Here is a 57671-nt window from a genome sequence, read left to right on the forward strand (position 1 = left end):
TTTCTTCGTGCTTTAGTGAGTGAAGGTATTTAAATGTGCCATAAGTCACACCCAGAATTACCAGCGCACTCAGTATAAAAATAAATTTTTTGTTGGTTTTTTTCTTCTCCATGGTATTGTTAGTTAAGGTTGAAGGATTGTGTTAATTGGCCGGTAGCGTCAAGCAGTTCGTAATATTTAAGCACCATATTCGCTTTGGCATAAGCCTGGTTTATTTTGGCAGAAAGGTCTTCGACATCGGCTTCCAACAGGTCGTTGGTATCAGACAGACCATTGTCGTACTTGTCTTTTACAATCCTGAAATTTTCATCAGCCTGGTTTACCGCTTCCGAATACACTTTGTCCTGTTTTACGGAAAGTTCGTAGTTTTCGCGCGCTTCGGTGATTTCCGATTTAATGCGATCCGTGAGGATGGACTGCTCCAGTTTCACTTCTTCCGCACGGCTTTTGGCGGCTTTGACGTCTTTGTTGTTTTTAAAGATAGAACTTAAGTTATAAGATAACCCAATTCCAACGTTCATCGCATTTTCCACGCGTACGACGTTCTGAAGGTCAATAAATGCGTAGCCGCCAACGAGCGAAAGGGAAGGGTAGTAGTTGCTTTTTGCTACCTTGATATTGGCTTCTGTAGCCTTTTGGGTATAGCTAAGTGCTTCGAGGTCCTTGCGGTTTGACAGTTCTTCAGCTTCTGGTTTCACGGATTTAGAGAACAGGTCCTGAGCAATGTTATCAGGCGTTACTTCAACCATGGTTTCAGGAGAAAGTTTTAGTAAGGTTACCAGGTTGTAATTGATTAACCTGACATTCTTTTCGGCTTCGTCGAGCGACAGCTGGATTTTTGATTCCTGCAATTGGGCTTTTAAAAGGTCATTGCGGGCGATAATACCATTTTTTTCCATTGCCGTAAAATCGGTAACACGCTGTTGGCTGCTTTTAAGGCTTTCTTTGAGCAATTCAACAGACTTTTGCGCTTTGTAAAGTGCCGCGTAGTAACTTACCACTCGCATTGCCGTTTCTTCTTTAGTATACGCTGCATTGGCTTTTTCAGCCTGGTACAAATTTTCCGAAGCAGCGATGGAGTGCCTTAATTTAAAGCCCGAAAAGATGGGCATGTTAATATTGGCCTGCGCCAGGATTAACTGATTCACTTTTGGGGAAGAAGCAGGCTCGGCGTTGGGGTCTGTGGCGGCCTCGTTGCTGGATTTAAGCTTTATATCGGCATTGGTAAGCCGAAGGTATTGCCCTGAAAGTTTGAAATCAGGATAGCGATTGTTTTTAGTGACGTCAACCTGGTACGCTTTTGTCGATGCTTTTGCGTCCGCAAGTAGGGATTCATCCGTTTTTGACAATGCGATTTTCACCGCATCCTGAAGTGAAAGATTTGTTTTCTGTTGTGCCTGAAGCGAAATCGACCCTAAAACAAATGGCCCTGCAAGCAATAAATTCCTAATTCTCATGTGTCAGTAAGGCTTTGATGGTTTGTTTAATGTGTGCTGAAAGTTCGTTTTTTATATAATTATTGACCGCCTCATCTGTGCGGAGGTCAAGAATCTCCTCGTAAAGCGGCCTATTCATATGGAAATGAAAAAAAGTGCCCATAACCGTAGGAGGAATCAGGTAAATATTGATGTCTTTTCGAAAAACACCTTCTTCCTGACCCTGGGTGATAATTTCGCGCAGTGAGTCGACATTCCTTCTTTTGACCTCAGTAAATGATTTAATATTGATCGCCCGCTTTTTGTTGGACAGTTCAAAATGCATGATTTGGTAAATGCAGCGGTTTTTCTGGATGCGGGTGAGGTAAAGGTCGATGAGTTTCTCCAGTTTATCCATCGGGGCAAGGTCCTCTCTAAGCAGGTTTTCGAGTTGGATCTTGAGGTCAGCGGTACGCGAAATAATCAATGCTTCGAGCATCCTTTCTTTCGATCCAAAGTAATACGATACCATCGCAATATTGATTTTGGCCTCTTTTGCAATGTTGCGGATCGATGTTCCGTCAAACCCTTTCTCAGCAAAAAGCTGCTCAGCGACGTGAAGTATACGGATTTGTTTTTCGTTAAAATCTATAGTCATTTTCAAATGCTAAATTTCGGGTACAAATTTAAACAAACGTTTAAGTTAAACAAACGTTTAAAATATTTTTAACGGTTATTTAACAATGGAATTGCATGTGAAATAATGGGGTTACAAACGTAAATTGTGTGCTGTAATTCGTATAGATTAAATCTATTACAAATATTTAATAGTTTGTTATCCAAATAGATAAATTATTTTACCTAAACTGTATTTACGGTTGTGTTAAGAATCAACCCAGTTTTTCAAAAGCAATTTTCCGTGTGGTGTGAGGATGCTTTCAGGATGAAACTGAACGGCTTTTACATCGTAAGTTCGGTGGCGGAGTGACATGATTTCGCCATCAATATCCACCGACGTCACTTCAAGATCAACAGGAAGGTTTCTGTTTACGGTCCAGGAATGGTATCGTCCTACGGCTATTTCAGGTGGCATATCTTTGAATAACATTTCGTCTGCGACAATAACTTTGATTGTTGATGCGACGCCGTGATGTACTTTTTTGAGGTTTACCAAGGATCCGCCGAAAACCTCTGCGATGGCTTGCTGGCCGAGACAAATGCCAAGGATACTTTTAGTACTTGCATATCTGCGGATAACTTCAAGTAACTGGCCTGCCTCTGACGGAATGCCTGGTCCCGGTGAAAGCAGGACTTTGTCAAAACGTTCCACATCGTCAAGGTCGAATGCATTGTTGCGCCAAATGGTGACGGAAGCGCCAAGATCCTCAAGGTAGTGGCTGAGGTTGAATGTGAAGCTGTCGTAGTTGTCGATGATAAGTACTTGTTTCATTTCGCAAAGGTAAAAACAATGTTTGAAGTGTGGGCCATGTTGCGTGAGGGATCGAAGCGAAGTGCCGTGCACTGCGTAGAGCCCGACGGCGGCTTGATGGATCGAACAAGCAGGACGCAACTGAAAAAGCAGCCGTCACGCCCAAAAAAAGAAAACCCCGACACGAATGCCGGGGTTTCATTAGTTATTGCTTTGCTGGAATTAGAATACCAACGAAACCGTCACGTCAAAATCGTCGTTGATTACTTTATCGCCAAGTCCGTCGAAGAAACTTCCTGAACCGTACTTGATATCGTATTTCGTCCTGTCGATCTTGAAAGAAGTTGTGGCTTTGTTTCCAGCGACTGCAAGATCAAACGTTACCGGTTTTGTGATGCCTTTAATGGTTAAGTCGGCAACAACGGTATAGGTGTTGTTTGCTTTAGCAGTAATCGTTTTGAAGGCCAATGATGCTGTAGCAAATTTTGCTGTTCCAAAAAAGTCATCCGCTTTCAGGTGACCTTCAAGTTTTTCTTTACCTTCACCTGCTTTAAGGTCTGTTACCGCGATAGATGTCATGTCAACATTAAAAGCGCCACCTGTTAGTTTGTTGCTTTTGAAAACCAATGAGCCATCTTTCAGGTTTACGGTTCCGGAGTGTTGCCCGGTTACTTTTTTACCCACCCATGTGATGGTACTTTTCTTAACATCTACCTTTTTTGTTTGTGCGTTTGCTGTTGCGCCTAAGGCGATAAAAAGGGCGATAGCGATTGTTTTTAAATTCTTCATTGTAATTAAAATTAGTTATTGTTTAAAAATTGATTAAGATCCTGATTTTGTTTCCCGACTGAAAGTCCTGAATTTTTCCAACAGCGCGTTGAGTTGTTCCATTTCCTCCGGGCTCATGTTGATTGCGAAGTTCCTTTCATGATCCTGGACTTTTGGATCCAGTGCTTCCAGAAGCGCAAGCCCTTTTTCGGTGATGGCTACTTCCATCTTGCGCCTGTTGTTGGGACAGATTTCACGCGTTACGAGGTTTTTCAGCAGCAATTTGTCGACAAGGCGCGTTGTGTTGCTCGTTTTTGCCAGCATTCGCTCCTGTATCAGGAACATGTTTGCCGGTAATCCCTGCTGACCCCGAAGGATGCGCAACACATTAAATTGTTCTGAAGAGATGTCGAAGGGTTTCAACACTTCGTTGAATTTCTCGGCAATGACATTGTTGGCATATAAAATATTCAATACCACCTTCTTTTCGATGGGGAGTACTGCGTTTGATTTTATAATCTCCTCTATTGTCATTAGTAACTGTGATATTTGTAGGTACAAATGTATGGGATTATTTTTTATTTGTATATACAAATGTTTATTAAATTTTTGTTAAATCGATTAGGCATCAGTAAAGAATGGGTATTTTTATAATCCTAAAAAAACAAAATGACGCGTCTCCTTCTATTTTTTCTTATCATTACCGGGTTTGAATTTTCTTCGGGAGACGCACGGCAGTTGGAGGGAGCGCCGCAACCCCTCAGGATTTACCGTGCTGAGGGAATTATAGTAAAAGCGTATGATTTCAAGTCGCTTCAGTATTTCCTGAGCAAAAAAACAGACACTACGTATGTGGTCAACTTTTGGGCAACCTGGTGTGCGCCATGTGTAGCGGAGCTCAGGCATTTTGAAAAGCTGCAGCTTGATAACAAAGCCAGGAAAGTGAAAGTACTGCTCGTAAGCCTCGATATGAAAAAACAGGTGGAAACGAAACTCATTCCGTTCATAGCAAAAAAAGGTTTGGCGTCCGAGGTGGTTTTTCTCGATGATCCGAATGCGAATGAATGGATTGGGAAGGTAAGCAAGGACTGGAGTGGTGCCATCCCTGCGACATTAATTTACAATAAGGACGAGCGAAAATTTTTTGAGCGGAGTTTCAGCTATGCATCACTGGAAAACGAATTGAAACAATTTAAATATTAATATGATGAGCAAATTCACTATGATCGCGTTGGCGATTATCCTCACAGGAGCCAGCGCTTTTACTGCAAGGACCACAATAGGCGGGTATCAGGTTGGGGACTATGCAACGGATTTCAGCCTAAAGAATGTTGACGGTAAAATGGTCTCGTTAAAGGATTTTAAGTCGGCGAAAGGATTTATAGTAATATTTACCTGCAACCACTGCCCATATGCCCAAGCCTACGAAGACCGGATTGTGGCGTTGCATAACAAGTATGCTTCAAAAGGGTATCCGGTAGTTGCAATCAATCCAAATAATCCTGAGAAACAGAAGGACGACAGTTTTGCGCTGATGCAGGTTCGGGCAAAGGAAAAAGGCTTTACTTTTCCCTATTTAATCGACGAAGGCCAGAAAATTTATCCCCAGTACGGTGCTACAAAAACACCTCACGTCTACCTGCTGCAAAAAACATCGAAAGGTTTGGCGGTAAAATATATCGGTGCTATCGATGATAATTATGAAGATGAGACTGCCGTCAAAGCGAAGTATGTTGAGAATGCCGTGGACGCGCTTTTAAACAACGTTGAAATTAATGTGAAGGAAACGAAAGCAATTGGTTGCTCGATCAAAGTATAAATCCATTTCTTTTGTAATTTTGCAAAAAAACAATAAAATGAACTTATCGCAACACGATTGGGCTACACAGCTTGAAGCGGACGAGAATGCTGTCATTCTTGACGTGCGCACCGCAGACGAATGCAATGACGGAATCATTCCAAATGCTGTAATGATTGACATTTACAAAGGGCAGGGTTTTATATACGAACTGGAGTCCCTCGACAAATCAAAAAACTATTATGTTTATTGTAAAGCCGGAGGCAGAAGCGGCCAGGCTTGTGATATTATGGGGCAGTTGGGATTCGAAAATACCTACAACCTGCTGGGCGGATTTATGCAATGGGAAGGCAAAACTGAAATCCCGTAATTTCTTTAATAACAAATATTTAAATTATTTTTTGATTGCGTCAAAAATTTGTTAAATTCGCGTCTTGTAGACATTTTTCTACAAATTTGAAAAACAAACACACAACGCAATGAAAAAAAATGTGGGTAATTCTGATATTCTAGTCAGGTTTATATTAGGCGCAGTATTGATGATCCTATCTTTTACAGATGTAAGCCCAGATCAATTGTTAGACAATATCTTTTTGATTGCGGGGATTTACCTGGTCATTTCGGGATTGTTGAGGTTTTGCGTCATTTATTTTTTTCTGGGCCTGAGTACTGCAGGAAAGAGTAAACCAAAAATGTATTAATACCGCCGTCAAGGCGGTTTTTTTTTTGAATTGCTTTTTGGCAGCATTTACGATAAGGTAATTTTCGAAAAAAATCAAAGTATATTCTGACGGTTAATGCGATAATATTGCAGTTTTTTTAACGACTGTTTATAGTCCATAGTATGGCTTAAATTGTAAATTTCCAACATTGCTATAACGTTGAAAATTATACTTCCGGAACCATGTCTGACCGTATTCGTGAAAAACTCCAAATCCTTGCCGATGCTGCCAAGTATGACGTGTCGTGCTCTTCAAGCGGCAGCAATCGCAAAAACACCGATAAAGGCTTGGGCGATGCCAGCAGTTCTGGGATTTGTCATACCTACACTGAAGATGGACGCTGCGTGTCGCTGCTGAAAATCCTACTCACCAACCACTGCATTTTTGACTGCGCCTTTTGCGTGTCGAGAAAAAGCAACGACATTAAACGTGCTGCATTCACCGTTGCCGAAGTTGTCGAGCTTACCATGAGTTTTTACCGCCGAAATTATATAGAGGGATTGTTCCTGAGCTCCGGAATTTTTAAAAATGCAGATTATACCATGGAGCGCCTGGTACGCATTGCAAAAAGGTTGCGGCTCGAACATCGGTTTAATGGTTATATCCATTTAAAAACCATTCCGGGTGCGAGCGAGGAACTGCTCACTGAAGCGGGCCTTTACGCCGATCGCATGAGTATCAATCTTGAAATGCCTACAGAGTCAGGCCTTAAGTTATTGGCTCCGGACAAGTCACACGACGATGTGAAAAAACCGCTCGGCTTCATACAGCAAAGTATCATCGCGTTAAAAGACGAGAAAAAACTGATCAACAGCACCCCTAAGTTTGTCCCCGCTGGTCAAAGTACACAAATGGTCATAGGCGCTACGCCTGAAACCGATATGGAAATCATGTATAGCGCAAACGAATACTATAAAAATTACGACCTTAAAAGAGTATATTACTCCGGTTACATTCCCATTAGTTACGATACACGCATGCCAATCATTGGCAGTCAGCCACCATTGCTTCGCGAAAACAGATTGTATCAAACCGATTGGTTGATGCGCTTTTACGGTTTTGAGGTACAGGAGCTTCTGAATCCCGAAAACCCACACCTTGATATCGACATGGATCCGAAATTAAGCTGGGCCTTGCGAAACATGGAACATTTTCCTATTGATGTTAATACCGCCGATTATGGGATGATTCTTCGTGTTCCCGGCATCGGTGTAGGATCGGCAAAGAAAATCGTAACAGCGCGTAAATTCGGACGCTTGCGGTCAGACCAACTCAAACAAATGGGAATTGCCTTCAACAGGGCGAAATATTTTATCCGCTGTGCCGATAGTATCTTCCAGCTCAATACGCCCGATTCGTTTAAGGTAAAGCAAATGATCCTTTCCGAGAGTTCGAGCAAATACCTAAAGGTACCCCAAAACCAGCTGACATTATTCTAATGACAATTTTTCTCTTTGACGGCAGTTTCGAGGGCTTGCTCAGCGCAGTATTCGAATATTACGAAACAAAACCGGGTACCGTACAACTGGTTTGCAGCCAACATTATCAACCCGGAATTATTGATATTCCGGTCGACATTGTCAGTGACAGGAAGAAAGCGGATCGGGTTTGGCAGGGATTGCGGAAAAAAATAAGCGCCGACTGGGTGTCAAGATTTTACAAATCTTACTTCGCGGAAACACCGGAAGTATTTCAGCACCTTTTTGATTTCTGCATTTACATTTTCGATCATCCAAAGGGCGCTGAACAGAATTATGGTAATCCATCTGTAATAGCCATTTCTAAGACAGACCGCAGTGTAAACCGGGAAAAGCACCGCATGAAAGCGTTTATCCGTTTTCAGGAAACGACAGACGGCATTTTTTACGCGCCGATTGAGCCTGATTTTAACGTGTTGCCGCTGATTGCCACATTTTTTAAAAACCGATATGCAGACCAGCAATGGATTATCTACGATTTAAAAAGAAATTATGGCTTATTTTATGATTTGGAGGACGTAAAGGAAATCAGGATGGAATATAAGCCCATCCTTAATACACAGTCTGCATCCGAATTGCTTCACGGAAAAGAAAATCTCTACAGTGTGCTGTGGCAGGATTATTTTAAAAGCACAAACATTCCCGCCCGGAAAAATATGAAACTGCACTTGCAGCATGTGCCCAAGCGCTATTGGAAATACCTGACAGAAAAGCAATAAGCTGTAGGTTTTCTAAGAGAAATTCAGGATTCATTTCCAAATTGAATAAGCCCTTTGATTTTTCATTTTTTTTTGTATTTTTAGCCTACCAAAATAATACGCAATTTCCGTGAACGCCGATAAATCCCCTAATCAGCAACGGAAAAACTACAATCATAATTAAATGACGTTTGATTAACGACGGTTCGCCGCGTTTTTCCCGCCTATGCTTAATGAATAGCGCAGGTTTAAGACAGGAGGTTTTGGGACTCCTTTTATTATGATATTAATTGTAGACGATAAGCGGGAAAATATTATTCCGCTAAAAAAAATACTCGAACTTCACCAGCTCGATTCGGACTCAGCAGAATCAGGCGAAGAGGCATTAAAAATGATTCTTAAAAGGAATTACTGCCTCATTATTATGGACGTACAAATGCCGGGCATGGATGGTTTTGAAGTCGTCGAGATACTGTCAGGGAGCAACCGTACCAAAGATATTCCAGTCATTTTCCTTTCTGCCATCAACAAAGAGAAAAAATATATTTTTAAAGGGTACCAGACCGGTGCCGTAGATTATATTACGAAGCCTGTTGATCCGGATCTGCTGATACTCAAGGTCAAGGCTTTTCTTAAACTGCACCAACAGCAACAAGAACTAAAAGATGTTCGCGACCTGCTGTCTAAGGAAATAGAAATTCGAAAACAGGCCCAGGAAAACCTCGAAGAAAAAGTTTTTGAAAGGACCAGGGAACTCGTCACAAAAAATGAGGAGCTCGAATTCCGAAACCATGAATTGCAGCAGTTTGCGTGGGTCGTATCACACGATTTAAAAGAGCCTATCCGAAAGATTGAAATTTTTGTGAAGCTGATCAGGGATCGTTACCTCGTGTCGGGCGATGCCAAAGCGACCGAAACTATTGAACGGACACTTGCTTCTTCGGCAAGAATGACCAAATTGATTGAAGATCTGCTCGACTATTCCAGGCTTTCATCCCCCGCAACTCCTGAGAAAACGGATCTAAACGAAATCATCGGGGAAGTACTTGCCGATCTGGAATATCTTATTGACCAAAAACAAGGCGAAATCATCATCACTACAGACCTCCCGATCATCGAAGGGATTCCGAGCCAGTTGCGCCAGATCATGCAAAATCTAATTGGAAATTCCTTAAAATTCAGCAAGGAAGAGATACCGCCAATAGTTACAATCACCGCAGAACGGATTGCCGAAAAGGATTTTTCTGCGCCTGTTTCTGAAAATGGTGATTTTTATAGGATTACTGTGAGCGATAACGGAATCGGCTTTGATGAGACCTACGTAGACAAGATTTTTACGATTTTTCAAAGGCTGCACCATCGCGATGCTTATGAAGGAACCGGTATCGGCCTGGCAATCGCCAAAAAAATAATCGAAAAACACAACGGACTTATTACCGCTAAAAGTAAGGAAGGTGAAGGCGCCGAGTTTATTATTATCTTTCCAAAATAGTGAATATGCAGAATAATTTTAAAAGGAATTTGGTAGTCAGCTCTACTGTGTCCATGCTGATTTTAATTATTAGTTCGACCGCTTCCTATCTTAGTATCCAAAGTCTCCTGGAAAGCAATAACTGGGTGAATCATACCCAGGAAGTGATATACAACCTTAACCAATGCAGCGCGGAAATGTCGGACGCACAAACCGGTGTCCGCGGATTCTTAATTACCGGAAAAACCGTTTTTCTGGATCGTTATTCAGATTCAGAATCAAAAACCGATGGTTACTTGGAGAAAATCCAGGCACTTACCGCTGACAATAAGGAGCAACAGCTCAGCCTAAGCGACTTGAAACCGATTAAAAATACATTTTACACTTATCTCGAATTGCGGGTTGCCTCCAAAACCAACGGGCTGCCGGTTAAACCAGATGAATTGGATACCGGCAAAAAGCTGATGGACGAAATTCGTGCCATATTTAAAAGAATGGAGGCGCGTGAAAACCAGCTTCTGAAGGAAAGGACCGGAAATTCAGAGAAATATGGCGCGTACAGTTCGCTGTTGATAGTTTTCGCAGCATTGATTGCCGTTGTAATCAGTATCGTATTCTTCATAAGAATTATCAGGGACTACAATGACCGGGTAAAACTACAGCGGGAACTTGAGCAAAACGAATATGAAACGGCAGAACGGATCCGTGTGATCAGCAACATTGCAGAACAGATTTCGTCAGGCAATTACAACATCCGTGTTAATGATACCGAAAGCGATGCGCTGGGCAGTGTAGCAATTTCATTAAACAATATGGCTGCGTCTTTAAATACGTCTTTCAACCTGTTGTCTGATAGAGAATGGATGCAAACTGGGATTGCGGAGCTGAATAATGTGATGCTCGGCGAAAAGAACCTCGAAGAACTGGCAAAAGAAGTTGTCGAATTCATTTCGGTGTATACCGGAAGCAGCGCAGGCGTTTTCTACCTCATTGAAGGAGAGGTACTTTACATTGCCGCCAGTTACAGCTATATTCCATCGGGTGATCGGACACATTTGAAGATCGGAGAGGGGCTTTCAGGACAGGCAGCAGCTTCAGGTCGCCTGCTGGAACTTAAGTCACTGGAGCCGGACAATATCAAAATTTCATATGCTTTAGGCGAAATTAAACCGACCCATGTGGTGGCAGTGCCCATGATGGAACTCAGGACGGAAGGTGTCATCGAATTGGCTTCTGTTAAAGAGTACACGCCACTGCATTTGGAGTTTCTGGAAGCGGCTGCTGACAATATTGCCATCGCTGTAAAAGCTGCCCTAAGCCGCAAACGCGTTCAGGAATTACTGGAAGAGACTCAGGCACAAACTGAAGAGCTCACCGCGCAGCACAGTGAGCTGGAAAGCATGAACGCCGAACTGGAAACCCAGACAGAAAAGCTTCAGGCATCAGAGGAGGAACTGAAAGTACAACAGGAAGAACTGCAACAAACCAATGAGGAGTTGGCGGAGAGAAGTGTGCTGCTCGAAGAACAAAACACCGAGATCCAGAAGAAATCGGAAGCACTGGAGTTATCCACCAAATACAAGTCAGAATTCCTGGCAAATATGTCGCACGAACTTCGTACGCCACTCAATTCGATTTTGTTGTTGAGCCGTTTGCTTTCGGAAAATAACGAAGGGAATATGAGTAATGAGCAAATGGAATTTGCCCGTGTCATCCAAAGTTCAGGAAATGGACTTCTCGCCCTTATAGACGAAATCCTTGATTTGTCCAAGATTGAGGCCGGCAAAATGGAGCTTGAAATACTCGACATTTCCGTTCAGGAAATCGCCGACAGCATGAAAAGTTTGTTCTCAGAGGTTGCCCGCGACAAGAAAATTGAATTTAAGGTGATTTCGGACAAAGCGCCTCTGGTCATGAAAACAGATAAAATGCGCCTGGAGCAAATCCTGAAAAACCTTATTTCAAACGCAATCAAGTTTACGTCAAAAGGTACTGTAACACTGGACATTCATAAAGATCCCGGGAATGAAAAGCGCATTTGCTTTACCGTAAAAGACACTGGGATTGGTATCCCAAAAGAACAGCAGCCCCTGATTTTTGAAGCATTTCAGCAGGCGGATGGCTCAACCAAACGCAAATACGGCGGAACAGGCCTTGGACTGTCAATCAGCAGGGAGCTCGCAAAATTGTTGCATGGAAGTATTTCGCTGGAGAGCGTCGTCGATGAGGGCAGCAGTTTTACACTTTGCATCCCGGTTTCGGCTTCCGTTTCGGCTTCGGGTACCGTATCAAACCAATGGCAGGAAACACCTATGCATAAGCCTTTAGAAACAGTTGAAGCAACGGTGAACCCGTATCTCAGTAAAACCATTCCCGACGATATTCCCGACGACCGCGACAACATCGGTAAAGATGATAAGACAATACTGATCGTGGAAGATGATACCAATTTTGCCAAATCGTTGCTGGATTTCACAAGGCAAAAAGGATATAAGGGAATTGTCTCTGTTCGTGGCGACTATGCCTTGAATCTCGCATTGAAATATAGGCCCGTCGGTGTCCTGCTGGACATCCAGCTTCCTGTAAAAAGCGGCTGGGAGGTGATGGAAGAATTGAAAAGCAACGCGACAACACGTCCCATTCCGGTCCACATTATGTCGTCTCACAGATTGAAACAGGAGAGTTTACTAAAAGGTGCCGTGAATTTTCTGGACAAGCCCGTTGCCTATGAGCAAATGACGGAGATTTTTAAACGAATCGAACACATTGTAAACCGCGATTCACAAAAGGTGCTGATCATTGAAGACAATTCAAAACATGCCAAAGCACTGGCGTATTTCCTGGAAACGCACAGCATCATCTCAGAGATAAAAAGCGAAGTATCAGAAGGCGTCGACGCGCTGCAAAAACCAGACGTGCATTGCGTAATCCTGGATATGGGAATCCCGGACCGCCAGTCTTACGAAATTCTCGAAGGCGTCAAGTCAAATCCGGGGCTTGAAAACCTGCCCATCATCGTATTTACAGGAAAAAGCCTATCGATGCAGGAGGAATTGAAGCTGAAGAAATATGCAGATTCCATCGTGATTAAAACGGCGCATTCCTACCAGCGAATGATTGACGAAGTGTCGCTGTTTTTACACCTGGTCGAAGAAAAGAAATCGGATAAACATGGTAAGAACCGGAACCTGCAGCTGCTGAACAATGTCCTGAGCAACAAGACCGTTCTTGTGGTGGACGACGACGTAAGGAACATCTACTCGCTTACAAAAGCGCTTGAAGTCTTGCAGATGCGTGTACTTACGGCAATTGACGGAAACGAAGCCCTGAAGATTATGGACGAACATCCAGATCTCGATGTCGTCCTGCTCGATATGATGATGCCAAACATGGATGGCTACGAAACCGCAAAACGCATCCGTGAAATCAAACGATTTAAGTCGCTTCCGGTAATTGCCGTAACGGCAAAAGCGATGGTCGGGGACCGTGAAAAATGCATCAATGCGGGCGCATCGGATTATATTACAAAGCCTGTCGATGTAGACCAGTTATTATCGCTGCTCAGGGTTTGGCTCTACGATAAGCAATAAATTATGGAAAATAAAAGAATCCTTATTGTTGATGACGACGCGCGCAATATTTTTGCGTTGACTGCGGTGCTTAAGGCAAGGTCGTTCGATTGCCATTCCTGCTTAAGTGCAGCTGAAGCACTGGAGCTGTTGCAAAATGATGCCCACATAGACTTTGTTTTGATAGACATGATGATGCCTGAAATGGATGGCTATGAGGCCATTCCGTTAATCAAGGAAATTCCCGCTCATGCGTCAACGCCCGTCATTTCAGTAACCGCCCAGGCCATGATCGGAGACCGTGAGAAGTGTCTTGCTGCGGGAGCAGACGCCTACATCTCAAAGCCGATTGATGTTGATAAGCTGCTCGCGATTTTAAATAACGCCTAAATGAGACTGCAATGTTAACGGACCATGAAGTCGAGGTTTTGATCCACGAAGCGTTTGAGTACTACGGATTCGATTTCGGAGGGTATTCGCGCGCCTCATTCAAACGCCGCATTGATAGGCTGTACCAACTTGATGGCTTTAAAAGCTTCCCGGAATTGCTCTCCCGAATGCGCACGGACACGGAGTATTTTAAACGGATGGTCGAAGAAATCACGGTCAATGTCACAGAGATGTTTCGTGACCCCTTGTTTTACAAAGTGCTTCGGGAAGAAATCCTTCCCCTATTGGCAACAAAGCCGTTTATAAGGATTTGGCATGCAGGCTGCTCCACCGGCGAAGAAGTTTTTTCCATGGCAATTATGCTGAAGGAAGCCAATTTGCTCAGGAAATCGCTGTTGTATGCCACTGATTTGAACCCTTCAGTCATTGTCGCGGCTAAGAAAGGCATTTTTCCAATTCGGATGATGCAGCAGTATTCCGAGAACTATATTGCTTCCGGCGGGAAAAAGGATTTTTCTGATTACTATATTGCAAATTATGACCGGGCGAAATTTAGCGAGGAACTGATTGAAAAAATGGTATTTTCACAGCATAACCTGGTTTCGGACAGTTCTTTCAATGAATTTGACCTGATTTTGTGTCGGAATGTGATGATTTATTTTGATAAAGACCTGCAGGAAAGGGCGTTGAAGCTTTTCGACGACAGCCTTAGTAAATTGGGATTTCTTGCGTTAGGGACGAAGGAAACCATCAAATATTCCCATTTGCAGCCCCGTTTTCTACAATTGAGAAAGGAAAAAATATGGAAAAAGATCAAATGAAAGAAAAAATAAAAGTGGTGGTTATTGGCGGATCGGCAGGCAGCCTTGAAGTGTTGTTGCAATTGCTGCCCAAGTTCCATAGCATCCCCGACTTTGCCCTTGTCATCGTTTTACACCGAAAAAACGCAGAAGACAGTACCCTTGAAAACCTGATTGCAATGAAAACTATCGTTCCCGTAGTTGAAATTGAAGACAAGACACCCATACAGGCGGGTGCCATTTACATCGGCCCATCCGATTACCACCTGCTTTTCGAAAAAGACAATACCTTTGCACTGGACGTTTCGGAGAAAATAAACTTTAGCAGGCCAAGCATCGACCTGGCCTTTGAGTCGGCCGCAGATGTATTTGGACCGGAATTAACCGGCATTTTGCTTTCAGGAGCAAATGCCGATGGGACCAATGGACTCAAAGCCATCAAAAGGGAAGGAGGCACTACAATCGTGCAACTACCGGAATCGGCTGAAATGCCGTTCATGCCAAACCACGCGAAGTTAAATGCAAATCCCGATTTTATCCTGGACATTCCAGAGATTCTGAACTACATCATGCCCCAATAACATGCGTTTTATTTTAAAATACCTGATCATTTTAACGATAAGCCTGTCGGCATGGTCACAGACCAACGGCGGCGCGTCCGTACAAAAGCCAAAGATGAAACACGGCTCCCTGAAGCCGAAAAAATCCATCAATTTGGACCCGACGATTAAGGAGGGCTCGGGCCTTGCCATATGGAACGGAAAGCTTTGGACCCACAATGACAGCGGAAAACCCCAACTGTTTGCGCTTGATACAGCCAATGGGAAATTGGCGGATACATATGATTTACCCCGTATCAAAAATCGCGATTGGGAAGAAATCTCTCAGGATCATGATTTTTTTTATATTGGTGATTTTGGCAACAATGCACACAAGGCTGATACGCTGAAGATTTTTCGAATCGATAAACGTTCCCTGCTCCAGAGGAAACCGGTTATCGATTCCATCGCTTTTACCTGGCCTGAAACCCAGAATCGGGGTGTGCAGACCAAACTGAATTTTGATTGCGAGGCCATGGTGGTTGTCGGCGACAGCATTTGCCTGTTCACGAAAGAGTGGAAGCAGGGCAGGCGCTCCCGTCTATTCACCGTCCCAAAGCTTCCCGGCCAATGGCTTGCCAGGTACAAAACGACATTAGAAACAAGGCTGTTGGTTACCGGAGCTTCTTACGATGAACAAGGTGAGAAACTCGTATTGTGTGGCTACAACTTAACCCTGCAACCGTATCTTTTGGTTTTTCCAAAAACGTCAGGGCAGGATTTCTTTTCTCAACCAGGTAGAAAGATCCGTGTTAGGAAACGTTTCAGGCAGGTAGAAGGTATCGCCACGGCAAATGGGACGGACTATTTTTTAATCAATGAGGACTTCAATTTTCACTTGCTGCACACCAAAGCACAATTGCACCGCCTTACAATCGCAACAGATTAACACCGAATCAATAAAAAAAATCTTACTTTTTTGACTGAGGCCGAGGGTTTTTTTTAAATTTGCCGTCTAATTCCCCGTAGAAGTTTTTCGGCCCGGTCCAATAAAACTGACACAGTTTAACGAATAGATGGCGGCATTGGGAGGTGGCGTCATCAGGATGTTTTTAAACTTCATCCATTCGTGCCGGGCCTTTTTTTATAATATCGATAGCAAAACAGCCCCTGAAAAGAGGCTGTTTTCTTATTTTATGGCGCTTCATCCCGCGCTCCGCTGTATCTTTTTTAGCGGTCAATATCAGTCTTCCGGATTTTCGGCTTGGGTCGCTAAAAAAGGATGCCGCTGCGATCGGGGCTGGCATTCCTACCCATTAAAATGGGGTCGACCATTTGGCGTTGGTATACACATCCGTTCCAGAAAGCGTCTTGATAAATGCCGTTATCGCACTGATTTCCTGCGGCGTCATGTTGAGCTCTTGCGGCATGCCGCCTGGCCTTAGTTTGGGGTCAAGATTTGTATTTCCCGGTACAATCGGAATCACATTATAATGCGCCAGCACTTGCTGTAGCGTGGTGAATTCTCCCGTGTGCATAAACGGTCCATTTGGCGTTCCATCTGGTTTCAGCATATTTCGCAGCGATGGCGCACGGGTATTTGTAATGTCTAATAGAGTGGGATTGCCTAAAGTGCCCACAACACCATTATTGCCGCTGTTGGGTGCAATATCAAATTCCGGTGCAGCGTGGCAGCCCGCGCATCCCAGGCCTCCTCCGGTCCTTACACCTGCTGCATTGAATTGCGGTGGAGTAAGAAACAGGTTTTTGCCCTGGTTTTCCTCGGCGGAAAAATTAGTAAATGGCTGTCCGTCATTGGCGGCTGTCGCCCTCCCGACATCATATTTTGAATCAAAGGACTGGATGCTGCGGACAAATTGTGCCAGCGCGTCCTGTATTCTGGTTTCAGTAACTTCTGAATCCCCATAAACAAATGTGAATAATTCCTGATAGTATCCAATGGACTGCAGTTTTGAGACAAGTCCGTCGATATTGTCATCGCCGCCGGTTCCGCTGAATCCCATTTCAATGTGGTTCTGTATGGGCTGTGTCGTCTGCGCTTCCAATGTCGCCGCCCGCTCATCCCAGAAGAATTTCCGTTCCACACTAAATCGGGCGTTGATCAGCCGCATGGCGTGCCTTCCTGTGGTACCATTAACACCGGGGCTTGCCACAGCGCCGTCTCCAAAGGCATCGGCCTGGATGTGGCAGCTTGCACACGAAACCGTGTTGTTCTTAGAAAGGTTTTTGTCATAAAACAATATCCTTCCCAGCGTCGCGCCTTTATCCGTAATCGGGTTGCCGGCAGTGTTGTCTTTTGTAATATAAGCCGGAATAGCCTGGTTTGCGTAATTGCTGAGGTTATCTGGATCTATCGTAGTTCCAAAGGTGGCGGTAATGTTTGGATAAAGATCAATTGGGACGTATTCATTGTCTTCGCTTTTACTGCAGGAATACAGAGAGAGGGTCAGGATTGCGGTTAGGACGATCACTTTTTTCATGCTTACTGGTTTTGGTTTTTTTGTTAGACGTGAAAAAGAATGAAATCCTTCGTTATCGAAATGAGAGACTCAAAACCTTCTCAGAAAACTTACGCCGATATGGCTGCCATCGTACGACGGTGCAAGCATCGATGTTGATTTTGTTTCATTCCTGAACAAGGTGCGGTGCAGCCAGGGATACATCCAATAAGCGGCCTTTGTACTTAAAATCCCGATTCCGGCGCCTGCAGCCACGTCCGTAAGCCAATGCCTGTTGTTATAGATCCTGAAAATCCCGGTACCTGTTGCGACCGCATATCCTGCTACACCATACCATATTGATTGGTCTTTATATTCCTGCCAAAGGAATTCAGCACCTGCAAAGGCGGTCGCAGTATGCCCGGAAGGAAAAGAGTTTCGCGAACTGCCGTCTGGGCGCTCAATCCGGGTTGTGGTTTTTAAACTGAGCACCGTTGCCGACATCAGTAAATACGAAGTCGCCAGAATCATCGAGCGGTCACGCAGATTGTGCTTCCCCGCCACACCGATATTGTTTAGGGCATACACTGAAAGAGCCGGCGCCCACTGTGAGAAATCGTCAATTGTGATTCTTTCATCGATGTCTTCTTTCACTTCATCCCTGAGATTCAGGTTCCAGGTTTTGAGCTGGTCACTTTCGAGCCCAATGACGCCATATCCAATTAGGATAGATGGAAGGATGAGTTTTTTATAATGGAATTCAGATTTCCTGATGGTATCCCGATCGTTGTATTTCCGGACAGTATCTTGTGCAGCGCCAGGCCACGGCAAAAGAGTACAGGTAAAGATCAGGGCAATTGACTTTTTCATGTGAAAAAAATTAAGGTTAGGATGGCTTTCTACCATCCTTAACAGTGGTTGGTTATCTAGGAACGGCTTGCAGATAGATTGCGTATGGCCTTTGGCTTAAATTTTACTTAAGGTGTCTCTTTAATAAAGCTAAAAAAATAAAGCCCGTAAATTTTCTTTACGGGCTTCATTTAAAAGCATAACAAAACTTAAATAACCAATTAGAATGTCGGTGCTATTTTGCTTCAAGTGCAAAACTCAAGCTGATTTTTACGTCTTCAGCGATCTTATTTTTTACCACAGATGGAATGTCTATTTTGTAATCAACCGGTTTAATCGCGAAGGCACTATTGGCCAGAAGCTTATCCCCGGAAGGTGTGAACGTGATTTTTGCTTTTACTTTTTTTGTAACACCATGCAGTGTCAGCTCGCCTTCGATATCAAATGTTGATTTTCCTACTGCCAGTTTTGCCGCATCGTAGTTCACGATTTTTCCTTTAAAGGTTGATTTTGGATACAACGACGACTCGACATAGTTCTCATTAAAATGCTCCTCCATCAAAGGCACTTTAAACCGAAATCCCTTCACGAGTGCCAGCGTAACAAACTCACCGGTACTTTTATCAAAAATACAGGAAACCGAATTGTTTGTCGCGGCAATTTCTTCCAAAGCAGGCATTGACGCTTCAAATTTGATTTCTCCTGACCGCGTCATCATTTTCTGGCTGACCATAATATGGGCCGTCAGCAAAGTGAACAGGCATAGGATACATTTTTTCATTTTCGTTTTATTTAATTAGTTAGGAAATCCGTTGTTTGCCCAGTTATTTACCATGTCGATTTTATGCTGCGGCATCCTCCCGATTTCAGGCATGCCCTGTCCCGAAGGTGCGTTTATTTCATCAAGCAGGCCGCCGCTTTCCACAGCAGTTTTTACGTCGTCATAGGTTTCGAGATAGGGTTGCTGGCCCCCGTCACTACTGTGGCAACTGGTGCAGTTCGCGCTCATTATGGGTTTAATATTCGCGAGGTACGTCGGGTTGGTCGTAATCACCGAAACTTCGTCATACGTAGTTGATTCACATGACATTACCGCCATGCCTGCCACAGCAAGCATTACTATTTTTATTGCTCTCATATTAAAAAACTCTATACATGTTAAATCCGAAATAAATTCCGCCACCATTCCATTTTCCGGTAGCATTTGTAAAATAAGCCACGTCATTGATGGCCTGGCTGTTTGAAAACAGCAGTTGGAACACGTGGCCGCCGGTTTCAATATCAAGCCCTACAGACAATGGGTTGTGGTACATCTCGTTTTCCGGGGCATCCATTCTGGCGGCATACTCAAGGTTCACGCTAAGCCTTTTGGTCAGTTTATACCGTCCGCCTGCCGCAACCAGGAACTGGTCCTTATTTTCAGTGGCAGGGTCGTAAAGATTTTTATGCACAAAAACCGGATTTATTTCCAGCGAAAAAGCATTGGAAAACTTTCTCGAAATCGGCAGTTGGGTCGTGAAGGCAAGGCGGTTGTTGCTTTTAAGGTTCGGATATTCGTCAACACTTAATTTGGTATTGATATCCATCGAGTTAAAACCCACAATCGTCACCGGGAAGCCGTCAATTTCCTGATCGGCAAATTTATATTTTGCAGTCAGTTCAAACACCTTGTTGTAGGTTTGACGGGAAATACCCACAGAGAACCAATTGGTTACGCCGTAGATTCCCCCCAGTTTGGTATAGGCATTGTCCAATCCAAAAAAATTATCGAGCCCATTCGTGAGATCACCAAACCGGTGCGACACCACAAAATAAAATTCACCTTTGGCAGCCAGCTTTGTCGATTGCATCGATACGACCTGTACTCCTTTAAACGCTGCAATTTCTATTTCTTTCTTAGTGGACTTCTGGTCGAGTTCATCTAGCAGGTTTTCCTGTGCTGATGCAATGCCGCAACCCAGCAGCGCCAAGGCCAATACCGTAATCTTTTTTAATTTCATATCAGGGATTATTTAATGATGTAACATTGATCCAGCTTGATTTCACCCATGAGGTCATCAAAGCCGATGAGTCGTCCTTTTACGGCAACAATGTGCCCGTTAGTCAGTGCTGCAAGGGTCTGCATGGTACAGATCACATTGCTGTTCAGTACGAGTTCCTTATTTTTACAAGAGGTCACCGTTCCATTAATTTCGATGGCTTTGTTGAGGTACTTTTTGGTCGCCTTGGCAGCATCAACGTTGAATTCGGAAGTCAGGTTTTCAGCAGTCACCTTAAAGGCGGCATCTTCTGTCTGCAGGTTCCGCTGACCTCCCTTCATAACGTATAGATACCCTAAAGTGAGTACGAGGGCCAGCAGTACAATGACTGAAGTCCAGATTTTGAGTTTTTTATTCATGTCGAATTAGTTAATTTCTATTTTCCTTACGATACGATCGTCAGCGTTTGAAATTTCAAGGAAATAAACACCAGAGGATAATCCGGACAAGTTCAGTGGAATACTGGCATCACTGGTTTTCGGTTGCAATTCCTTTACCAGCTGTGCATCGGTATTGAACACCTTTATGTCTTCGATCCTTTCTAGCATGCGGTTGTCCAGCAAAAGATTCCCGTCTGAGGGGTTTGGATAGACCGTAATTTTGTCGGCAAGGGTGATGTCATCGACGCCCAATACGGTGGTAAATGTTGCCGACGTATTTCCTTTAGTACTGTGTTCGGAATTGAAATTGGTATTTGGCCCCACCGCCCAGATCAGGTTGATGCTGTTAGTGGCGTAGGTAAAGGTGTGATCATTCGCATCACCGGTACTAAAGGGCCTTGTGGCCACTATTGTCCTTGTGCTTCCGCTGACCGTGTTGCTCACTAACGTGAGGTTGTTGGTCCCGTCCGTCACTGCCGCATTATGGCCGCCGGAAAGGTGCTGGTCCAGGAGCACCGTGGTGTACGTAATCACATCAATCGGTGTGTTGGTGGACATGGTGGTCGCTGCAAGGCCAACAGACAACCATTTTGTGGCGGGGCCGGTCATCGTAAACGTAAGCAGTGAAGTCGCCTGGTTCATGTCGATCTTTACGGTCATTGACCCGATGTTTTTAACACCGGTTGTTTTTTGTTGCGCAGTTCCCAGGGTGATGGCAAGCGCAGTGAGCAGGACGGTAAACGTAGTTTTCATTTTCATTTTTTTTTATTGGTCCAACAGTATGATGAGTTCGGTATTCTTATTGAATTGCGCCATGTCGAGCGCAGTTTTTCCTTCATTGTCTTTTAAGGTTTTGTCGGCTCCCGATTTTATTAAAAGCTTTGCCGCTTCATTTTTGTTGAAGTAAACCGCATACATCAGTGCCGTTTTGCCGTCCGCCGAGGTGAGGTCTACGTTAGCATGCTGGGCAAGCAGTTTGCTGATAATCGAGATGTTTCCGTTCATCACGGCGGCCATCAGTGCAGTACCGCGGCCATTGTTGTAATTCAGATCCTTCACTTTCTCAGCGAGGAATAAGGCAACCGCTTCATTTCCATTATATGCAGCGAGGATCAACGGACTTGAGCCGCCCTCGTTCACGCTGTTTATGATGTCCGGATTTTGGTTGTATTGCGCTGTGATTTCTGAAAGGCTTCCTTTCCGGCAAACATCAAAAACAGTGGAAGGCTGGGATCTCATAGGCGTAGAGGCGAATAAGATAAAAAGCAATTGTAGCGTCAGGTTTCGCATTCTGGGTTGTTTTTTTCAATGCAAACTTCGCTTTCAATTCTATTTCAAATCTGTAGAATGGACCCGAACCACAATCTTAACTGAATCTTAAGAATCCCGATTTTTAATCGGTGTTGCATCGGAAAAGTCGGTCACCACTACAGAATTAAAATAGAATTGCATCGGACATTTGTTTTTGGGAGTATGAAAAATGGCTAATCAGTGCGCCACGGCGTATCCTGCCATCTTTGAATTCCCGCTAATCTGTATACATTGCGTGCATTATGTCAAACCAATTACTGTTATGAAGATCCTGTTGGTAGAAGATGAGCCGGAACTGCAAAAAAGTATCCGCGATTATCTCGCCCCTGAAGGGAACATTGTTGAGGTGGCTTCTGATTTCATTGTTGCCGGGCAAAAGATAGCGCTGTACGACTACGACTGTGTGCTCGTCGACATCACGCTGCCGAAAGGCTCCGGGCTCGACCTGATCCGCCAGATTAAGGACAGGCGATCGAAAGCCGGAATCATTATCATTTCAGCAAAAGACTCTCTTGATGACCGGATTTACGGCCTCGACCTGGGTGCGGATGATTACCTCCCGAAGCCATTTCACCTGCCCGAACTCAATGCCCGCATCAAAGCACTAATGCGCCGCAAGCTGTTTGATGGCAACAACGAAATCAGTTTCAACGAAATCCGGATTTTACCCCACGAACGTCGGGTGATGGTCCATGACAGTTCCATTTTCCTGACGGCAAAAGAGTATGACCTGCTCCTTTATTTCATCGCGAACAAGAACCGTGTCATCAGTAAAGGTGCCTTGGCAGAGCACATTTGGGGTGACCATGCCGATGCACTCAACAATTTCGATTTCATCTACAACCACGTCAAAAACCTTCGGAAGAAGCTGCTCGAAAAGCACTGTGAGGATTACCTGCATACGGTTTATGGATTGGGGTATAATTTTAAAACACCAGAATGAAACTGCTAAACAGAACCAGTTTATATTACATGATTTTTGGTATTCCAATCCTCGTTCTATCGGGGTTTGTGTGTTATGCCATTGCCACGGAGGAAATAGAGGAAAGCAGTGATGCGCTGTTGTCTGATTTCAACACCCAGATCAAGACCTTTATCTTCGAAAATGATTCGGTGTCACTAAAAGTGCTTACCAAAGATAAAGAGGTTTCCATAACACGGGTGAAAAATTCGGAAGTGCGCCGGAGCTTTTTCTCTGACACGCTGGTGCAGAACAAGCAGGAAGGTGAGTACTCTGAAAACAGGATGCTGACGTCCTTCGTTAAAAAAGGCGACAAATACCTGAAGATCAAAATATGGCGCAGCATGCTCGAGTCAGACCAGCTGATCTGGGGTATCTTCTCCTCTATGATCACTGTGTTGATTTCGCTTACCCTGATTTTTGTCATCATCAACCTTTATATTTCAAAGGTATTGTGGCAGCCATTTTATACCGTCATAGACAACCTGAAAGGATTTAATCCAAACGACAGGCAAAGCCCCGCGTTTAAGCCAAGTAATATCGTGGAATTCAATGAGCTGAACGTTTCATTGGATGAAATGATGAAAAACATGATCGCCGACTACGGCCGTCAGAAGAAATTTACAGAGCATGCATCGCACGAGATCCAGACACCATTGGCGGTAATCAAATCAAAGATCGACCTGCTGATCCAATCGGAAAACCTTGGGCAGAGCGAAGCCCGAATCATCATGTCTATTGACGATGCGTGTTCTAAACTCATCCGCATCAACCGGTCGTTGCTGCTGCTCACCAAAATCGAAAACCGACAGTTTAAAGCAACGGATAAAGTTTCCTTTCAAAAAAAGGTATTGGGCGCGCTCAGTTTGTTTGATGACCACATCAAGAGCAGTCACCTGGATGTCGTCAAAAATTTTGAGGCCGATTTTTCGATACATGCTAATGCAGATCTTTGCCTCGTCCTTGCTAATAACCTGATTCAGAACGCTATCAGGCATAACATTCCCGGAGGTAAAATAATAATCACCATGACCACTGCATCGTTAAGCATCGCCAATACTGGTCTGTCAACAGCATTAGATGCCGCAACGCTTTATTCCCGGTTTAATAAAAATGCTGACTTGCCGGACTCTGTTGGCCTCGGCCTTGCCATCGCCCGGGAAATTGCGGAAGCCAGCCACCTTTCACTTGCCTACAGTTACCAGGAGGGCCTGCATGTTTTTTCGCTAAAACCCAATTGATCGCCGCATTGATATCTTGGTATCAATGAAGTCATTACAAGTGTGTTTCGCGGGGTCTCACCGAGAAGATTATGTAATAAATTATGAAAAAGATATAATTTATTAACCTTCATTTCTATTGACATTTGATTCGCTTTTGTCAGAAACGGACAAACACTATCCTAACAACAAACCGAAGCATGAAAATAGTAAAGATACAGGTACTGCGCGGACCAAATGTCTGGAGCAATTACAGGAACAGGTTGATACAGGTGAGGCTCGACCTTGAAGAAATGGAGCAATTTCCAACCGATAATATTAATGGTTTCTGCGATCGCATCAAAGCGTTGCTGCCAGGAATGATCGAACATGAATGCTCCGAAGGAAAACGGGGCGGTTTCTTCGAACGTGTGGAACGCGGTACCTGGTTGGGCCATGTTATGGAGCATGTCGCGCTGGAAATCCAATCGCTCGCCGGAATGGAAGCCGGTTATGGGCGCACCCGCGAAACGAATACCAAAGGAGTTTACAACGTGGTTTTTACATACGAAATCGAAGAGGCGGGATTGTATGCCGCCGACGCAGCATTCCGAATTGTGAATGCGCTTTACAGCAACGAACCCTATGACCTTTCAGCAGACATCGATCAGTTGAAAATGTTGAAGCGGCGATTCGGATTGGGGCCCAGCACGCTTTCCATAGTGAAGGAAGCGGAGAAGCGGGGTATTCCATGGAACCGAATGGGAAAAAACTCTAAGATTCAATTGGGATACGGCGTCAACCAAAAGCAGTTTCAAGCCACCATGACGTGTCATACGTCCAACGCCGGGGTAAATATTGCCGGGGATAAGGATGCCACTAAAAAACTGCTTGCCAATGCCATGATTCCGGTTCCTGCAGGCGATGTCTGCCAGTCCGATGAGGGCCTGAAGGAGATTACGGACCGCATTGGATTTCCAGTAGTGATCAAGCCACTCAACGGCAACCAGGGAAAAGGTGCGACGATTAATGTAACCGACTTTGCATCCGCACAAGTGGCACTGCAGGAAGCAAAGGCATACAGCCGCTACGTAATTGTAGAAAAATTTGTCACGGGCAGTGATTTCAGGCTTTTGGTGGTTGATGGGAAGTTTGTCGCCGCGTCCAAACGGTATCCGGCGCATGTTATTGGAAATGGGAGGTTAACCATCAGCGAACTGATTGACGAAGTAAACAGCCAGCCGGGCAGGGGAGAAGGACATGAAGCACCACTGACCAAAATAAAGCGCGACCAGGACACCGATTTCCAGCTTCAAAAATATGGATACCACTACGAATCAGTTCCGGCAGCGGGCGAAATGGTATACCTGAAATCGACTGCAAACCTTAGTACAGGCGGTACTGCCGAGGACATGACCGATGTCATCCACCCGGAGAATAAATTTATGGCGGAACGCATAGCGAAAATCATTGGGCTTGACGTGTGCGGCATCGATGTGATGGCGGCAAACCTGCGCGACCCCATCCGGGAGACTGGAGGTGCTGTCCTCGAAGTGAATGCGGCGCCGGGATTTCGGATGCATTTGGAACCAACCGTCGGAAGACGGCGCAATGTGGCCAGCGCTGTGGTCGATATGCTTTACCCGCCGGGAACGCCCAGCACCATTCCGCTATTTGCGGTAACAGGAACCAATGGCAAGACGACAACTACACGGCTTTTGGCACATATAGCAAAATCTGCCGGGTACCATCCGGGTTATACCACTACGGATGGCATTTACATCGATGGATACAAGATAAAAGAAGGTGATACCACGGGACCTGCGAGCGGGGCATTGGTACTCAACGATCCGATGGTCGACTTTGCTGTACTCGAAACCGCAAGGGGAGGGCTGTTGCGCAGCGGACTTTGTTTTGATCACTGCGACGTCGGGATCATCACCAATATCCAGGAAGACCACCTCGGATTGAATGATATCGAGACGCTGCGGGATTTGGCGCAGGTCAAAGCTGTGGTAGCTAGGAGTGTCAAAGAAAGTGGTTGGGCGGTATTGAACGCCGAGGATGCGCACTGCGTCCGGATTGCCAACCAGCTGGACTGCAATCGGGCCTTTTTCTCAATGGATGAAGAAAACGCACTCATACAACGCCGCATTAAAAGAGGCAGGCCTGTAGCGGTACTTTCAGGCGATACCGTAACGGTTATCGAAGGGACAGCACGCATTCCCATTGCGCCGTTGTCGCAAATTCCGTTGACTGAAAACGGAAAGTGTCGTTTCATGACAGCCAATGTGCTCGCCGCAACGCTCGCGGCATACTGCTGGGGATTTGACGTGATGCAGATCAGGCAGGCGTTGGGAACATTTGTCCCAGGTGTTGAACAAACGCCAGGCAGAATGAACCTTTTTGAATTCAAAGCATACAAAGTCCTGGTTGACTACGCCCACAATCCGCACGGCTTGCTTGCGATGAAGGATTATCTTTCGCACGTTGACGCCAACCGCAAAATTGGCATTATTGCAGGGATTGGAGACCGCCGCGACGAAGATACCATGGCATTTTCAGGCATAGCTGCGGGGATGTTTGACCATATTATCGTACGGCAGGAACACAGTCTTAGGGGAAGGACGGTAGATGAAATCAATAATCTTGTGGTAAAGGGCATACGTACTGTAAGTGCTACTGTGACTTTTGACCTGGTCCCTGAAGAAGCAGATGCTATTAAAGTCGCGTTGGACATGGCGCAGCCCGGCGATTTTATTGTCGCGCTCAGCGATGTTTACCCAAAGGTAATTGCCGAAATCAACGCAAGGCTGCAGTTTGAGAAAAGGGCGACTGCGTTGGAACAGCCTGTTCCCGAACTGCTTTCTCCCACAATTCACAAACGGGTTTCGGTTGGGTTTTGATGCTATTTATCTTAAAGAAAATCCATGGAAAGTCCATAGTAAGTCCATAGAAAGTCCATAGAAAATGCATTTTTAATGGATTTATTATACAATTTCTATTGAAAATTATTAAAGTACAAACGAAGATAATGCGATGTGATTTCAATGGCAAGCCGTATATCGCACAACATAATCCTGAGAGACTATAAATTTTTTCCGCTTGGGTGCTTTAAGTTTGTTATTAGAGCGCAGTTAAAAAAACTTAACGGAGCAAAACCCCGGTTTTCTGGTTATGACAGGTTATATATGCTGTCAAATGGATTGCCTTTTAACCCGATACGGGTGGACGGTAAAATGAAGGATTGAAAATCTTGTTTTGTTTTGGTTTGAACCTGCTGCATTGATTTGCTGCAGGTTTTTTTTAGCGTTTGCAGCTAATGCCTTACGCTTGTTGCTTAATCAACGGAGAATATAAGCAAAGTAATAACCATCTTTTTCAAACCTTGCATATCGCGGGGCAGCGCGTAAAAATCGAGCCGCCTATTGCCATCATCACTTTAAATTTCATTATAAGCAGATGTTATGGGAAATTACCTTCAATTCATTTCATTGCCGTAAATTTGAGATTCACAAAAAAATATGGAAGAGAAGAAACCAGACAACATCGTGTACTCTCAAGAGAACGGTTACAATGCCAATATCCTGCCTTATGCCACAAATATCGGAGCTCCTGTCATCCGGGTTGATGATGTGGTCGCGTGGAAAAGCCGGGGCATCCACAATGTGAATAAGGAGTTTGCGAATAAATTCGACGAACTCAAGGCCGAATACCAGAAGTTGATGGAGGAGTACAAATGGAACGAACTGGTTTACAACGCCAGGTTCTCATTTGAGCCCGTCATCGGGGAAATATACCACATGTATGCCGGAAATGACGGCAATGCATTCTTATCGTTGATTTCACCCGAAGAGTGGAATAAAGAGTACATCGCCACGGTGAAGTTGAACAGTGATAAAAAATGGATTCTGCTGGACAAGAAAAATTCCGGATTTTATTAATCGGACAGCCACAATTTGCGGTACGCCTTATTCTTATCGTAATCGGAGGCCTGCTTTTCAATATTAAAATAGCGGTTGCCCCGGGGATTGTTCCCAACGCCGGCAAGGTAGGCCCAGTTGCCCCAATTGCTGCAGACGTCGTAGTCTACGAGTTGCTCCTCAAAGTATGCCGCGCCAAACCGCCAATCCAGTTTCAAATCATTACAGAAGTAGCTGGCTACATTCTGGCGTCCACGGTTGCTCATGAAACCGGTAAGCCGGAGCTCCTTCATGTTGGCATCCACAAAATCAATTCCGGTGTTTCCCTCAATCCATTGCTGCAGCAATTTCCTGTTCACAGTCGTTAATGGCGCCGGCTTGTCCTGTATGCCTTCTTTCTGGAAGAATTTCAAGGAGTATTTTTTCATCATAAACCTGAAATAGTCGCGCCACATCAGCTCGAAAACGAGCCAATACGTTGAATCGTTGGCAACATGCAGGGATTCATATTTTTTAAGCTGCTGGTAAATATGCCTGGGAGAAATACAACCCAACGCCAGCCAGGCTGAGAATTTTGACGAATAATCGGCGCCAATCATCCCGTTTCGGGTTTCTTTGTACTCGGAAACAGCCTGCGAAGTAAAGAAATAATGCTCCAGCCGCTTCAATGCTTCTGTTTCACCACCTTTAAACTGCAATACGGAGCGGGCATCCAAAGCCGTTACGGTCAATCCGAATGCTTCAATTGAAGGGATTTCAGATGGAGGGATTTCAGGCGATTTAATCGCTGTTGGGGCTTCGAAAGCAGGCCTGATGATCGCGTCTTTTTCAACTTTTTTCCTGAAACTCGTGAATACATCCGGAATGTCCTTGATCGAAAATGGCAGGTCTTCAGCGTGGTACAGCGTGCTGGTACTGACAGTCAATAACTCGCAATGGATTTTCCACAAGTCCGCCTGCACAGCAATCTCAGTTTGCTTTTCCTCAAAAGCCACTTCTTTTTTCGCGTACACGCGATATGCCTTGTATTGTTTCGCAATTTTTGGAATTTCAACTTCTGGGTTACCGTTCACAATTAATAAGCCCGAGCCTATGGACCGCAGACTGGCATCGAGGTCCCGCAGCGATTCCATCAGGAATTGTGCCCGGTAGCTGCCTGTTTTCAGGAATCCAAAGGACGTGGTTTTAAATTGCGCGTCATCGATACAATAGACTGGAACAATCTGGTCATTTTGTGCGATGGCTTTGACGAGGGTTTCGTTATCAGTAATCCTTAAATCTGTTTTGAACCAAACTACTGCTGTTTTCATAAGTTAGGGCTAATGGAGGTCACTTCTTTATTGGGTTTTGCGTAGGCCAGTCTATCCAGCCTGATTGTTTTGTGGTAGCTGTCGAGACCGGAACAGGTAATCGAATTGGCTTTTTCAATGTCGACAAATCCGTCGGCGCCCAGACAGTCTTCGGGTATAGATACCTGGACAATTTCGCCAACCACCATGGTCGTGTTGTTGATCGTTAAATCCAGTTTTTCCCTGAATTGGATCCCCAATTGGATGTGGCTTTCTTTTACAAACGGTGCCGGGAAGTCATCTTTCAACAAAGGTGTCAGGCCTACAGCATCGAACTCTGAAACATCGGGATCGTAACGTGCCGATGTCTGGTGCGCTTTTTTATACATCGCCTCATTAAGGTGGTTCAGCGTATAGAAACCAGTTTCCAGAATATTTCTGAGCGTATCGCGTTCCGGTGGTTTAGGCCTGAAAATCAGCGCAATTAACGGAGGATGTGCCCCGATGTGGAATACAGAGCTGAACACGGCCACATTCGAGCTTCCTGATTTACTTTGTGTCCCGACCAAAACAACGCTTTTGAATCCGCCAAGGCTGTTGATGAGGTGTACCCGCACCTGTTTATCCAATAATTCAATATCATTGGCATGTAGTACCTTGGTGTTGCTCATCGCTTGGAGATTTTATTGTTGGAGATGGTGCGTTGCAGTGCGCATTTGAATCGGTCAATACCGTCAACCCGCTTCGCAAGGTGTTTTGTTTTACAGTTTTCGACACGTTTGCGCCAGAGTTTGTAGCTGCTGAATTTAAGCTCTTTCTTCATCAGAGCTTTTACATCTGCTTCCGATAATTGGAACTGGAACTTTATGGCATCAAATGGGGTTCGGTCTTCCCATGCCATTTCGATAATCCGGTCAATCTCTATCTCAGTGAAAGTTCGTGAGGATTGTAGCATTGAAACTTGTTTAATGTTTGAATGAAATTATTAAACAAATATACAGCTCTTTTTTGTTTTTTCCGCTTTAAGCACACGCTTTTTACGCTGTCCTGCCCGAAAATTTTATGGTAGATTAAAATAGAAACTTTTGGGACAACAGCTGTTCGCTGAATCACAACACTTATGCGCCAGACATGGCATTTGTTAACTGGGGCATTAAGGCTGAAAATTGTTGCGGATATTTACTTCAGCGATGCCACAACTACCTGACTTGTTGCTTGCTTTACCCATTGATTGCAGTACATTCATATTAATGATATAAATCAAATACCATGAAAAATCCACTTACTCTTTTGACTGACTCGAATGTTTTGCGGAACGGTGTTAAAGGCAGACTGTACGCAGGGGCTTTATTGGCCTTTCTTCATTTTTCAACGGCCTCGGCATCCTGCGGTTCAAATTTTAATTCGGTGGACAAGGGCGTTTCCGTTGCTGGATTTATGGCATCTAAAGCAAACGCTGGCTGCGTTGCGTCGCGGATAAAAGTTATCCCGCACGACTCGCTATTGCTGTCGAATATTGTGGCGCGGTCCTCTGCAGGAACGGAAGCGTCAGTTCCGGATACTACTGAAATCGAGCGTCACCGGATTTGGCTGACGTTGCAGAATGTGAGCGGCATGTTCAGTACGTTGCTCGTGGGCTATGTTACGGGCGCTACGATAGGCGTCGACTGCGGTTACGATGCGGTAAGTTTTGGAACTACAGGCGCCGAGTTCTACTCTATCATCGACGGGAATGCGTATGTCATCCAGGGACGGCCTTTACCATTTACCAATGACGATATCGTGCCTTTGGGGTTTAACGCCACGGAATCGGGAACCTTTCACATTGCCGTGTTAAACACTGATGGGCTGTTTGCCGGGGATCAGGATATCCTGCTACGGGATAATGTTACTGGGATAACCAACAGCATCAAGACCGTACCCTACACTTTCACGAGCGAAACAGGTGTCTTTGACAACCGATTTGAAATGGCGTATACTGATGCTGATTTAAGTACTGCCAATGCCTTTCCGAATGCGGCTGCGATTTATTCAAAAGATGGCACGCTGTTTGTTCAATCCCTAAACCAGATGAAAACGGTCCGGTTGTTTGATATGCAGGGACGGCTGTTGTCAGAAAACAAAAATATAGGCAACACCTATGTTCAATTGAACCGGCCTGATTTACGAGGCAAATTGCTGATCGTACAGGTTGTTGATGAACAGGACAAGGATTTCGTCAAGAAAATCATCCTGTAGCGGTTTCAGAATATTTCGTTTTTTATGACTTCTGGTATGAGCGTTTTGGTGGTCGACAAGTGCCAGGAATGCCAGTCGATAAACGTTGCAATATCATTGGTTTGAATTGTAAAACGAGGCGTATTATTTTATAACTTCGTTGGGTATTCCCACCACGCCATTACAGAAACTGACATGGAAAAACGGGATTAAAATCAGCACGATGTTTACACATCAGGGAAAGAAACGGACTTCAAAGCACAACCTGCAGATTGCATCGCTGTTGTCTTTCGTTGCTGGAATCGTCAATGTCGCCGGATTCCTTGCAGTGGCCAAACTGACTACGAATGTCACCGGACATTTTGCCTTCTTTGTGGACGAGGTATTTAAGTTGAATTTCTGGCAGAGTTTCATCTATTTTTTGTACATTTTTTTCTTTTTCCTGGGTTCGTTTTCATCCAATTTTCTGGTGGAAGTCATTTCGCGGCGAAACGCCAATTACGTCTACCTGGTACCCACCTCGATTGAGGCGCTGATTTTGGTAGTTGTGGCATTGTTGGGAAGCCATTTTATTGCCTTATATCCTAACCTCATTGCCTGCAGCCTGCTTTTTGCAATGGGGCTTCAGAACTCGCTGGTGACAAGGATTTCGAATGCTACTGTGAGGACGACACATTTGACTGGCCTTTTCACGGACTTGGGAATCGAATTGTCGCAATTGTTTTTTTACCACGATTTGGAATCGCGTGAGAAGCTTTTTTCTTCTGTCAGATTGCGCCTCACGATTATCAGTTTCTTTTTCACCGGAGGAATCGTGGGCGGTATTTTCTATTCCGAAATTGGGCTTTATGTGTTGCTGATAGGAGCGGGTGCTTTAATTTCAGGTATTGTATTTGATAACTTTAAGTTAAAACTGAAATTGCTTCACCGTAAATATGGCCATTGATTTCCAAGACAGAAATGCGTCATTTGATTGGTGTTAAGCATTTCAGACTGCTGCCTCTTTGTTGTATTTACTACGGTATGCGATGGGTGACATGCCTGTAATTTTCCTGAAAACCTCCCGGAAAGCTTTCACATCCGTATAGCCAACTTCATACATGACTTCGCTGATGGTTTTGCGCGTGGTCTCGAATGCTTTTTTCGCCATTTCAACTTTGACGCGTTGTGCGTATTCCAACGGCGTATTTCCCGTCGCCTTGATGAACCGCCGGTCAAAACTACGTCTTCCGGTTAAAAACTTTGCAGCCAGGCTTTCTGCTGATACCTTTGCGCCCGGGTTACTTTCGATATAGGACTGCGCCTCCATAACGAGGGTATCGCCATGCATTTTCTGTCCGGTAAATATGATAAAAGGCGACTGGCTGTTCCGGTCCATTTCAATCTGGAATATTTTGGAACAGTAGATCGCGGTCCGCCGGTCGTAATATTTTTCGATTAGGTATAGGATCAGGTTCAGAAAGGAAAACGCACCACCATTGGTGTAAATTCCGTTTTCATCGGTGATAAGCAGGTCTGTTTGCAGGTTGACTTTTGGGAACATGGCCCGAAACGTACCATCGGCAGCCCAGTGTGTAGCACATTGTCTGCCATCCAATAATCCTGTCGAAGCCAGCAGGAAGGCACCGGTGCACATCGTGGCCACTTCGGCGCCCAGTTTGTACTGCTTCGTGATCCAGTCGGTCATGGACTTGTTTTGTGCTATCGATTCGGGATAGTTGAAGTTGTTCAGTGCAGACACGATGATCAGGTCTGTTTTTGCAATCGCGGAGATATGCGTATGTGGTTTCACCGTGAACAGCCCTTCATAGAATTCGACTTCCTCTGAAATTCCTGCGAGCTGTATTTTGAAGAGATCGCTGCCATGGATTTCTTTCCAATAGGCATTGGCCTTTATAAAGACTTTATAAGTGCAAACGATGCTGCTCAGTTTGCTTTGTCCATCCGGAATTAAAATAGTCAGGTGTTTCATCACATTTGTTTTGGCAAATATATAAACTGCAGTTGTCCAAATCAACCCGTCACAATGTCTATTTTACCCACCATTGAAGTCGGAAACAGGCCATAGCTTTGTCATTATTAAAAGATAAATTTTTAAAGCAACATGGATTCAACAGATTTTATTTACACGATCAAGTCCGATAAGAAGGCGTCGCAGGTGTTCAAAGCAATTGCTGACGTCCGCTCCTGGTGGGTGGGTTACTACGGCGAAGAAATTATTGGCAATACCGAAAACGCCGGTGATGAATTTGATTTTACGGCAGGTGGCGATGTCCACTTCAGCCGGCAAAAGTTGATCGAAGTAGTTCCGGATAAAAAAGTCGTTTGGCTTATTACCGACAGCGCATTCAATTATGTGGAAAAAGCCGATGAATGGAAAGGCACACATGTCATTTTTGATATTGTTGAAGAAGGCGGGCAGACCGTTTTGACGTTTACCCACAAAGGGCTTACACCGAAACTTGAATGTTACAATTCCTGTGTACCTGCCTGGTCGCAATACCTCGAACACAAGTTAGTGCCACTGATTAACACCATACAATAGCAACAAATTTCTAAAAAATCAAACAAAATGAAAAACCAGGATTACACCACAACCCTCATCGTGCCAAACAGCACTGCGGAAGTATTTGACGCCATCAACCATGTTAAAGGCTGGTGGAGCGAAAGCATCGATGGCAGAACCGACGAACCCGATGCGGAATTTTTGTACCATTACAAAGACGTCCACGTTTGTAAAATAAAGATTGTAGAATTTGTCCCAAATGAAAAAGTCGTGTGGCTGGTTTTAGAAAACCATTTCAACTTCACCGACGATAAAACCGAATGGAAAGGCAATAAAATGGTGTTTGAGATTGCTGAAACGGACCATGGCACCGAGCTAAAGTTCACCCAACACGGTTTAACACCGGAGTATGAATGTTACGATGTCTGCAATGACGCGTGGACAAGTTACCTACAGGGCAGTTTAAAAAACCTGATTACCACAGGAAAAGGCAATCCCAATACTAAAGATGAGACCCTGAACGAGGAGTTGATTCAAAAGTGGAACCTGCCTCAAAAGTAGCAGGCCAGTGTACCGGAAAAGCGCAAATTCATATATGATAAGGATTTGCGCTTATACTTTTTACACGGCAATTTTCTTAATCATACCGCCAAAAATAAAAAAGTGGAAAGGCACAAGGCTGTACCAATATAAACGTCCCCAGATGCCACGAGGACGGAATGTGGCAATTTGATGCAGTACATTTTTTTCGTCGATGTAAAATTCGAGCCATGCCTCGCCGGGTAGTTTCATTTCGGCAAACAAAAGCAATCTTTTTTCCTGCCTGCTTGCCAACAGTACCCGCCAAAAATCAAGGGAATCTCCGGAGTGGATCTGGGTAGGGTGTGTCCTGCCGCGCCGCAGCCCTACACCACCGAATGCCTTATCCATATGCCCGCGGATGCGCCACATCCAATCGCCATAATACCATCCGGTGTCACCACCGATGGAAAAAATATTGTCCATTGTTTTTTCCAGGTCTGTGATGGCTAACGATTTTTTATCCTTGAGGCATCCGAATACCGGCACCTGAATGTAGCCCTGCAAATCCCCTGAAGACCTACTGCTCGACAAGCTGTCTTTCCAGCTGGATATGACGAGGTTCTGTTCGATTTTCAGGAAGGCCAGTTTAATCGCGTCGACATAGGAAATGGGATGGATTCCGAGGATGTGCTGCAATCTTTTGTCGCGCGCCACCACTTCCATCTTCATGCTTTCTACCAGATTGGACGCCAGTTTATAAGAAGTGGAGGTGACAAAATACAACCAATACGAAGACAACTTCGGTGTCATGACCGGTACCGTGATGATCCAGAGCTTGATCTTCCTGGTTTTAGCGTAAAGCAATAACATTTCCTTATAGGTCAGGATATTGGGTCCGGCAATATCAAATGAATCGTCATAGCAATCTTCCCGAAGCAGCACGCCAATCAGGTATTGCATCACGTCACGGATGGCGATGGGCTGTGTGTTGGTCAGGATCCATTTTGGCGCAATCATCACCGGGAGTTTTTCACACAGGTCACGGATAATTTCAAAAGACGAACTTCCCGATCCTACAATAATTCCGGCGCGCAGCACGGTAAGTTTAAAGTGGCCCTGGTACAGGATGTCTTCGACATCGCTTCGGGACTGGAGGTGTTTTGAAAGCACAGCATCATTGATAATGCCACTTAGGAACACCACCTGAGTGATGCCAATCGCGTCGGCATAGGTATTGAAATTTCTTGCGGAACGGGCTTCGAGATTGTCAAAGTCGGCGTTTGAAGAACTCATCGAATGAATCAGGTAATAGGCCGCATCAAATTTTGCGGGAAGCGACTTCAAATCGGGTTCATCCAGGAAGTCCGTTTCCCAAATGCTGATTTTGGATAAGGTGACATCGTCCAATCCGAGACGGTTCGCATTGCGCACGCAGCAAACAACTTCGTGGCCCAGGTTGAGCAGTTCCGGCAAAAGCCTTTTTCCGACGTAGCCGTTGGCACCAGTGAGTAGGATTCGCATATTTTTTTTTATAAAGCTACGCATTAATCGCGTCTGTCACTATCATTTTGTTTATAGAAATTTGCAATATTGATAAACAATTGTAATAATATAATATCTTTATGACCGTAATTTTTAAAAATCAGCGTCGCAGGAATGCATTATCAGTTTAATTTTTACAGCGCGATACTCCTGATTTTTTTCAGCCAGGGCATCATTTTTTCATACCTGCTTTTTCGTAGATCCGCTTCGCAAAACCGGTATGCGGACAAACTGCTGGGTATTTTCATAGTGCTTTGTGCGTTGTACATCCTCCCATGGATGCTCGGGTTTGCAGGCTGGTATTTTGTGCAGCCGTATCGCGACATCATGTTTTACCTGCCGTTGCAGCAATTGCTTTTGCTGGGCCCGTTGATGTATTTTTATACGTGCAGCCAGCTGGATGTATCATTTAAGATCGTGCGGAAGAATTTCATTCATTTTATTCCTGCGGCTATGTACCTTGCCTACACCTTCATTGTTTGGGTGGTCGACAAGATCATTCTGGGCAGGTATTATTTCTATGCCGATGGACACGATAAGGATCTCGATTCCTGGTATCAGCTTTTAGGACTTTTTTCCATGTCAATATATGGTTTTATGTCAATGAAGAAATATCTCGGGTACAGGCGAACCATATTTAACAGCGTCAGTTTTGCCGATACGATCACCTTTGCCTGGGTAAAAAAATACCTGTTTGCTTTCCTGGCGATGCAGGCCATCAGGATTATTTTTTTTGTACTTTATCCTGAATGGGGAAACTTTAGCGCGAAGGGCTGGTATTACCTTAGTTTTTCGATATTATTTTATTACATCGCCATTCATGCGTTGCTCAACAATGTCAAATCGATTGCTCCCGTTAAGTTAACTGAAGAGGATGAACCGTTGCCCTTACGCAAAGGTCAGGAAGAAAATCAGCCAGCCGACAACCTCCAGTTTGAGTCATGGAAACTGAGGATTTCATCGTTCATTGAACAGCACAGGAGTTATGAAAATCCGGAGCTTACTTTAGCAGACCTGGCCAGGGATTTGCAAACCAATCCTACTACACTTTCAAAAGTCATCAACAAGGCTTACGGTATGAATTTTAACGATTTCATCAACAACTTAAGGATTGAGGCGTTCAAGCAGCAACTGAACCTTAAGGTTTACGAAAAGCACACTTTATTAGCGATTGCTTTTGATTGTGGCTTTAATTCAAAGACGACGTTTAACAGGGCGTTTAAGAAGAACACTTCCCTGACCCCCAAATCGTATGTTGCCGAAACTGTGGAACAAAACAATATTTGATAGGTGCCAAATCATGAATTGGAACGACGGAAGCCAAAATAAGCTGCATTTTTGCTGCAGTTAATAAAACCTGTTATGCCTAAATTACTTACTATCGCAGCGGTACTGCTGTTTTCCATTCACGGATTTTGCCAGCGAATTGAAAGAGACACCAAGATTGTCGAAGTTGAAAATAGTTTGATGCCGTATGTTCCGGTTAAGGACTTTCCCGGGTGGAATATCCGTGACCGTATGAAAGCTTACCGCGTTCCGGGATTGAGTATTGCGGTAATTGAAAACTACAAAATTTCGTGGGCAAAAGGCTATGGCTTGGCGGATACCATCAAAAAGATACCTGTGGATGTTACGACAATGTTCTCTGCGGGGTCGATCAGCAAACTGGTCACGGCAGCGGGTGCCATGATACTCGTAGAACAAGGCAAATTGAGCCTGGACACGCCAATAAATCAATTCCTGACCTCATGGAAAATAAACGAGAATGAGTATACTGTAAAAACGCCCGTAACGCTGCGGATGCTTTTAAGCCATACTGCAGGAACGTCCCAATCGGCTTATTTTGGATTTACTCCTGATAAGGTGACATTCCCAACGGTGGTCGAGATACTCAACGGAACCCCAGCTTCGGAAAGCAGGCCGGTTGTGGTAAACTCGGAACCCGTAAAGGAGTTCCGGTATTCTGGTGGCGGTTCCCTCATCGCACAACTGGCCATGATGGATGCTACCCGTGTGGATTTTGCACCACTGATGCAGCAGCTGATATTCGGCAAACTGGGGATGGCGCACAGTACGTTTGAACAACCACTACCCGGTAAATTTGTCGGAAAAGCGGCGTGGGCTTATTCCGCGGCGTCTTGGTTTAAAGGAATGCCATACGTTTACCCTCAGCAGGCAGCAGCCGGATTGTATACGACACCGACAGACCTTGCGAAATTTTTCATTTCGTTACAACAGGCTTATCGCGGGAAAAGTGGGCTGCTTTCGGAGAGAATGACGAAATTGATGATGACGTCGCAGGCAAAAGTATCAGAAGGGACTTATAAGGAAACAATAGGCATAGGGCCGTTTTTGATTGAAAGGGCAGACAACACCGAAGGAAAGGGCAGGTACTTTGAATTTACCGGAGTCAACGCCGGTTTTTTGGCATACGGTATCGGAAGCGTCGAAGGCGGGAATGGTGTTGTAATCATGCTGAACTCGGGCGATGATGTGAATGGTATCGGGAAAGAAATCAGGCGTGCGGTGGCCAAAACGTATGGTTGGTATAAATTCCTGCCAGAGGAAATCATTCCTACCGTGCTGCCGCAAGCCCAATTGGAAGAATATGAAGGGCGGTATCGAAAAAGCATTGACGAGGTAATTTACATCCGGCGTGAGAAGAACTATCTCGTTGAAAAAATCAACGATGGGCAGGATATTTATTGTTTTCCGGTTGCAAAAGACACAATTGCCTTCACAGATTACAATGTAAAAGGCGCATTCTTAAAAGACAGCAATGGACTCGTCAATGCGCTTAAAATTGATTGGAATGAAAAACCGATGATGAAAATGCAACCTGAGGAGTTCAGTCCTACGGAATGCCTCGCCAGGAAAGACTATAAAGGCGCCAAAAAAGGTTTCCGCTCCATGAACATGAACGAATATGCAATCACATACCGTATTTACGATCTGCTGCATCAAAGCAACTTCGACATTGAAGCCGCGCGTACATTACTCGAGGTCGCTACGGAACAACATCCCAATGCGGCCATTGTATATTGCAGGTGGGGTGACTTTTATGAAATGCAACACAATAGGGAAGAAGCGATCCGGTCCTACAGACATGCGTTTGAATTAGATCCGAACGATGTGGAAATCAGGGAAAAACTGGAAAGGTTGAAACAATAGCACCATCACGGCTTTTATTTTGTATTCTCGCCTTTAAATTGGGTTCTTAATTGCATCACGCGCTCCTGCAGCGTAATAGCTTCACTCAATTCCGGATGTTCAATTGTTTTGGCCCAAACCAGGAACTCGGGCGTATGTGCTTCGCGTTTCCCGGTGTGGGCATTGACTGGAATCAGTTTTGTACGCATCACCGCTTTCAGTTGGGTTTTGTTGCTGTTTGTCATGACGGTTTCAACGTGCAGCATCGCGGCATCCACTTTTAGCAATGCCGACTGTATCGTGACTACTTCATTGTAAACGGCAGGGCTTGCATAGGCTATCTCGTGGCTTCCCACCACCCAGCCAATGCCCTGTTTGTAAGAATGCGTCAGGTCAAACTGGTAGTGTTCGAGCAGATGGTCTTCTCGGGCGTTGATCAGGTAATCCAAATATCTGGAATTGTTGAGGTGTCCAAAAGGATCGCAATCGCTGAACCGTATTTTGTACTGGGATTCCGGCGTTTTTTCCATGTTGTTTTATTTTTTTGATGAATGGTTGAATCAATAGATACTGAAAATATAGATTTCCCCGCTGAGCATTGCCGGAACAAACATTTCGCTTCCGGAGATCACAAAGTCGGCAGGCCCGGGAATTTGTAACGAAAAGGTCGTTTTTTTTACTTTGTTGAAATTGTTGGTTGCCATCTCACGGACGACACCTTTTGCTTCAAAAGCAACCCAGTCACTGGTATACAGGATACCGTTGTTGAGTGCGAGACCATCATAGTATCCTTCAGGGACATCAATCTTTGTAAAATGATTGTCCTTCAGGCTGATGTATCCCACAATGCCATTGGGTTTATTTTCAGAGCCGAAACCATTTACGTAGAGCCTGTCTGAACGTTTTTTACAAAACAATCCATTGATTCCGGGAATGGAAACACTGGTCTTGACTTCCGCATAGGTTTTCTCAACGAGGTCCAGCCTGAAAAGTTTGCTCTTGTCGGTCGCTGAAACAAAAAGGGTGTGTTCATCCCACACGGCGATATCATTCAGGAAACTGGCGTCTTTACTAAAGTCTATTTCATATGACACAGTGCCGGTTGCAATGTCGATGCCCAGTACCCGGTCAATATCCGTAAGGTATAAAATGCCTTTGTAGATGGCGAGCCCTTTTGGTGCGTTGAGTTTCGTTTTCACAAATTGGGCATCAATGATGGTTCCGGCTTTATCCATTTTGATGATTTGTCCGTCGCCGTCTTTTGCGCTTGGTTTAAGTTCGACACCGATATCTGCAGCATAGAGGAATCCGTCGGCTACGGCCACGCTTTCTACGTGGTGGAAACCCGTAATTATTTTGGCAGTTTGGGCATCTGCGTGAGCAAAGCAAAAGAATACAAAGGAAAACGGAATAAGGTATAATTTTTTCATTGGAAAGGATTTAAGTGGTTAGTTATATACCAATTGGTATATTTTACTTTAAATTTTTTTATGTTTTTAAGTTTATAATCATTTGTTGGAGGTAATCCATCGTAGTGTGAAGGATGTCGCGCGTCCCGTATGCCTTGGATTGCATCACGGCCCCTTCAATCAGGCACATCATCACCGAAGTGAATTCGGTCACATGGGTATCGGCTTTAATCTCCTGGTTGGCAATTCCCATTTGAAGGAGGCGTTCAATCGAAGTTTTCCACAAATGCAACGCCGCAACAACTTTTTTCCTAAGTTCAGGATGCGTGTCATCAGCTTCCGTAGATGTATTAAGCACCGGACAGCCTGCTTCAAGGAACGGGATATCGAGAAAATCCCGATATACTTCAGTGTAAACCAGTAGTTTGCCAATCGCATTTTCACGGGCTTCTATTTTTTGTCGGATAAAGGAAACGATTTTACCAAAATTATGGTCAAACGCCGCCAACGCCACATCATCTTTACTTTCAAAATTCCCGTAAATGCTTCCCTTGGTCAGACCCGTAGCTTGGGTAAGATCGTTTATCGAAGTCCCGGAATACCCTTTGGTGTTGAAGATTGGGGCGGTGGTTTCGATAATGAATTTTCTGGTGCGGTCCGCTTTTGAGTCTGCCATCGTAAACAGCGTGATTGAATTAATACCATGCGAATATAAAAATAAATTTTAAATAAAATACCGATTGGTATATAATTTAATGCTTTGCAATCCTTAAATCCAATTATCTTAGTGGACTTACATTTCAGGAATGTATATATTGAAGGTGGTTCCCTGGTTCAAAACGGAGGAAGCCGTAATAAAACCGCCGTGGTTTTGGACGATCTTTTTTACGATGGCCAGTCCGATTCCTGTCCCCGTGTAGACCTCGTTGTTGTGCAGGCGCCTGAATACTTCAAAAATTTTGTCCTTGTATTCCATATCAAATCCAATGCCATTGTCTGCGATGCTGATGTGGCAATAGGTCAGTGCCGGGTCCGCATCGGGTTGGTCAATACCGCTGCCATTGATCCGGAACGCTTTGAAAACGATATGGGGCGGTACACCGGGCTTTGTGAATTTCAGGGCATTTCCCAACAGGTTATTCAGCAACTGCCAAAATTGGAACGTGATAACCTTAAGCTCATACGAATCAAAGATTTCAACAACAGCGCCAGATTCCTGTATAAGTTCACTGTAATCGTCGATGACCTTTTCGGCCATGGCACGCAAATCATTCTTTACAAAGATGTTGTCTGCCAAGTTTGTCCTGGAGTAGGCGAGGAGGTCCTGAATCAACGCGCGCATCCGTATCGCGGATTCGTTGATCTTATCGAGATACAAGGTGGTGTTTTCAGGTAATTTGGCATTGGCTCCACCATAGAGCCTGCTGATAAAAATCTGTATTTTTCGCAGTGGCTCCTGGAGATCATGGCTGGAGATGTATACAAAAGACTGTAGCTCAATATTTATTTTAATCAGGTTGATGTTGTTGTTTTCGAGCTCGGCGGTGCGCTCCTTTACCTGTTGTTCTAATTTGCCGGTGAAGTCCTTTTGCTGCTGGATGTCGGTACTTGTTCCCACCCACATCTGGATTGTACCATCGGAATCTTTCTGGGCAATCGCACGCGTGACATGCCAGCGATACGTTCCATCATTTTTTCTCAGGCGGTGTTCGATCTGAAAATCTGCGCCGGATGTGATGGCGCGCCTCCATTGATTTTTGTACTCCTTTATTTCGGTGCGGTGCAGGATAGTCGGCCAACCTCCCGTGTTTTTAGTGAGTGTCGACGCTCCCGTGTATTCGGCGAGGGACCGATTGTAGTAATTTAAATCTCCGGCAGGATCCGCAGTCCAGATCAACTGGGGCATGGAATCGGCCAGAAGCCTGAATTTCGATTCGCTTTTCATCAGGATTTCCCGGCGGTTCTGTTCCAACGTGATGTCGATCAGCGTCCCGATAATCTTGACCGGTTCGTCGTCGGCATTGAAGAATATTTTTCCATGCGACCGGATCCATCCGGATTCGCCGGACTTTTTAATGATACGCGATTCAAACTTGTAAATTCCGGTGGTCATGGCCACTTCAAAAGCCTTCTCGGCGATATTCGAGAGGTCTTCCGCGTGCAGGTGGCTCATCATCATGGCATTGGAAAGTTTTGCCGTTTTAGGGTATCCGAAGATATGGGCAAGGTTTTCAGAGTGAATCATTTCATGCGTCTGCAGGTCCAGATCCCAGGTTGCAATCTCGGCAATTTCAGTAGCCAGCCTGGATCGCTCTTCCGCTTCTTCCATTTTCTTGCGCACTTCCACTTTTTCCGTAACGTCGTTTAGTGTCACGATAATTCCCTCAAATACCCCCAATTCATTGTGGACGGGACTGTAGCTTGAAGTCCAGTAACTATCGACCGTTTTACCGTGACGCTGAATGGGGAGCCATTGCTCCTGATGCCATGACGCTTCTGTATTTTTCAGCACTTCGTTTACGAAGGGAAGCATGACGTTCCAGGTTTTCGGAAGTACAACTGTTCCCGTCTTACCCAATAAATCAGTATGGTTTCCTGTAATCCCCATGCCCTGATAGCAGGCGTCATTGTAAAAACAATGGATGTCCTTTCCCCAGAACAACAGCATGGGAAATTTTGAGCTCAGCATAATGCCCAAAGCAGAGCGCAGGCTGACCGGCCAGTGATCAACAGATCCCATTGTGGAACTGCTCCAGTCCATTTCCTCCATTGCGGTGGCTACACCGCCTTTACTGGCCAGAAGATTTTTGTTATTACTGAACATTTCGGTAGCAACTACGGCCGTTAACTGTCATGTGAATGACGTTATTCCGCGTTAGTTATATTTTCAAGGTAAATTGTGAACTTTGTGCCTATTCCAGGTTTACTTTCGACGATGATTTGTCCTCCCGCGGCATTGATGATTTTTTTTGCCAGATAGAGTCCGATACCGCTGCCTTCGATGTCCTGATGCAGTCTGCCATACATTTCAAAGATTTTCGCAATTTTGCCCGTTAGTATTCCTTCCCCGTTGTCTTCGATGGTAATGACAAAGGATTTTTCAAGATTAAAGGTGCGTATATTAATTTCCGGTGTGCGCTCACTCCTGAATTTTATCGCATTGGCAATCAGGTTGTACAAGATACTTCGCAGGTTTTTTTTAGAAAATTTTATTTCATTGACACCTAAGTTCCTGATGATTTTTGCTCCCGAGGATTCAATTTTGTCCTTGAGGCTCCACTCGATATTGTCCAAAACGTCATCGATATGAACATGTTCGGTAACAATCATATCGCTTTCCAGTTTTGCAATAGTAGCAATATCGATGATCAGCGAGCGGAAATTTTTGATGGAACTGTTGATGGCAAGCAGAAATTCAGATAAGTTAGCATCTTCCATCTGCAAGTCATTCAATATATTGATGCTGGCCTCAATATTCCCTAATGGTGCAAGCAGATCATGGGAGGCTGCATGCACAAAATGATCCAGATCAGCATTAATCCTTGTCAGGCTTTGGTTCTTTTTGTTCAGTTCAGACTGGGTTTCCTTTAACTCAGAAATGTCATTGAACGTGATGATCGCACCGTTATTCCGATGGCTGGCATGAACATAGGGCATAATCATCACCTGGTACCACCTGCCATTCGCATCTTCGATTTCCCTACTGATGACCGAGCCTTGGTCCAGGACTATTTTTGTATCGGCAATAATGGTCTCGAATTTTATATTGGTTGAAATGTGGTTTATTGGCCGCCCAATATCAGTGTCCAGCAGGTTGATGTGCTTTACCGCGCCGGGCGAGAACTTCATCAGCCTCATTTCGTTATCAATAAAAAGCTGTCCGTTGATGTTGCTCCTGAAATAATTGTTGAGGTCGTCATTGATTTCCAGCAATTCCTTATTTTTGAGCTGGTAGTCAGCATTGATGGTATGCAGTTCTTCGTTAACTGATTGCATTTCTTCGTTTGTGCTTTGCATTTCCTCGTTTGCGGAAATCAATTCTTCATTGAAAGATTGCATGTTTTCATTCGATGCATCTAGTTTGGCATAAGAAGCCGTCAATTCTAATTTAACCTGTTTGAGCTCCTGTTCAATCGTATCAGTATACCTGCTTTGGTAGGCTGTTTCATCAAAAACAGGATAGCCTGCAACGTCATTTTGTTCGGAATGGTCGTCATTAAACACGGCGAACAATCCCCTGTGGTCTTTTTCGAGTACAATGGGGCTGACGGAGAGGTTGACTCTTATAATGATCCCGTTTTGTTGCACGAGTATGCCCTTTACGTTGGCGCGTTCATTGCTACGGAGCACTTCCTTGCTCAAAGCCTTATAGGCGACAGCCAGCGATTTTGGCAGCAATTCTAATAAATTTGTATTGAAATTTTGCTGAATCAGGTATTTGGCGGTGTTGCCGTAAGATTTCACGACTGTATTTTCATGATTTACACAAACGGCTAAAAAATCCATGACCGTTGCCAGTGCATTATTGACGGTCTCGTTTAACGAATGCGGTAGGTAACCCGACGATTCATCGTTTTTCACGGACACCTTCCGTACCTGATCCAATATAACGGGCAACGCAAAGGTCTCAAAAGTTACAGCGCGCTTGTTTTTCAGGCTCTTATAAATCCGCCACTTTTTATTGACAATTTCGAGGCTGTCTATGATCGTTAGCGGATTTTCGCTTGATCCGAGGAATAGATATCCATTGGTCCGCAGGCCAAAAAGCAACATCGCATATACTTTCTTCTGCAGCACCGGAGCCATATAAATTAAAAGGTTTCGGCAGCTGATCAGGTGCATATTGCAGTAGGGTGGATTTTTTACCAGATCGTGTTGGGCAAAAATCAGCATTTTCCGGATTTCCGGACGGACAACGTAATTGGAACCTTTTTTATCAAAATATTTTTTGAGGTAGGTCTCACCGACGTTTTTAACCCGGTCCGCAGCGTAGACGCCTTTACCGGCATAGATCAATGCGTCAGAATCAATATCGGTCGCAAAAATCTTTACCACAGTATCGCGGTGTTTGCCGGTCAACAATTCTTTCAACACAATGGCAAGAGAGTAGGCCTCCTCTCCGGTAGCGCAGCCGGCCACCCAGATCTTAATTTCTTCGTGCGGCGGCAGGCTTTGGATTATTTGCGGGAATACCGTGTTTTTGACAGCTTCAAAAGCATCCGGATCCCTGAAAAATTCAGTAACGCTGATCAGGAAGTCTTTGGCCAGCAGTTGTACCTCGGCTGGCGATGCCTTTAAACGCTCAAGATAATCTTCCAGTTGGTAGATGTTCAGCGACGCTGCCCTGCGTTTAGTACGCCTGATGATGGTGGTCGTTTTATAATCGGAAAAGTCGAAGGGCAGCTTTTCCCGAATGTAATCAACAATTAGTGCGGTGATTTTTTCGTCGTGGATTTTGTCATCCTGAATGGTACTGTTATGCTTTACATAGGATTCGATTGTCCTGGGCATGAATTCCGGCTCAAGGATAAAATCAACCATATCCGTCGCAATCGCGTGGGCGGGCATACTGCTAAACGCTGTGGTTTCAGGATTTCGTGCAATAATCATTCCGCCCGCTGCTTTTATGGCTTTGATGCCTTCAGTTCCATCAGATCCGAGGCCGGAGAGGATTACCCCAATTGCCTTTTTGCCGCTGAATTCTGCGAGCGAGTTGAAGAAGGTGTTGATGGTAAGGTGGGGTCCTTTGGTTTTGATCTTCTCCGTCAGGAATAGTTTATTGTCACTGATCGTCATGAATTTGTTGTTTGGGATCAGGTACACCACATTGGTGCAAACGGTCATGCCTTGTTCGGCCTCCTTCACCACCAGTTTGCTATGTTTAGACAACAGTTCGACCATCCTGCTTTTGAAGTCCGCGGATAGATGCTGTACGATCACATAGGCAACGCCGTCTAGTGGCGTGTGTTCGAAAAACGTATTGATCTCTTCCATTCCTCCGGCAGATGCGCCAATGGCGATAATATAACTCGGTTCTTCCATGATATTGGTCTGATCTTTTAGGAAATAACGGACTTTGTCCTGAATATGTCTCATTCATTAATAGTATCCCTGCCACCTTAAATCATTAAGGCAACAGTACAGAAATACATTAGATATCACATTAAATTGTCAGGAGTTGAGTCGGGACAGCAGCGTGCGGTAGCCAATTGACCAGCGGTGATTTTAAAATTTGCCTTGAAAAACCAAAGCAGTGTGATTTTCAGCACCCCTAATTTGTTGGAAGTTACCGCTATTTGCACCAAGTACCTAATAATCTGGCAGAATAATCCAATTTCAGCTACAGTTTGGTCAGAAACTTGATTTTTGAGATGGTTTGTTACTAGGAGGTGGTATTTTGCTTACAAATAAAGGAATTGTAAAACAAAAAAAACGATAAAGCCTGCTAAAGGCCTTATCGTTTTATACGTTATTGGAGTACGAAGTGGACTTACAATACCACTTTCCTGGATATAGTCAGACCGGTAGCTGTCGTGATTTTGACAAGCAACACTTCACTTTCCACCCTGATGTCTTCCATCATAAGCTTGGTACCATGGATTGTGCCGGTTTCATAGACCAACCTTCCGCGGACGTCAAAGACCTGTACCGATTGCATCTCGAGACTTCCGGAATCGATATGCAGTCCATTTTCTTTTTTGAAAATAACAACACTGTTTGGGTTGAGCTCTGGATTCAGAACGCCTAACGGACTGTTTTGATAAACGATTTCAAAACGGTTGGCGTAGGTGCCTGATACACTTGAAAATTGGTAAGGTAGTAGCTTTAAGTTGGTAACCACCCCAGCCAGGTTGTCGCGCAAGAAGATGCCCTGATTCCCGGCAAACAAGGCAAAAAATCACATAAATATTGTAACATTATAGTATCCTTATAGTAAGGTTATAGTAACTTTATAGTAACCTTATAACAATATTACAATATGTAAATTATACTCAGAATACCATATATACTATGTAGCGTCCTATTTCATGTTGGGGTCATGGTAGTGGTGAAAACCATCATCACCTTCCGATTACACCGATTTAATGGTTTTCCATATGCTGGACTGAATGACCAAACCAAATCAATCGCACTTAATGAATGCATCATGTTTTCTTCAGACAGCGCCAAAAGAAAAGCGCCACACCGATTGGGGCGTGGCCCTTTACTATTGCTATTGGCTATTTGGAGCTATAATTTATCAAATATATAGCCCGACTTTACAGCGCCCCAAACCTGGTTCCCGTCTTTGTCAAATCCCTGGTCCCACGATAGGATCTGGTTTGCGGTAACGGTGACTTTTGAAGTAGCATAACTCGCGCCACGCAGTTCGCTCGGGCAGGTTCTTACGCCTGTCTGCCCTGCAAATTTGTTCTTTTCGATACGTTTTAAAACGACCTCACATCCCGGCTTTAATTCGATTTCCGTTTCGTTGAGTTTCTGGAACGCTTCCGGATCATTCCATTTTCCAATCCAGTCTTTTTCATTTTTTAAGGTATAAATTTCGCTTACGAATTCGTTATCAATGCGTTGGGTAATCTTATAAATCCTGACCCGATAAGGTTTGTCCTGTTTTTTAAGCAAAGCCTGTTCCACATACAGGTAGTGCCCTTTATCTTTCCAGATCGGTACCATCCGCAATGAAATGCTGTAAAAGCTGGTATCAACGGCGGCTTGCTGTTCCGAAGAGTACGTACCCTGCATCATCGAAACCAATTCTTCGAGGTCAGCTTTGTTCTTAAAATTTTTGGTTTGGGCACCGACAGTGATGCCAAATGATAAGGTGAAGAGCAACATGATTTTTTTCATCGGTGTGTCATTTAATGTGTGAATGGTTATTTATCAGTGATGGAATTAGGGTTAACGATTTCCTGTTTCTGCTGGTTCCGCAACCTGCTGTTTTTCTTTCCGTAAAAATAATAAATTCCGAAACCAATCAGCAGCCATACGATCAACCGGATCCATGTATCCAGCGGCAATGAAAACATCATGATCAGGCAGGTAATGATTCCCAAAACAGGAACCAAAGGTACGAAGGGTGTTTTAAACGGCCGTTCCACATCAGGCTGTTGCTTCCTTAAAATCAAAATACCAAGGCAAACCATAACAAAAGCCAATAGCGTTCCGATGCTGGTCATTTCACTTTGAGGGTGTGTTGTATTTCGGATGCAATTTCGAGAAGACCTGCGGCAACAGGCCATCTTTACTCATCGAGTAGAATACCCTCGATTGTCCGAGTAAATCGACCAAAATCACAGACGTGTATCCGATCAGGATCGCCAGGATAACCGCTACCCCCAGCCATTGGTAGGGCGTATGCGCAATGGCGATCGCTACCGGCGCCGCACTGTCTTTGAACTCGGTGTAATTGGCCAATCCCGTCATCACATAACCAAATAAGATGAACAGGATGGTGCAGACCAACAAAGAACCCAATATTCCGATTGGCATATTCCTTTGCGGGTTTTTCGTTTCCTGTGCCATCGTTGCCACAATATCGAAACCGATGAATACGAAGAACACTACCCCGGCGCCACGAAGGATACCACTCCAGCCATACTCGCCAAATGTTCCCGTATTGTTTGGAATATAGGGTTGGTAGTTTCCGGGATCAATGTATTGCCATCCGAGGCCGATGAAGGCAATCACCACACCGACTTTCAATGTCACGACGACCACATTGAAAATGGCCGATGACTTGGTGCCGCGGATGATGATCGCGGTGATTAAAAAAATGATCAGGATTGCGGGAAGGTTCACAATACCGCTAACAACCGTCCCATCCTGTAAGGTCACTGATTCAAATGGCGACTGCACCAATTGTGGCGGAATATGGATGTTGAATTTATCGAGGAATTTCACGAGGTACTGCGACCAGCTGATGCCCACCGTTGCGGCTCCAACGGAATATTCCAGGACCAGATCCCAGCCTATAATCCAGGCAAACAATTCGCCGAGTGTGGCATAGGCATAAGTGTAGGCACTTCCTGAAACCGGCACCATCGCAGCAAATTCAGCGTAGCATAAAGCACTAAATGCGCATCCCACGGCGGCAATGATGAAAGATAGTGTTACGGCGGGACCTGCGTTATTGGCAGCGGCGATTCCGGTGAGCGAGAATAGCCCGGCGCCAATAATGACACCCACACCAATGGCAACGAGATTGACGGCACCTAGACTTCGCTTTAATGTACCTTTGCCGGTTTGTGTGGCTTCAATTTTTAAGAGTTCAATTGATTTTCTAAGCATGATTTATTGGGTTATGTATTTATACGGATTTACAATTCGGGTCACCACCTGGTTAAATCGCCTGATTTTGACTTGGGTGCGTTTGGCAAACTGATACCTCGATAAATTGGTAAGGGCAACGCCCGAAAGGATAATCCCTAATCCGGCGAACTGAATGGGCGTGATGCTTTCATTGGCGATGATCCATCCAATGATTACTGCCACGATTGGATTGATGTAGGTGTGTGTGCTGACCAAAACAGGATCCTTTACAGACAATAGCCAGATGTAGGAAACGTATGCGGTGATTGATCCGAAAAAGATCAGGAACAACAACCCTAAAATGGAACTTAGAGGCACTTCTGAAATTACGAACGCAGTCAATTCACCCCGCAATACTGCTATGATAAAACTGGCGATACCCGCCACAATGAGTTGCTGGGCGATATTCATGAAAGTAGAATTTCCTGCAGGATTATTTTTAGAATAGAGTGAGCCAATGACCCATGAGATGGAGCTTAACGCCAGAACAATAAAGGCAATGATCTTAAGGCTGCCTTCGACGCTTGAGTCGCCGTGTGCGACACTACCCTGCAAAAAAAGTACCAGTCCTGCAAATCCTAACGTCAGTCCACTTGTAATCATCTTGTTAGAGAAATAGTTTTTCCAGTTTTTTCTGTCTAAGGCAATAAACCAGAATGGTCCGGTGGCAATGGCGATGGCCGCTTCTGTTGAGGTGACATATTGCTCACCCCACGCCACGAGCCCGGTTCCACCGGTTAGGATCAGGATACCGGTAATGGCGTTTTTTTTCCAATCGGTTGCGGTGCCTGTGTTTTCATTCTTTATTTTCCTCCAGACCAGGAGGATCAGTCCCGCAGAGAGAAATCTCAAGCCTGACAGCATGAATGGTGGAAAGCCTTTCAGGCCAAAAGAAATGGCCAGGAATGTTGAACCCCAAATGACATATATTCCCGCAAAAGCCAGGATAATTAACAATGTTGTTTTATTTTTTATAATGGACATGGTATTGATTTTTAAAATGAATGGAAATAAAAAAGGCCCTTGCTCTGCGTTGAGGAAGGACCTTTATAATTAAATGAAGTGATAACTATACAGAGACATTCCGGCAACGATGGACGCACACCATCATATGATGACAGATTACCATACAACGGCAGGTTGTGGCAATATTTTCAGCCATTGAAAGTGTTCCGCGTTGGTTGCGTTCCTGAACCGCGCGCAAGGAGCGAACGGATGAATCAGTTGTGGACTTCATAGTAATCGATTTTACATTAAACAAAAAAAGCCTTTCAAATATGAAAGGCTCTATAAATTTTTAAATAAAAATATTTATCTCGGGGCCATTTCATATCACGAATCCATTGTGCAGCACATCATGCGGCAAACGGTATTCATCATATTATGGCGGTGGTTTCTCATTCTGGGTACAAAAATATTAACTAAAATTTGAACTGCACAATTAAATTTAATTTTATTAACAAATAAAACCAGAATTTAGATGCGTCGGCCTGGCAAGCACAGCGATCGGTTGCTTTGGTTGTATAACAAATAAGCCTGCCTGATGAAAGGCAGGCTTATTTTTATAAACCTAAATGTATGATATAGCTTTTATAACGATGGCAGCAGTACTTTGTTTAGTACGTGGATGACGCCGTTAGATGCCTGCACATCGGTGTAGGTGATGGTACTTACCCGTGCGTTAGCGTCGGTGATTTTTGCGCCGTCAGTCAAACTTACCGTGAATTCTTCACCGGCGAACGTATCGACAGGTCCTGCTGATAGTGACGTGGACAATACATTTGCACCGGTAACCACATGATATTTCAATGTTTTTTCAAGTGTTGCCTGTGCAATAGCTGACAGTCCAGGGGCGTTAAGTTCAGTCAAAAGGTCCCCAAAAGCGGTATCTGTTGGCGCAAATACAGTAAATGGTGAATTGGCCGTGCCTGAAAGGATACCTACAAAATCCGGCTGATCGGCCCTCGTAAGTGCTTGAACAAGAATAGAAAAGTTTGGATTAGCAATGGCATGGTTGACCACAGTAGGCAGTCCAATCACGCCATCAACAATGTGCACTACGCCATTTTTAGCCTGCACATCGCGTGTGGTAACACTGGCGCCACCATTTGTAGTTCCGCCATTTAAAACCACACCGTTGGCGGTGTTTACAAACATGCTCAGTGTATTAGACGCAGATGCATCCCCTTTTCCTAACGTTTTCACGTAGCCTGTAGAGAGTTCTCCGGAAGTGAATTCACCAGATACTACATGGTTAAGCAAAACCTGTTGCAACAATGGTACCGGAACGTCCTGGAGGGTTGCAAAGTTATTTGCCTGTAGAAAGGAATTGAACGCGGCATTGGTTGGCGCAAATACGGTGTACTCTGTGTTTCCGTCCAGCGTCGCGGTCAATCCAGCGCGGTCTAGTGCAGCAACCAAGGAAGTTAGATTTGGGTTCCCGGCAGCAATCTCTGTAATCGTTTGGCTCGTCGTACTGTCGCCGTCATCATCGTTGCATGAAATAAACAATGCGATCAAACCCAATAAAGCAATTTTTTTTAAATGTGTTTTCATTTGTATATGGTTTTATGTTTACTCAAATTTAATAAGGCAATATTTTTGTTTAATGAATTTTATGAAAAAATTAAACAATGTTAAGCGTGTTTATTTTGTAAGATGCTTCAGATCAGTTGCTTTTACCAGTAGCTATTTTAAGAAATGCTGACTTGCCCCTAATAAAAATTTGTAAGATGTACGCTCTCGGCCGAGCGATTTCTCGTACCCTTACGGCTAATTCAGGGACACTTTTACAAACTTTCAAGCGGTAACTTAAAACCGTTGGCTAAAGAACCGGAATCTCTGCAAGTACCTTAAATAACATCGCATACGAATTCAGGTATCGGTTTTTAAGCTCAATGGCCGAAATACCGACACTTACCAGACTATTTTCCCTGGTATTGAGCAGAAAAATGGAACTTTCTCCAAAGGAAAAAAGTCGTTCTTCGGATTCCAGCATTTTGCGATAATCCGTTACCAGGGATTCTGTCAGCACGAATTGTTCCTGCAGCAATTTTATTTCGTTTCGTGAAGCTTCAATTTTGTTTTTGAGCTGTAGTTTTTCGATGTCCAGCTCAAGTTTTGCATCCTGTATCTTTAATTGTGCTGCTTTAAGGCTTCCCCTTTCCTTACGAAGAAACAATGGAAAGCTGAAATTCAGTCCCACTTTATAATCCTTAAAATTGTAGTTATCCGTTAATGAAGGTTCCGACAAATAATAGTAGCCAAGGTCAATTTTGGGCAAAAGTGCATTTTGCTTTAGTTTTCGCTCGACTTGCAAGATACCAAGTTTACTTTCCAGGGCGGTTATTTTTGGATGCCCATCAAGATTATTTGACACAGCGTTTGCTTCGTCCGAAAAAAATTGGCTGATACTCTTATTCAATACTGTTTCCGGAGCAATGTTGTCCTGTAGTTCCAGAGGTACATTGTCAATCCAAAGATAGTTTGAGAGTTCCTGGCGTGTTTTCATCAATTTAATACCGGCATCTTTGAAATTAAAACGGCGGTTTTTTACGATAATTCCGGCTTCAATACTATCAATTCCGGGTTTATCGCCGGCAACGATTAGTTTTTTGATGCCCTCATACCTGGTTTCAGCAAACCTAAGGTACTGCGCATATAGGTTTGATTCTTCGTGGGCCCTCAGCCAATTAAAATAAGCTACGGATGCATCGTAGATAACATTAGCGGCCTGTAACCTTTGTTCTGCAGCGCTTAGGCTTAAATTGATCTTTGCGATTCTTAAATCCGCCATGCGCTGGTTAATAAGCAATCCCTGGCCCAGAGGTATGGAAATTCCAAGGGAAGTTAGGCCACTGTTGGGCAGGCTGTTTTGCGGATTTACATAGATGCCTTCGCTATTGTCAAAACCCGCCTTGACTTCAATGCCGTACCAGGTCGGAATCTTGAAACTGCTGTTTAACAACGAGTAGTATTCTTTTCCTTTAAATTCCTTCTTATCAAAGTCAACTTCAAGTTTAGGGTCGAACGCGCCACGCGCCTTCATTAACTCGGCTTCAGCTTGTCCAATTTCAAGTCCCGCCTGCTTTACCCGCGGATGGTATTTTTTGACGTAACCCAGGAATTCAGTAAAGCTCAGGGTTTGATTGATTTCCTGCGCATACACTGTCGAGAAATTGATGCTGCCCAAGCAAAGCAACAAAACGATCCACCACTTCACGTTATTTCTTTTCCTTTTCATTTTTAACAGTGTTCGGTTTGTAATAATTGGGTGGGAAACCATTCAGGGAACGCCAGATTTCGAACCAGACCGGGACGGTATCCAGTAGCGCGATGGTTTGAACACCAGTGCCGATACTGAGTTGTTTTGGCCACGGTGCTTCAGTCTTATCAGGCCTTATCAATACACGGAATTTGCCATTGGCGCTGATGAAGTTTTCTATCGCTACGATTTCACCTCCAAATGTTCCATAGGACATGTCCGGCCAGCCTGAAAACACGATGGTGGGCCAGCCGTCAAACCACACGCGCACTTTCTCCCCTTTTTTGAGCAACGGGAGGTCAATGGGATTCACGTAGGTCTCAACAGCAATATCATAGGTAGACGGCATAATGCTGACGATCGGGGTGCCTTCCTTGACCGTTTCACCAATGCCTGACTGCAATGCGCGGTTTACATACCCATCCTGTGGCGCTTTGATGTAGTAAAGGCCATTCCTGATGTTGTAATTCGCATACTGGTTTTCCAGTTTGTTTACCTGTGCTTCCGTGTCAAACTGGTTGCTCAGGGCAGTGAATTTATCACTGTTGGTTTTGGAGGTTTTTTCAGCGTATTCTGCGGTAATCCGATTGATTTCAACCCTTGCATTGATCAATTCGTTTCTTGCGGTGAGCAGCTTGTTTTCCTGGGTAATGATTTTGGCCTGCGCATCCTGTAATTTCAACCGTTTTTCCTCCAGGTCGCTCAAAGGCTTCAAGCCTTCTTTGTACAATTGCGAAGACCTTTCGAACTGGGTGGTGGCAATCTTTATTTGCGTTTTCACGGCTTCAAGGTCGATGCTGTCGCTTTTCACTTTCAGCAGTCCCTGCCGTATCTTGTTTGTTGCCTGTTGCAATTTCAGGTTTTTTTCCCGGTCTATCGCACCGATTTGGGCGTTAAGTGCGCCTACCTTTCCACCGTAGGATTGCAGGGAAGACTGTTTCGCCTCAACCTGCTGTTTGGTATTTTGAACGAGATTTGGGTCAAAGTAATCCTCCTTGATTTCGGAGATAAACAATATGGTGTCTCCTTTTTTTACAAAGTCACCTTCCTGGACGAACCATTTCTCAATCCTACCGCCGATCACGGTATGAATCGTTTGCGGCCGTTGGTCGGGCTTTAGCGTTGTGACTGAGCCCGCCCCGGAAATATTCTGAGTCCATGGCAGCAACAAAACGACCACGCCAATGATGGAAGCAGCCCATATGATCCGGTTTAGAATTTTATAGTGCGGCCGGTCAGCCAGCGTTTTTACAGTACTGTATCCGCCTAAAGCGTTAACGTCTGTTTTTTTGTTTGTTGAAATATTAAGCATTGGTGTAACGGTTTGTGTCATTAATAATGCGTCCTTTTTCCATGATAATATGCCGGTTTGCTTTTTCCTGCCAATAGGCCGATGGGGAAGAAACGACGACAGTCCAGCGGTTTTTGGGATCACAAATAAAATCGATGATCGCATGGGCCGCAGCTTCGTCCATTTTATCAGTCGGGTCTTCCAGGAATAGAATTCTTGGGCGGCTGATGAGGCAACGTGCCAAGAGTATCTTTTGTGCATTGGATGAAGTGAGCTGTCGGCCATCAGGAAATATCATGGTGTCCAGTCCCTCAGGCAGCGTCTTAATGTAGGGCGAAAGGTGTACGGCATCAAGCACCCATTTTAAGTCGGACTGGCTGATTTCGGGGTTGTTGAATGTAATGTTTTCCAGGATTGATCCTTCAAACGGTGTTTCCCCCTGTATAAAACATCCGATTTGTGAGCGGTATTCGGCGAGGTTTATTTTGCGGAAAGTATCGTCATTGATGGATAAGGAACCGTTTCCGGGAATGAGTGTACCAGACAGTATTCGGATCAATGTCGTCTTGCCCGAGCCATTTTTTCCGGTGATCGCAATTTTTTCGCCCTGTGAAATTTTCAGTGAAATATTTTTCAGGACATCATTCTTGCTGTCGGGGAATTTAAAACGAATGTTTTCAGCCTCGAGAATGATGGTGCTGAAGCAGCTGTCCTTTTGGTCGGGCCCCCAGTCTTCCATATCCATATCGGTAACCTGACCGATCTTTTCAACCGAGGTGAGTACGTCGTAAAATGTTTCAAGGCCGATGATGATCTTTTCAACCGAATTGATTACGAGCAGAATGATGATTTCTGAGGCAACGAACTGCCCGATATTCATCTTTTGGCTGATTACGAGATACCCGCCGATGAATAGTAGTCCCGCGGTAATGATGATTTTGAAAATGATCAGTTGGCTGAACTGTCGTTTAATCACATTGAAGTGTTTTTCGCGGTAGGCAAGGTAACCCTCGACCAATCCGTTGTTCTTCTGCAGCGCATAATCAAAATTTAGGTTTTTCCGGAAGCTTGAGTGATTTCTCGCTATTTCCTGTAACCATGTTGCCACGCCGTATTTGAATTTGGATTCCTTCATGCTGGTTTCCAACCCTGGCTTGTATGAAAATTTAAAGATCAGGTACAGCAGCGCGACAAGGAGCAGTCCAAATAAAATAAAAAACGGATGGTAGAGTGACAGCAGTATGATACCGAAACCAATCTGAAGCAGGGCAGAGGAGAAGTCAAGGAGCAATTTCGAAATGCCCTTCTGGATGGTGAGCGTATCGAAAAAGCGATTGGCCAGCTCCGGCGGATACACCTCGTTGTAACGTTCCTCAAATCGAATTTTCGGTAACCGATACGCAAATTCAAAAGAGGACCGTACAAAAATCTTCTGCTGCAGATTTTCAGTAATACGCAATTGCATCAGCGCCAGGATGCCCACAAAGGCGACTCCCACAACGACGCCAATGATTAACACAATCCATGAAGCGCTTACTCTTCCGCTTTGGATGAAATTGATAATGGCCTGTATCCCAAGTGGCAGTGAAAGGCTGATTAGTCCGGCAAAAGTAGCATAGAAAAATATTTGATAAACGTCTTTTTTATCGAGTTTCAGCAGGCTGAAAAAGCGTTGAAGCGGTGTCATATTGTTAATTTTTTAGAACGTTTGTAACAAGGTCAATGTAAAAATCGGTAGGGGAGATGCCTGAATTGCAATTGGTAATGGTTTTTAAATGGTCCCTAAGGAAATGCTGGTGCAGGGCGCCCTCAACCATGCTGGACACCAGGGTTTTTGCATACGGATAGTCTGGCCTGATGTGCTGAACCATTTCAACAATCCTGCTGATTACATTTTTATAAATGAGGAAAAAACCTTCCCTGTTTTCGTCATCAACTTCTTTGGTCAGAAATGTTTTGGTAAACTCGGATATA

General features: G+C 44.5%; 54 protein-coding genes and 1 pseudogene (1 of these 55 running past the window's edge). 22 read left to right on the forward strand and 33 right to left on the reverse strand.

Translation table 11 applies throughout. The features are described 5' to 3' along the window. Positions 1-119: 119 nt before the first annotated feature. The 5 genes from CFE23_RS12660 to CFE23_RS12680 form a co-directional block, all read right to left on the reverse strand. Positions 120-1457 carry a TolC family protein gene (locus CFE23_RS12660; protein ID WP_291088572.1) on the reverse strand — a complete coding sequence of 446 codons (1338 nt, stop codon included), beginning with the start codon at positions 1455-1457 and terminating at the stop codon, positions 120-122. Next, positions 1447-2073, reverse strand: coding sequence for a TetR family transcriptional regulator (locus tag CFE23_RS12665; protein WP_291088574.1), 627 nt, complete (start codon positions 2071-2073; stop codon positions 1447-1449). The genes CFE23_RS12660 and CFE23_RS12665 overlap by 11 nt, the downstream gene beginning before the upstream one ends. 225 nt (positions 2074-2298) lie before the next feature. After that, positions 2299-2865, reverse strand: coding sequence for an aminodeoxychorismate/anthranilate synthase component II (locus CFE23_RS12670; RefSeq protein ID WP_291088576.1), 567 nt, complete (start codon positions 2863-2865; stop codon positions 2299-2301). A gap of 201 nt (positions 2866-3066) precedes the next feature. Beyond that, entirely contained in the window at positions 3067-3633 is a 567-nt protein-coding gene (locus tag CFE23_RS12675) for a YceI family protein (RefSeq protein ID WP_291088578.1), read from the reverse strand. Between the two features lie 33 nt (positions 3634-3666). Further along, positions 3667-4146, reverse strand: a complete 480-nt coding sequence (locus CFE23_RS12680) for a MarR family transcriptional regulator (RefSeq protein ID WP_291088580.1) — start codon at positions 4144-4146, stop codon at positions 3667-3669. Between the two features lie 135 nt (positions 4147-4281). On the opposite strand from CFE23_RS12680, the gene CFE23_RS12685 reads away from it, so the two are divergent. The 12 genes from CFE23_RS12685 to CFE23_RS12740 all read left to right on the forward strand — a co-directional run bounded on the left by CFE23_RS12685 (position 4282) and on the right by CFE23_RS12740 (position 16026). Continuing rightward, on the forward strand, positions 4282-4815 hold the full coding sequence (locus CFE23_RS12685; RefSeq protein ID WP_291088582.1) for a TlpA disulfide reductase family protein: 534 nt from the start codon (positions 4282-4284) through the stop codon (positions 4813-4815). Position 4816: 1 nt separating this feature from the next. Continuing rightward, positions 4817-5431 carry a thioredoxin family protein gene (locus CFE23_RS12690; protein WP_291088584.1) on the forward strand — a complete coding sequence of 205 codons (615 nt, stop codon included), beginning with the start codon at positions 4817-4819 and terminating at the stop codon, positions 5429-5431. Between the two features lie 37 nt (positions 5432-5468). Further along, positions 5469-5780, forward strand: coding sequence for a rhodanese-like domain-containing protein (locus CFE23_RS12695; protein ID WP_291088586.1), 312 nt, complete (start codon positions 5469-5471; stop codon positions 5778-5780). Positions 5781-5889: 109 nt separating this feature from the next. Next, complete coding sequence (locus CFE23_RS12700; protein ID WP_291088588.1) at positions 5890-6111, forward strand: DUF2892 domain-containing protein; 222 nt, start codon at positions 5890-5892, stop codon at positions 6109-6111. A 203-nt stretch (positions 6112-6314) separates the two neighbouring features. Next, positions 6315-7571 (forward strand): putative DNA modification/repair radical SAM protein, encoded by a 1257-nt coding sequence (locus tag CFE23_RS12705; RefSeq protein ID WP_291088590.1) that lies wholly within the window; start codon positions 6315-6317, stop codon positions 7569-7571. After that, complete coding sequence (locus CFE23_RS12710) at positions 7571-8329, forward strand: TIGR03915 family putative DNA repair protein (protein ID WP_291088592.1); 759 nt, start codon at positions 7571-7573, stop codon at positions 8327-8329. Before CFE23_RS12705 ends, CFE23_RS12710 begins: the two co-directional genes overlap by 1 nt. A 259-nt stretch (positions 8330-8588) precedes the next feature. Further along, positions 8589-9800, forward strand: a complete 1212-nt coding sequence (locus CFE23_RS12715; RefSeq protein ID WP_291088594.1) for a response regulator — start codon at positions 8589-8591, stop codon at positions 9798-9800. Between the two features lie 5 nt (positions 9801-9805). Continuing rightward, positions 9806-13369 carry a response regulator gene (locus tag CFE23_RS12720; protein WP_291088596.1) on the forward strand — a complete coding sequence of 1188 codons (3564 nt, stop codon included), beginning with the start codon at positions 9806-9808 and terminating at the stop codon, positions 13367-13369. Positions 13370-13372: 3 nt separating this feature from the next. Further along, positions 13373-13738 carry a response regulator gene (locus CFE23_RS12725; protein WP_291088598.1) on the forward strand — a complete coding sequence of 122 codons (366 nt, stop codon included), beginning with the start codon at positions 13373-13375 and terminating at the stop codon, positions 13736-13738. Between the two features lie 11 nt (positions 13739-13749). Then, complete coding sequence (locus CFE23_RS12730; RefSeq protein WP_291088600.1) at positions 13750-14559, forward strand: protein-glutamate O-methyltransferase CheR; 810 nt, start codon at positions 13750-13752, stop codon at positions 14557-14559. Then, entirely contained in the window at positions 14541-15119 is a 579-nt protein-coding gene (locus tag CFE23_RS12735) for a chemotaxis protein CheB (RefSeq protein ID WP_291088602.1), read from the forward strand. Before CFE23_RS12730 ends, CFE23_RS12735 begins: the two co-directional genes overlap by 19 nt. 1 nt (position 15120) lies before the next feature. Beyond that, the gene (locus CFE23_RS12740) at positions 15121-16026 is read left to right on the forward strand and encodes a T9SS C-terminal target domain-containing protein (protein WP_291088604.1); all 906 of its coding nucleotides are present in this window, start codon (positions 15121-15123) and stop codon (positions 16024-16026) included. Positions 16027-16393: 367 nt separating this feature from the next. Here CFE23_RS12740 and CFE23_RS12745 read toward each other — a convergent pair whose 3' ends face one another. The 8 genes from CFE23_RS12745 to CFE23_RS12780 form a co-directional block, all read right to left on the reverse strand. Further along, positions 16394-17578 (reverse strand): cytochrome c peroxidase, encoded by a 1185-nt coding sequence (locus tag CFE23_RS12745; RefSeq protein WP_291088606.1) that lies wholly within the window; start codon positions 17576-17578, stop codon positions 16394-16396. Positions 17579-17647: 69 nt separating this feature from the next. Continuing rightward, positions 17648-18406, reverse strand: coding sequence for a phosphatase PAP2 family protein (locus CFE23_RS12750; RefSeq protein ID WP_291088608.1), 759 nt, complete (start codon positions 18404-18406; stop codon positions 17648-17650). Between the two features lie 214 nt (positions 18407-18620). After that, the gene (locus CFE23_RS12755) at positions 18621-19166 is read right to left on the reverse strand and encodes a YceI family protein (protein WP_291088610.1); all 546 of its coding nucleotides are present in this window, start codon (positions 19164-19166) and stop codon (positions 18621-18623) included. Positions 19167-19181: 15 nt separating this feature from the next. Further along, a complete protein-coding gene (locus CFE23_RS12760) occupies positions 19182-19523 on the reverse strand; it encodes a hypothetical protein (protein ID WP_291088612.1) in 342 nt (113 codons plus the stop codon). A 1-nt stretch (position 19524) separates the two neighbouring features. Next, a complete protein-coding gene (locus CFE23_RS12765; RefSeq protein WP_291088614.1) occupies positions 19525-20385 on the reverse strand; it encodes a DUF5777 family beta-barrel protein in 861 nt (286 codons plus the stop codon). Positions 20386-20393: 8 nt separating this feature from the next. Continuing rightward, a complete protein-coding gene (locus tag CFE23_RS12770) occupies positions 20394-20783 on the reverse strand; it encodes a hypothetical protein (protein ID WP_291088616.1) in 390 nt (129 codons plus the stop codon). A gap of 6 nt (positions 20784-20789) precedes the next feature. Then, positions 20790-21557 carry a T9SS type A sorting domain-containing protein gene (locus CFE23_RS12775; protein ID WP_291088618.1) on the reverse strand — a complete coding sequence of 256 codons (768 nt, stop codon included), beginning with the start codon at positions 21555-21557 and terminating at the stop codon, positions 20790-20792. A gap of 12 nt (positions 21558-21569) precedes the next feature. Beyond that, the gene (locus tag CFE23_RS12780; protein WP_291088620.1) at positions 21570-22094 is read right to left on the reverse strand and encodes an ankyrin repeat domain-containing protein; all 525 of its coding nucleotides are present in this window, start codon (positions 22092-22094) and stop codon (positions 21570-21572) included. Positions 22095-22377: 283 nt separating this feature from the next. Here CFE23_RS12780 and CFE23_RS12785 point away from each other — a divergent pair, with 283 nt between their 5' ends. From CFE23_RS12785 to CFE23_RS12800, 4 genes are all read left to right on the forward strand, one after another. After that, positions 22378-23058 (forward strand): response regulator transcription factor, encoded by a 681-nt coding sequence (locus CFE23_RS12785; protein ID WP_291088622.1) that lies wholly within the window; start codon positions 22378-22380, stop codon positions 23056-23058. Next, positions 23055-24317, forward strand: a complete 1263-nt coding sequence (locus CFE23_RS12790) for a HAMP domain-containing sensor histidine kinase (protein WP_291088624.1) — start codon at positions 23055-23057, stop codon at positions 24315-24317. The genes CFE23_RS12785 and CFE23_RS12790 overlap by 4 nt, the downstream gene beginning before the upstream one ends. 179 nt (positions 24318-24496) lie before the next feature. Further along, positions 24497-27181, forward strand: a complete 2685-nt coding sequence (gene cphA / locus CFE23_RS12795) for a cyanophycin synthetase (RefSeq protein WP_291088626.1) — start codon at positions 24497-24499, stop codon at positions 27179-27181. 618 nt (positions 27182-27799) lie between these two features. Next, positions 27800-28219 carry a DUF2452 domain-containing protein gene (locus CFE23_RS12800; protein WP_291088628.1) on the forward strand — a complete coding sequence of 140 codons (420 nt, stop codon included), beginning with the start codon at positions 27800-27802 and terminating at the stop codon, positions 28217-28219. Here the strand turns inward: CFE23_RS12800 and CFE23_RS12805 are convergent. Genes CFE23_RS12805 through CFE23_RS12815 form a run of 3 tightly spaced genes read right to left on the reverse strand, consistent with a single transcriptional unit; the run spans position 28216 to position 30442 of the window. Further along, a complete protein-coding gene (locus tag CFE23_RS12805; RefSeq protein WP_291088630.1) occupies positions 28216-29508 on the reverse strand; it encodes a DASH family cryptochrome in 1293 nt (430 codons plus the stop codon). The two genes, CFE23_RS12800 and CFE23_RS12805, sit on opposite strands and share 4 nt — an antisense overlap. Further along, positions 29505-30158, reverse strand: a complete 654-nt coding sequence (locus tag CFE23_RS12810; protein WP_291088632.1) for a flavin reductase family protein — start codon at positions 30156-30158, stop codon at positions 29505-29507. The genes CFE23_RS12805 and CFE23_RS12810 overlap by 4 nt, the downstream gene beginning before the upstream one ends. After that, positions 30155-30442 carry a TIGR03643 family protein gene (locus CFE23_RS12815; protein ID WP_291088634.1) on the reverse strand — a complete coding sequence of 96 codons (288 nt, stop codon included), beginning with the start codon at positions 30440-30442 and terminating at the stop codon, positions 30155-30157. The genes CFE23_RS12810 and CFE23_RS12815 overlap by 4 nt, the downstream gene beginning before the upstream one ends. Before the next feature lie 314 nt (positions 30443-30756). Here CFE23_RS12815 and CFE23_RS12820 point away from each other — a divergent pair, with 314 nt between their 5' ends. Together CFE23_RS12820 and CFE23_RS12825 are read left to right on the forward strand one after the other, a co-directional pair. After that, positions 30757-31725: a hypothetical protein gene (locus tag CFE23_RS12820; RefSeq protein ID WP_291088636.1), complete on the forward strand. Its 969-nt coding sequence runs from the start codon at positions 30757-30759 to the stop codon at positions 31723-31725. Positions 31726-31927: 202 nt separating this feature from the next. Beyond that, positions 31928-32650 carry a YoaK family protein gene (locus tag CFE23_RS12825; protein WP_291088638.1) on the forward strand — a complete coding sequence of 241 codons (723 nt, stop codon included), beginning with the start codon at positions 31928-31930 and terminating at the stop codon, positions 32648-32650. A gap of 42 nt (positions 32651-32692) precedes the next feature. Here the strand turns inward: CFE23_RS12825 and CFE23_RS12830 are convergent, their stop codons facing one another. Beyond that, the gene (locus tag CFE23_RS12830) at positions 32693-33676 is read right to left on the reverse strand and encodes a helix-turn-helix domain-containing protein (protein ID WP_291088640.1); all 984 of its coding nucleotides are present in this window, start codon (positions 33674-33676) and stop codon (positions 32693-32695) included. Positions 33677-33808: 132 nt separating this feature from the next. On the opposite strand from CFE23_RS12830, the gene CFE23_RS12835 reads away from it, so the two are divergent. Then, the gene (locus CFE23_RS12835; protein WP_291088642.1) at positions 33809-34249 is read left to right on the forward strand and encodes an SRPBCC domain-containing protein; all 441 of its coding nucleotides are present in this window, start codon (positions 33809-33811) and stop codon (positions 34247-34249) included. 27 nt (positions 34250-34276) lie between these two features. Then, a complete protein-coding gene (locus CFE23_RS12840; RefSeq protein ID WP_291088644.1) occupies positions 34277-34771 on the forward strand; it encodes an SRPBCC domain-containing protein in 495 nt (164 codons plus the stop codon). Between the two features lie 60 nt (positions 34772-34831). On the opposite strand, the gene CFE23_RS12845 is transcribed toward CFE23_RS12840, so the two are convergent. Next, positions 34832-36253, reverse strand: a complete 1422-nt coding sequence (locus CFE23_RS12845) for an SDR family oxidoreductase (RefSeq protein ID WP_291088646.1) — start codon at positions 36251-36253, stop codon at positions 34832-34834. 135 nt (positions 36254-36388) lie between these two features. Here CFE23_RS12845 and CFE23_RS12850 point away from each other — a divergent pair, with 135 nt between their 5' ends. After that, complete coding sequence (locus CFE23_RS12850) at positions 36389-37561, forward strand: AraC family transcriptional regulator (protein ID WP_291088648.1); 1173 nt, start codon at positions 36389-36391, stop codon at positions 37559-37561. Positions 37562-37636: 75 nt separating this feature from the next. After that, a complete protein-coding gene (locus CFE23_RS12855; protein WP_291088650.1) occupies positions 37637-39445 on the forward strand; it encodes a serine hydrolase in 1809 nt (602 codons plus the stop codon). A gap of 14 nt (positions 39446-39459) precedes the next feature. On the opposite strand, the gene CFE23_RS12860 is transcribed toward CFE23_RS12855, so the two are convergent. The 15 genes and pseudogenes from CFE23_RS12860 to CFE23_RS12925 form a co-directional block, all read right to left on the reverse strand. After that, complete coding sequence (locus CFE23_RS12860; protein ID WP_291088652.1) at positions 39460-39954, reverse strand: acyl-CoA thioesterase; 495 nt, start codon at positions 39952-39954, stop codon at positions 39460-39462. 30 nt (positions 39955-39984) lie between these two features. Then, positions 39985-40854, reverse strand: coding sequence for a hypothetical protein (locus CFE23_RS12865; protein WP_291088654.1), 870 nt, complete (start codon positions 40852-40854; stop codon positions 39985-39987). 58 nt (positions 40855-40912) lie between these two features. Continuing rightward, positions 40913-41509, reverse strand: a complete 597-nt coding sequence (locus tag CFE23_RS12870) for a TetR/AcrR family transcriptional regulator (RefSeq protein WP_291088656.1) — start codon at positions 41507-41509, stop codon at positions 40913-40915. Positions 41510-41626: 117 nt separating this feature from the next. After that, the gene (locus tag CFE23_RS12875; protein ID WP_291088658.1) at positions 41627-43657 is read right to left on the reverse strand and encodes a PAS domain-containing sensor histidine kinase; all 2031 of its coding nucleotides are present in this window, start codon (positions 43655-43657) and stop codon (positions 41627-41629) included. Between the two features lie 41 nt (positions 43658-43698). Continuing rightward, the gene (locus CFE23_RS12880; RefSeq protein ID WP_291088660.1) at positions 43699-46929 is read right to left on the reverse strand and encodes a chemotaxis protein CheB; all 3231 of its coding nucleotides are present in this window, start codon (positions 46927-46929) and stop codon (positions 43699-43701) included. 394 nt (positions 46930-47323) lie between these two features. Next, entirely contained in the window at positions 47324-47674 is a 351-nt protein-coding gene (locus tag CFE23_RS12885; protein ID WP_291088662.1) for a hypothetical protein, read from the reverse strand. 389 nt (positions 47675-48063) lie between these two features. Continuing rightward, positions 48064-48681, reverse strand: coding sequence for a chromophore lyase CpcT/CpeT (locus CFE23_RS12890; RefSeq protein WP_291088664.1), 618 nt, complete (start codon positions 48679-48681; stop codon positions 48064-48066). 26 nt (positions 48682-48707) lie between these two features. Beyond that, positions 48708-49010 carry an amino acid permease C-terminal domain-containing protein gene (locus CFE23_RS16600; protein WP_363331604.1) on the reverse strand — a complete coding sequence of 101 codons (303 nt, stop codon included), beginning with the start codon at positions 49008-49010 and terminating at the stop codon, positions 48708-48710. A gap of 1 nt (position 49011) precedes the next feature. Continuing rightward, the gene (locus CFE23_RS12895; RefSeq protein WP_363331606.1) at positions 49012-50121 is read right to left on the reverse strand and encodes an amino acid permease; all 1110 of its coding nucleotides are present in this window, start codon (positions 50119-50121) and stop codon (positions 49012-49014) included. A 3-nt stretch (positions 50122-50124) separates the two neighbouring features. Further along, positions 50125-51126, reverse strand: a complete 1002-nt coding sequence (locus tag CFE23_RS12900; protein ID WP_291088666.1) for an EamA family transporter — start codon at positions 51124-51126, stop codon at positions 50125-50127. A 606-nt stretch (positions 51127-51732) separates the two neighbouring features. Further along, entirely contained in the window at positions 51733-52698 is a 966-nt protein-coding gene (locus CFE23_RS12905) for a fasciclin domain-containing protein (protein WP_291088668.1), read from the reverse strand. Positions 52699-52966: 268 nt separating this feature from the next. After that, positions 52967-54385: a TolC family protein gene (locus CFE23_RS12910; protein ID WP_291088670.1), complete on the reverse strand. Its 1419-nt coding sequence runs from the start codon at positions 54383-54385 to the stop codon at positions 52967-52969. Further along, positions 54366-55718 (reverse strand): HlyD family efflux transporter periplasmic adaptor subunit, encoded by a 1353-nt coding sequence (locus tag CFE23_RS12915; protein ID WP_291088674.1) that lies wholly within the window; start codon positions 55716-55718, stop codon positions 54366-54368. The genes CFE23_RS12910 and CFE23_RS12915 overlap by 20 nt, the downstream gene beginning before the upstream one ends. Continuing rightward, positions 55711-57384 carry an ATP-binding cassette domain-containing protein gene (locus CFE23_RS12920; RefSeq protein ID WP_291088672.1) on the reverse strand — a complete coding sequence of 558 codons (1674 nt, stop codon included), beginning with the start codon at positions 57382-57384 and terminating at the stop codon, positions 55711-55713. The genes CFE23_RS12915 and CFE23_RS12920 overlap by 8 nt, the downstream gene beginning before the upstream one ends. 4 nt (positions 57385-57388) lie before the next feature. Beyond that, positions 57389-57671, reverse strand: a pseudogene (locus CFE23_RS12925) (TetR/AcrR family transcriptional regulator) (its annotated part continues 44 nt past the right edge of the window); the annotation flags it as partial.

The organism is Flavobacterium sp. BFFFF1, assembly GCF_002256285.1.
Lineage (GTDB): Bacteria > Bacteroidota > Bacteroidia > Flavobacteriales > Flavobacteriaceae > Flavobacterium.

Excerpts from the sequence above, each read along its gene's own strand:
- CFE23_RS12780 (WP_291088620.1), bottom strand. The coding sequence starts at position 22,094 with ATGCGAAACCTGACGCTACAATTGCTTTTTATCTTATTCGCCTCTACG.
- cphA (WP_291088626.1), top strand. The coding sequence starts at position 24,497 with ATGAAAATAGTAAAGATACAGGTACTGCGCGGACCAAATGTCTGGAGC.
- CFE23_RS12865 (WP_291088654.1), bottom strand. The coding sequence starts at position 40,854 with ATGAAAAAATTATACCTTATTCCGTTTTCCTTTGTATTCTTTTGCTTT.
- CFE23_RS12910 (WP_291088670.1), bottom strand. The coding sequence starts at position 54,385 with ATGAAAAGGAAAAGAAATAACGTGAAGTGGTGGATCGTTTTGTTGCTT.
- CFE23_RS12895 (WP_363331606.1), bottom strand. The coding sequence starts at position 50,121 with ATGCTTAGAAAATCAATTGAACTCTTAAAAATTGAAGCCACACAAACC.
- CFE23_RS12870 (WP_291088656.1), bottom strand. The coding sequence starts at position 41,509 with ATGGCAGACTCAAAAGCGGACCGCACCAGAAAATTCATTATCGAAACC.
- CFE23_RS12790 (WP_291088624.1), top strand. The coding sequence starts at position 23,055 with ATGAAACTGCTAAACAGAACCAGTTTATATTACATGATTTTTGGTATT.
- CFE23_RS12670 (WP_291088576.1), bottom strand. The coding sequence starts at position 2,865 with ATGAAACAAGTACTTATCATCGACAACTACGACAGCTTCACATTCAAC.
- CFE23_RS12855 (WP_291088650.1), top strand. The coding sequence starts at position 37,637 with ATGCCTAAATTACTTACTATCGCAGCGGTACTGCTGTTTTCCATTCAC.
- CFE23_RS12770 (WP_291088616.1), bottom strand. The coding sequence starts at position 20,783 with ATGAATAAAAAACTCAAAATCTGGACTTCAGTCATTGTACTGCTGGCC.
- CFE23_RS12685 (WP_291088582.1), top strand. The coding sequence starts at position 4,282 with ATGACGCGTCTCCTTCTATTTTTTCTTATCATTACCGGGTTTGAATTT.
- CFE23_RS12805 (WP_291088630.1), bottom strand. The coding sequence starts at position 29,508 with ATGAAAACAGCAGTAGTTTGGTTCAAAACAGATTTAAGGATTACTGAT.
- CFE23_RS12905 (WP_291088668.1), bottom strand. The coding sequence starts at position 52,698 with ATGAAAACACATTTAAAAAAAATTGCTTTATTGGGTTTGATCGCATTG.
- CFE23_RS12690 (WP_291088584.1), top strand. The coding sequence starts at position 4,817 with ATGATGAGCAAATTCACTATGATCGCGTTGGCGATTATCCTCACAGGA.
- CFE23_RS12660 (WP_291088572.1), bottom strand. The coding sequence starts at position 1,457 with ATGAGAATTAGGAATTTATTGCTTGCAGGGCCATTTGTTTTAGGGTCG.
- CFE23_RS12920 (WP_291088672.1), bottom strand. The coding sequence starts at position 57,384 with ATGACACCGCTTCAACGCTTTTTCAGCCTGCTGAAACTCGATAAAAAA.
- CFE23_RS12890 (WP_291088664.1), bottom strand. The coding sequence starts at position 48,681 with ATGAAAAAAATCATGTTGCTCTTCACCTTATCATTTGGCATCACTGTC.
- CFE23_RS12735 (WP_291088602.1), top strand. The coding sequence starts at position 14,541 with ATGGAAAAAGATCAAATGAAAGAAAAAATAAAAGTGGTGGTTATTGGC.
- CFE23_RS12815 (WP_291088634.1), bottom strand. The coding sequence starts at position 30,442 with ATGCTACAATCCTCACGAACTTTCACTGAGATAGAGATTGACCGGATT.
- CFE23_RS12730 (WP_291088600.1), top strand. The coding sequence starts at position 13,750 with ATGTTAACGGACCATGAAGTCGAGGTTTTGATCCACGAAGCGTTTGAG.
- CFE23_RS12810 (WP_291088632.1), bottom strand. The coding sequence starts at position 30,158 with ATGAGCAACACCAAGGTACTACATGCCAATGATATTGAATTATTGGAT.
- CFE23_RS16600 (WP_363331604.1), bottom strand. The coding sequence starts at position 49,010 with ATGACCAGCATCGGAACGCTATTGGCTTTTGTTATGGTTTGCCTTGGT.
- CFE23_RS12710 (WP_291088592.1), top strand. The coding sequence starts at position 7,571 with ATGACAATTTTTCTCTTTGACGGCAGTTTCGAGGGCTTGCTCAGCGCA.
- CFE23_RS12695 (WP_291088586.1), top strand. The coding sequence starts at position 5,469 with ATGAACTTATCGCAACACGATTGGGCTACACAGCTTGAAGCGGACGAG.
- CFE23_RS12850 (WP_291088648.1), top strand. The coding sequence starts at position 36,389 with ATGCATTATCAGTTTAATTTTTACAGCGCGATACTCCTGATTTTTTTC.
- CFE23_RS12840 (WP_291088644.1), top strand. The coding sequence starts at position 34,277 with ATGAAAAACCAGGATTACACCACAACCCTCATCGTGCCAAACAGCACT.
- CFE23_RS12820 (WP_291088636.1), top strand. The coding sequence starts at position 30,757 with ATGAAAAATCCACTTACTCTTTTGACTGACTCGAATGTTTTGCGGAAC.
- CFE23_RS12875 (WP_291088658.1), bottom strand. The coding sequence starts at position 43,657 with ATGTTCAGTAATAACAAAAATCTTCTGGCCAGTAAAGGCGGTGTAGCC.
- CFE23_RS12750 (WP_291088608.1), bottom strand. The coding sequence starts at position 18,406 with ATGAAAAAGTCAATTGCCCTGATCTTTACCTGTACTCTTTTGCCGTGG.
- CFE23_RS12705 (WP_291088590.1), top strand. The coding sequence starts at position 6,315 with ATGTCTGACCGTATTCGTGAAAAACTCCAAATCCTTGCCGATGCTGCC.
- CFE23_RS12835 (WP_291088642.1), top strand. The coding sequence starts at position 33,809 with ATGGATTCAACAGATTTTATTTACACGATCAAGTCCGATAAGAAGGCG.
- CFE23_RS12800 (WP_291088628.1), top strand. The coding sequence starts at position 27,800 with ATGGAAGAGAAGAAACCAGACAACATCGTGTACTCTCAAGAGAACGGT.
- CFE23_RS12755 (WP_291088610.1), bottom strand. The coding sequence starts at position 19,166 with ATGAAAAAATGTATCCTATGCCTGTTCACTTTGCTGACGGCCCATATT.
- CFE23_RS12775 (WP_291088618.1), bottom strand. The coding sequence starts at position 21,557 with ATGAAAACTACGTTTACCGTCCTGCTCACTGCGCTTGCCATCACCCTG.
- CFE23_RS12700 (WP_291088588.1), top strand. The coding sequence starts at position 5,890 with ATGAAAAAAAATGTGGGTAATTCTGATATTCTAGTCAGGTTTATATTA.
- CFE23_RS12825 (WP_291088638.1), top strand. The coding sequence starts at position 31,928 with ATGTTTACACATCAGGGAAAGAAACGGACTTCAAAGCACAACCTGCAG.
- CFE23_RS12915 (WP_291088674.1), bottom strand. The coding sequence starts at position 55,718 with ATGCTTAATATTTCAACAAACAAAAAAACAGACGTTAACGCTTTAGGC.
- CFE23_RS12680 (WP_291088580.1), bottom strand. The coding sequence starts at position 4,146 with ATGACAATAGAGGAGATTATAAAATCAAACGCAGTACTCCCCATCGAA.
- CFE23_RS12765 (WP_291088614.1), bottom strand. The coding sequence starts at position 20,385 with ATGAAATTAAAAAAGATTACGGTATTGGCCTTGGCGCTGCTGGGTTGC.
- CFE23_RS12760 (WP_291088612.1), bottom strand. The coding sequence starts at position 19,523 with ATGAGAGCAATAAAAATAGTAATGCTTGCTGTGGCAGGCATGGCGGTA.
- CFE23_RS12880 (WP_291088660.1), bottom strand. The coding sequence starts at position 46,929 with ATGAGACATATTCAGGACAAAGTCCGTTATTTCCTAAAAGATCAGACC.
- CFE23_RS12675 (WP_291088578.1), bottom strand. The coding sequence starts at position 3,633 with ATGAAGAATTTAAAAACAATCGCTATCGCCCTTTTTATCGCCTTAGGC.
- CFE23_RS12740 (WP_291088604.1), top strand. The coding sequence starts at position 15,121 with ATGCGTTTTATTTTAAAATACCTGATCATTTTAACGATAAGCCTGTCG.
- CFE23_RS12860 (WP_291088652.1), bottom strand. The coding sequence starts at position 39,954 with ATGGAAAAAACGCCGGAATCCCAGTACAAAATACGGTTCAGCGATTGC.
- CFE23_RS12830 (WP_291088640.1), bottom strand. The coding sequence starts at position 33,676 with ATGAAACACCTGACTATTTTAATTCCGGATGGACAAAGCAAACTGAGC.
- CFE23_RS12745 (WP_291088606.1), bottom strand. The coding sequence starts at position 17,578 with ATGAAAAAAGTGATCGTCCTAACCGCAATCCTGACCCTCTCTCTGTAT.
- CFE23_RS12845 (WP_291088646.1), bottom strand. The coding sequence starts at position 36,253 with ATGCGAATCCTACTCACTGGTGCCAACGGCTACGTCGGAAAAAGGCTT.
- CFE23_RS12720 (WP_291088596.1), top strand. The coding sequence starts at position 9,806 with ATGCAGAATAATTTTAAAAGGAATTTGGTAGTCAGCTCTACTGTGTCC.
- CFE23_RS12900 (WP_291088666.1), bottom strand. The coding sequence starts at position 51,126 with ATGTCCATTATAAAAAATAAAACAACATTGTTAATTATCCTGGCTTTT.
- CFE23_RS12785 (WP_291088622.1), top strand. The coding sequence starts at position 22,378 with ATGAAGATCCTGTTGGTAGAAGATGAGCCGGAACTGCAAAAAAGTATC.
- CFE23_RS12715 (WP_291088594.1), top strand. The coding sequence starts at position 8,589 with ATGATATTAATTGTAGACGATAAGCGGGAAAATATTATTCCGCTAAAA.
- CFE23_RS12725 (WP_291088598.1), top strand. The coding sequence starts at position 13,373 with ATGGAAAATAAAAGAATCCTTATTGTTGATGACGACGCGCGCAATATT.
- CFE23_RS12665 (WP_291088574.1), bottom strand. The coding sequence starts at position 2,073 with ATGACTATAGATTTTAACGAAAAACAAATCCGTATACTTCACGTCGCT.